A 57,671-nucleotide genomic window follows, 5' to 3' on the forward strand; every position below is an offset into this window, starting at 1 on the left:
ATGATCTGTTCCAGCTCCGGGGTGATGTAGGTGAACTGGGAGGGGGGCGGCGGCGGCTTGTGGAGGTGGGCCTCCAGGACTTCGGACCGGCTGCCGTAGAAGGGACGGCGACCGGTCACCATGCGGTAGAGGACCACGCCCAGGGAGTAGAGGTCGGCCCGGCCGTCGATGGTACGGTCGCCGCGAATCTGCTCGGGCGCAACGAAGGAGGGCGTGCCGAAGAGGCCCTGGAAATCCTCGTCCCGCACGGCCCGCAGGTCCAAGGCCGCGCCAAAGTCGAAGAGGATGGCCCGGCTCAACCGGGTGAGGATGACGTTGCCGGGCTTGATGTCCCGGTGCACAATCTGGTGTTCGTGGATGTGGTGAAGCGCGTCGGCCATCTGGCGGGTGATGTCGATGGCCGCCTCCTCGCCCATGCTCTTGACCCGGGCCAGGAAGGAATCCAGGTTTTCGCCCTCGATGAGCTCCATGGCCAGGTAGATGCGCCCCTCCATTTCGCCGGCGTCCAGGGCCTGGACAATGCCCGGGTGGTGGAGGCGGGAGAGGATGCGATACTCCCGGAACAGAGCCTCTCGGATGTGGGGCTGAGCGGCGGCGGCAGGATGCAGGACCTTGATGGCCACGGTGCGCTGATTCTTCCAGCGGGCGCGGTAGACAGTGGCGACGGCGCCCTGGCCCAGCACCGCCTCCATCTCGTAGGCGCCCAGCTTGCGCAGCGGCTCCTGGCCGGGCCTGGTGGGATATCCGCCGCTCCAGTGTTCCATCTTCCCTGCCCCTTTTTCACGTCGCCCTGGCCGTGTCGTATGGGTGCATTATATCTGAAAGGTGTCCGTTGGACAATGGGCGGGCCGAAAAACGGAAAACCCCCCATCGGCCTGCGTACAGGCCGATGGGGGGACCGGGGTCCAGGGGACGGATGTTCTAGTCGTCGCCGGCGGCGGAGGCCATGGCCAGGGGCACGCCGTAGGCGGCTGCGCCGTGCTCCGTCAGGTCCAGGCCCGTCTGCTCCTCTTCGGGCGACACCCGCAGGATGTTCAGCGCCTTCAGAATGCTGAAGAGGATGAAGCAGGTCACAAAGGCCCACAGGGGAATGGCCACGGAACCCAGGATCTGGACGCCCAGGTTGTAGCCGCCGAAGATGCCGGTGGCCACGCCGCCCCAGATGCCGCACAGGCCATGGACCGGCCAGGCGCCCACCGGGTCGTCGATCTTCAGCCGTTCCAGCAGCTCCATGCCCAGGCAGACCAGCACGCCGGCCACGATGCCGATGATGATGCCTTCCAGGTTGGTGACCGCATCACAGTTGGCGGTGATGCCCACCAGGCCAGCCAGGGCACCGTTCAGGGTGTGGCCCAGGGATGGTTTACCCATGCGCAGCCAGGAGTAGATCATGGCGGCCACGGCGCCGGCACCGGCGGCCAGGGTGGTGTTGACCGCGATCAGCATGACGGCGTCGGTGTTGGCGGCGCCGGCGAAGGCCAGCTGGCTGCCGGGGTTGAAGCCGTACCAGCCTATCCACAGGATGAAGACGCCCAGGGTGGCGATGGTGTAGTTGTGGGGGAAGAGGCTGGGATCTTCGTCCTTGGCAAAGCGGCCAATGCGGGGACCCAACACCATGGCGCCCGCCAGGCCGGCAAAGCCACCCACGCTGTGGACCACCAGCGAGCCGGCAAAGTCATGGAAGCCCAGGGCCGACAGCCAGCCACCACCCCACTGCCAGAAGCCGCTGATGGGGTAGATGAACGCCGTGATGATCACGCTGTAAACCAGATAGCCGGAGACTTTGATACGCCCTGCTACGGCACCGGACACAATGGTCGCGGCCGTGGCAGCAAAGGCAGCCTGGAAGAGCCAGTCCACCTGGGGGTTCAAGTTGCCGGCCACCGGATCCGGCGGCGTGGCGCTGATGCCCAGGCCAGACCAGCCCACCAGCCCCGGAATCAGGGCGTTGCCGTACATGAGGCTGTAGCCAATCAGCCAGAAGATCAGCACGCCGGCGGAGAAATCCATCAGGTTTTTGAACATGATGTTGATGGCATTCTTGGCCGAGTTGAAGCCCGCCTCGACCAGGGCAAAGCCGGCCTGCATGAAGATGACCAGGACCGCTGCCAACAACAGCACGATGTTGTCAAGGGCGTAGGCAATCTCGTTGGTGGAGATCTCGTCCTGCGCGTATGCTTTCACGGCCACCAGGCTCAAGAGCAAAGCCAGGGGAACGGCCCGTACAAAACGTCTGATCCACATGAATCCTTTCCTCCTGTTACATTTGGTTCATTTCGTTGCGATCTCGTACTTCGGCCGATGGATCCAAGAATCGTAGCGCGCTTCGCAAGTTACGTTGCCCAATGTACCATGGTCGACTTCGGGAACCAATGTGCATCTTGCACAAAGATGCGGCTGCTCCTGTCGGCGATTTGTTCGCGGATGGTTTGCTGGGCGGAGACCCCTGGTCGATTTGCACAGGGTGGGGCCGTGGATGGCCACGCTAGCGAGCTGGGAAGGGGAAACGATGGCTGAGGCACATCTGTACCTGGGTACTTCTTCGTGGCATTTCGACGCCTGGCGCGGGGTCTTCTATCCCGAGAACGCCTCCCGCAGCGACTATCTGGCCTACTATGCCACCCAGTTTAACTCGGTGGAGGTCAACACCTCCTTCTACGGCCTGCCCCGGGCTGCCACTGTGGCCGCCTGGCTGGAGAGCGTGCCGCCCGGCTTCACCTTTTCCCTCAAGTTTCCCCGCAGCATCAGCCACGAACGCCAGCTGGAAGGGGCCGATGAGGAGACGCGGGCCTTTCTGGACCTCTTGCGGGAGCTGGGGCCCGCGGCCGGCGTGGGCCTGCTCCAGTTGCCGCCCCAGTTCACCCGGGCGCGCCTGGGCCGCCGCCTGGCCACCTACCTGGAGTGGCTGGCCGCCGTGGCTGAAGGTCTCCGCATCGCGGTGGAGGTGCGGGCCCGGGACCTGATGACCCCTGCCTTTGCCCGCTTTTTGGCCCAGCGGGGCCTGGCCCTGGCCCTGACCGACTGGGCCGGCACCCCGGACCTTTTCGACCTGTGGGAAGCGGCTCGCCTGGAGGCCGGGGAGGACGCGCCCGGCTTCGCCCTCATCCGCTGGATCGGTGACCAGCGCAACGGTCCCCGGGGAGACCGGGAACGCAGCGCCCCCCGGGAGGAGGATCTGGCCCGCTGGGCCGGACGGGTGCACCAGTTGTACCAGGCCGGCATCACCGTCTTCGGCTATATGCACAATCCCTACGAGGGCCATTCTCCGGCCAGTGTGCGGCGATTGCAGGCCCTGCTGGCGGAGCGGATGGCCCTGCCTCCATGGCCGCCGCAGCCACCGCCGCCGGTGCAGGGCTCCCTCGGGTTTTGAACGCCCTGGGTGCGCCGGTTTGCGGGGGGGCACGGCGGCCCACCCCGACGGGGGCACCGGCGATTGCGAACCGCCGCCGCTACGGTGTACGCCACGGATGCCGTCCCGTCTGGGAACCCTGGGCTGGACCCGCGTTCAATTGAAGAACCGGCCCGATCTATGTTAACCTTAATTTCGCGGGGTGAGCATCTTCCGATGCGGCGCCGTCCCGTCTGAATCGGTATCTGAGGATGTCGCCCCTGCGGCGTAATCGTGGTCGAGATCGTGAATTGCGGAGCCGACGGCGCTTTTGTGCTGCGCCGCATTGCGGCCCAGCACAACTCAAAAATGAACCATGCTTCACCCCGCTCCCCGCTTTGCCGATGGGGAGGAATATTGACCTATACAAAAAGAACGGGCCAACCTGGCCGCGCGACGAGGAGGCAATCCCATGGATCGGACGACACCGGTTGCCCACAACGAAGAGATCGAACTTTACATCCGCACCTACTATTCCCTCCTGCGCAGCAGCGGCGCCATCCGGGTGCGCAGCCTGGAGGAAACCCACGCGGCCATGAACTCCAGCCTGCACCAGCAGGCGGATAGCCCCGAGCTGGACGTGTCGGCCCTGGTCTACTGTGCCCTGCGCCTGCCGGATTGTGTCCCCTATGCCAGCCTGATCCTGATGGGCCAGATGGAGGATGTCTTCCACCGGGAAGGCTACCAGGTGGAGCGCTGGCAGCCAGTCCGGGCCCGGGCGCGGCGGCGGAAGTTCTACTTCAACCAGGAACAGGGGCTGCTGGCCGCCTTCATCGCCAGCGTCAGCGACATCGACGACCTGATCCCATGCCTGACCACCTTTCAGATCGAGTGGAACAAACTCCACCAGAAACTGAACAGCGGCGAACTGGGCATGCGCCTGCGCCAGATGGACATCGACGATGAATATCCGCCCATGTCTCTTCTGGAAGAGGTGCGCCATGCCCTGAACCTCTCCTCGGGCGATTTTGCCCGCCTGGGTCAGATCTGGCCGGGCCGGCAACTGGTCCACAACCTGCAGCGGGCCGCGTCCACCCGGCTGGATCTCCGCATCCAGGTGCTGGGGAGCGGCCTCAGCGATTACCGACGCAGCGTCCAGTATTGGTGGCGCAAGATTGAAGAGGCCTGCGCCCACTTGCAACTGGCCGATCAGCCCATCTATTTCGTCAGCAGCAATGTCCACAGCCTGGTCAACCTGGTTTCCGGTGTGGCCCAGGAGCTTCAGGATGAGCTGGTGGAGTTTGTGCGGCGCGAAAATCCCGAGGACTTGTGGCAGGAATATCAGGAGCTGAGCGACGGTGAACCGGGTGTGCTGGCCAACTTCTTCTACTACGTCTCCCGCCTGTATTTGAACGGCCGGGGCCGCAAGGAAAAGCTGCTGGAGCGGGTGGCCCAGCGGGAAAAGCGGGCAGGCATTATCCGCATCAGCGACCCCCACTGCCTGGACGTGGAGGCCCAGGTGATCCAGATCTCCCGCCTGCGTCGCAAGCGCATGGACCCCCGGCTTCAGATCTTCAGCGACGAGGAGTGGGAATTGCTCAAGGGCAGCGACGCCCTGATCTTCAACATCGACTATCCCCTGGGCATGGCCGCCTACCACATCTTCAGCCAGGTCTCCACCGCGGTGGATCGCATCCTGGGGGTGTACATCCTGGGCAAGGCGGCCACCCTCAATGGCCGGGTGGGGGACGTCATGATCCCCAACGTGGTCTACGACGAGCACTCCCGCAACTCTTACCTCTTCCGCAACTGCTTCACCGCCCAGGATGTGGCGCCCTTCCTGGCCTATGGCACGGTCTTCGACAACCAGAAGGCCGTGACCGTGCGAGGAACCATCCTCCAGAACCGCAATTTCATGCACGTCTTCTACGAAGAGGGCTACACCGACATTGAGATGGAGGCCGGGCCGTATCTGAGCGGCATCTACGAGGACATCTACCCCAAGCGCTACCCGGTGGATGAGATTGTCAACCTCTTCATCAACGCTCCTTACGACATCGGCCTCCTCCACTACGCCAGCGACACCCCCATCAGCCGGCGCCAGACGCTCCTGAGCAAGAGCCTGAGCTACTTCGGCGTGGACGCCACCTACGCCACGTCGGTGGCCGTGCTCCGGCGCATCCTCAGCCAGGAGATTGAGCGCCAGCGCCGGCTACAACGGGAGCGTCCACCCGTGGCCGAGGCCATGTCGACTGTCTGAGCCCTGGATCCATTCGCCCTCACCACTGTCGGAGATCCGCCTGTGAAACCACCCCACGATGCCACACGACTCTGGCGCACCCTCTGGCGGGTGGCCGACGCCCTGGTCCCCCTCTACTGCCGCCTTCACGTGGCAGGCCGGGAGCATGTCCCTGCCACAGGGGGCTGTGTCTTGGCCTGCAACCACACCATGGGGCCGGACTATTTCTTCCTGGCCTATGCCTCTCCCCGCCAGGTCCACTATATGGCCAAGGCGGAACTCTTTCAGATCCACCCTCTCCTCTCCCGGCTGCTGGACGCGGCGGGCGTCTTCCCGGTGCGCCGGGGGCAGCGGGATCAGGTGGCCATCCAGCGGGCCGTGGAGCTGGTGCGTTCGGGACGGGTGTTGGGCATGTTTCCAGAAGGGACCCGCAGCCGGAGTGGCGTGTTGCAGCGGGGGCGGACGGGGGTGGCCCGCATCGCGCTCCAGGCGGGTGTGCCGGTGGTGCCGGCGGTGGTGATCGACGCGGAAAAGGCCATGCCGGGCCATTGGCGGCCCTGGCGGCGGCCCCAGGTGTGGGTCCGCTTTGGCCCACCGCTGGTAGGGGAGGGCGATCCAGGCGATCCGGCGGTGCTGCAGGCCTTCACCCAGGCGGTCATGGTGGCCATGGCCGGGCTGTTACCCCCGGAGCGACAGGGCGAGTACGCAGCCCAGCTGGCCGCGCCCCGCTGAACGGACGCCCCGCCATGGTCCTGTGAAAGGATAAAAAAAGGGAGGCCCGGTAGGGCCCCCTTTTTGCTCTGCCCTGATATCGAATTTTACAGAGCAGCCATCACTTCCTCTAGCGACTCGCGGCTGGGGCGGAGCAGCTCAGTGGGCAGGCTGACCAGCGGCTCGTCCACCAGGTTCAGCAGCTCCAGCATGTCGGGCTGCTCCTCGTTCACGTAGAAGAGCCCCGTGAGCAGCTTCTGCTCCCGGCGGGCTTCCTCCAGGACCCGGTACGCCGCCAGGCGGTCCGTGGGATCATGGTCTTCGGCCAGCTTCTTGAGCACAATCCAGGAGCCGTCGTGGAGCTGGATCTCCACTTCGTCGTCGTAGTCGTCGATCTCGATCTCCTCGTAGCTGGGGATGAAGTCCAGGTCGTGCAGGGGGATCTCGTGCTCTTTACCCCAGCTATAGCTCTTGGTGGAGGTCTCGTGGTTGTTAAAGGTCACGCAGGGGCTGATGATGTCCAGCACGGCGATGCCCCGGTGGCTCAGGGCCGCCTTGAGGAGCGTCTCCACCTGTTTGGCGTCGCCGGCAAAGCTGCGGGCCACAAAGGTAGCGTTGGCCGCCAGGGCTTCGATGCAGATGTCCAGGGGCGGCAGGTCGTTCACGCCGGCGTACTTGAGCTGCTGGCCCAGGTCCGCGGTGGCGCTGAATTGGCCCTTGGTCAGACCGTAGACGCCGTTGTTCTCCACGATGTAGACCAGGGGCAGGTTGCGGCGCATGGCGTGCTTGAACTGGCCGATGCCGATGGACGCGGTGTCGCCGTCACCGCTGACGCCGATGGCGGTCAGGGTGCGGTTGGCCACCAGGGCGCCGGTGGCCACCGAGGGCATGCGGCCATGCACCGCGTTGAAGCCGTGGCTATGGCCCAGGAAGTAGGCGGGCGTCTTGCTGCTGCAGCCGATGCCGCTGAGCTTGATGACCTGGGTCTGGTCCAGGCCCAGCTCCCAGGCGGCGTTGATGATGCGGGCGCTGATGCTGTCGTGGCCACAGCCCTTGCACAGGGTAGAGGGGCGGCCGCGGTATTCGTTCTTTTCCAGCCCCAGGATGTTGGTCTTGGGCGCTCGGGCAGAGGGAGCGGGTCTCTTGGTTGTATTCATCTTGCTTTCCTTCGCGCGTTAGCAGGTGAACCGTCACAACGTTGACACGGTTGTACGGGACCAGGGATACAGGACAAAATGTCGGCGCCTACGCGGCCTGATCCCCGTCCAGATGCTGGCGGATGGTATCCGCGATCCAGCGGGCCGACAGGGGCAGGCCATTGCAGCGGGCCACGGAGACCAGGCGGCTGGCCAGGTCTGGCTCGGCGCTGGCCAGGATCTGGCAGAGCTGGCCGTCGTAGTTGTTTTCCACCACGAAGACCCGGTCGTAGGCGGCCATGAAGTCCCGCACACTCTGGGTGTGGGGCAGGGCCCGTAGGCGCAGGTAGCTGGTCTCCACGCCGGCCGCGCGCAGGCGATCCCGGGCTTCGGCCACGGCCGGGTCGTTGCTGCCCAGGCTCAGGATGGCCACCTGGGCGCCGTCCACCTGGTCGATGATGGGCTCGGGGACCAGGGTGCGGGCCGTCTCGAACTTGCGATGGATGCGCTCCAGGTTGTGCTCCCAGTCGTCGGGGCGCTCGCTGTAGATGGCGTACTCGTTGTGGCCGGTGCCTCGGGTGAAGTAGGCGGCCAGCTTGTGTTTGTTGCCCGGCAAGGTCCGGTAGGGGATGCCGTCGCCGTCCAGGTCCTTGTAGCGGCCCCAGCTGCCGCCCAGTTTCTGCAGGGCCTCCTCATCCAGCACCTTGCCCCGGTCCATGGGCTTCTCCGGGTAGGTGAAGCGGTCGCTGATCCAGAGGTTCATGCCCAGGTCCAGGTCGCTGAGGACGAAGACCGGCGTCTGGAGTCGCTCGGCCAGGTCGAAGGCGACGCCGGCGAAGTCGAAGCACTCGGCCGGGGTGGCTGGGAAGAGCACCACGTGGCGGGTGTCGCCGTGGCTCAGGTAGTAGGCGCTCAGGATGTCGCCCTGGGAGGTGCGGGTGGGCAGGCCTGTGCTGGGCCCCATGCGCTGGATGTCCCAGATGACCGCAGGGATTTCGGCGAAGTAGGCCAGGCCCACGAACTCGGCCATGAGGCTGATGCCGGGGCCGCTGGTGGCGGTCATGGCCCGGGCGCCGGCCCAGCCGGCCCCCACCACCATGCCGATGGCGGCCAGCTCATCCTCGGCCTGGATGATGGCGTAGGTGGCCTTGCCGGTCTTGGGATCCCGGCGCAGCTTGGGCGCGTAGGCGTTGACGGCCTCGGCCAGGCTGGAGGAGGGGGTGATGGGGTACCAGGAGACCAGGTTGACGCCGTTGTAGAGCGCGCCCAGGGCGGCGGCGGTGTTGCCGTCCACCAGGATCTTGTCTTCGTTGTAGCCGCTCATGCGGGCCACCCGGTAGGGCTGGTCGTTGACCACGTGTTCCTTGGCATGCTGGTAGGCCCGCATGACCATGTCGTAGTTCATCTCGATGGGCTTGGTCTTGTTGCCGAAGTTCCAGGCCAGGGCGTTGCGGATCTCTTCCAGATCGATCTCCAGTAGGTAGGCCAGGTAGCCCACGTAGACCATGTTGGCCACGTAGTCCCGCAGGTTGAAGGGCAAATCCGCCTGTTTGACCAGCTCCTTCACCGGCATGGGGTAGTACTTCACATCGTGGCGCCGGGCCGCGATGGGCAGGGTATCGTCGTAGAGGATGATCCCGCCCGGGGAGACACTTGCCATGTCCTCCGCCACGGTGGCGCCGTTCATGGCGACCAGCACTTCGATCCCATCCCGCCGGGCCAGGTAGCCATCCTTGCTCAGGCGGACGTTGTACCAGGTGGGCAGGCCCTGGATGTTGCTGGGAAAGAAGTTTTTCCCGGTGACCGGAATTCCCATCTTGAAGAGGGACCGGATCAACACGTTGTTGCTGGTCTGGCTGCCTGAACCGTTGACCGTCGCCACGTTGATGTTGAAGTCGTTGACAACGAGCTCGGTCTTCTGTTCAGACGGAGCCTCTTGCACCATTACGCTCATCGTATTTCCTCCAAAGATTGAAGCAGGCCGTGTAGTTCCTCAATTGAGAACACATCGGGAAACGACGGGAAATCGTATGAACAGCGCTGCCCGATGATCTTCCGACCTGAACGCCGGCCCAGATATGGACGCCAAAAGGCATTTTCAGGCCAGCTTCAGGAAAGAAATCCATCGAAGACATCAGCGTTGTAACCTAAGACGGGGCCGCGGCGTCCGCGGCCAGGGGCACACGCCGGGTTTCAATGGAGATGCCCCGTTTGCTCAACAGCCCCATGTGGTCGATGAGCAGCTGCTTGCCCAGGGGAATGTCCCCCGCCTGGATGGCGTCCACAATCCGCTCGTGGTAGTCCCACACCTCCTGGAGATAGGGGTAGTCCGCATAGGTGTTCAGCTCCACCGCCTCGTAGGCATCCCAGTACGCCTCCAACAGGCCCACCACAAAAGGGTTGTGGAGGCGCCGGAAGATGGTCAGGTGAAGTTCGCGATGTTCCGGATAGGGGATCTGGATGCGCTGCTGGTTCAACTTGGCCTTGGCCGTGTTGACCAGTTCTCGGAGGTAGGCCTTGTCCTCGTCGGTTAGGGAAGTCACCGCCTCTTCCCAATAGGCGGTTTCCAGATGGGCGCGCAGGCTGCTGAAGGCATCGAAGTGACGGCGGTCCAGGGCGAGGGCAACCAGCAGGCTGAGGCGTACCGGCGGCAGAAAGCGGTATTCCATGCGGGTAATGCCCCGACGAGGGCTGGCTTCCACCAGGCCCAACATGCGGGCCACTTCCAACTGCTCCCGCAGTTTGCCCACGCTGATGCCGATCTGGGTGCTCAGCTCGGCCAGCGGAGGGAGCCGGTCTCCCGGCGCAAATTCCTGCTCCACCAGATAGCGCAGGAATTCAGAGTCGATCAACGTCTGTAACATGAAGGCGGCATCCTTGCCTGGGGGCAATCATCCAATTAATCAGATTAATCGGAATATATCACATTTTGCCCAGGAAGTCAATTTTTCACCCGGCTTGCGCGTCTTTTTGAACCCACGCAAAGAAGGGGCGATATCGTCAGCCCCGGGCGGGTGAAAGGACGGCGACGGATCCGGTAGGGGCGGGCCCCCGTGCCCGCCCGATGTCACCAGCCCCAGACCGGTAAAGGGAAGGTGACGGCTGCGCAGCTACGAGCTGCGCCTACGAAGGGGTGGCCATGTCCTGTAGGGGCGGCTCCCAGCCGCCCGAGGTCGCCACACCCGGGCGGGTGAAAGGACGGCGACGGATCCGGTAGGGGCGGGCCCCCGTGCCCGCCCGATGTCACCAGCCCCAGATCGGTAAAGGGAAGGCGACGGCTGCGCAGGTCGAAATGGGCGAAAAATTTTTCGTCCCTACGAAGGAGGGGCCGGCGCAATCACCGTCAGGAAGGTCAGCCGTTCCTGGCCGTCATTCTCCACCCCGTGGGGAACGCCCGCCGGCGCCAGAATCAGCTCGCCGGGACCACAGCGCCGGCGACTGTCGCCCACGGTGAAGGTGCCTTCGCCTTCCAACACCAGGTAGAACTTGTCCTGGTCCGCGTGGTCGTGGAGGGGCTGGGCCTGACCTGGGGCCAGGCAGTTCAGCCCGGCCAGCAGCCGCTCGCTCTGGAAAAAGGTGTGTTTGAAGGGCTTCTCCGGCCGAACCTGGGCGTGATCCAGGGGCCGCACGAAATATCCTTCGCGCTTTTCTCTCATGGTCTCCCCTCCTGGGGGCGGTCCACTCAAGTGGCCGATGCCTGCCTGCGCTTCAGGTAAGTGACGGCGGCGCCGGCCAGCAGGGCCACGCCGGTGGGCAGCATCCGTTCGTCGAAGTCGAAGGTGGGGCTGTGGTGGGGACTGTTGGGCGGGCCGGACGGATCCCAGGCGCCCACCAGGATAAAGCAGCCGGGCGCCCGGTTCAGAAATTCGGAGACGTCCTCTGCCACCATCATGGGGGTGATCTGGGTGACCTGCTCGGCGCCCACGATCTGGGCGGCCACCTCCTGCATGAGCTGCGCGCCCGCCTCGCTGTTGACCGTGGCCGGCACCTGGGCCGAAAAGCTCAGCTCGCAGGTGGCGCCAAAGGCCGCGCAGATGCCCTCCGCCACCTCCTGCATCCGCTCTTTGAGCTGGGCATCCACCGCCGGGTCGAAGCTGCGGATGGTCCCGGTCAGCTCGGCTCGGGGCGAGATGACGTTGTAGGCATCGCCGCTGCGGAAAGTCCCCACGCTGAGGACGGCTGTCTGGGTGGGGTCGATGTTGCGGGCCACGATGCTCTGCCAGGCCACCACGATCTGGCTGGCCACCAGGGTGGCGTCGATGGTGTCGTGGGGGGTGGCGCCGTGGCCGCCCCGGCCGTGGACCACCAGGCGGAACATGCCCGCGCTGGCCCACAGGGGACCGGCCTGGGCCACCACCTGGTTGAGGGGCAGGCGGCTCCACAGGTGCAGCCCGAAGGTGGCCTCTGGCCGGGGGTTCTCCAGCGCGCCCTCTTCGATCATGGCCAGGGCGCCTCCCATCCCTTCCTCTGCCGGCTGGAAGGCCAGTTTGACCCGGCCGGCCAGGTGGCGGCGCTGGTTGACCAGCACCTGGGCCACGCCCATGCCGATGGCGGTGTGGCCGTCGTGGCCACAGGCGTGCATCACCCCGTCGTGGCGGGAGCGGTAGGGGACGTCGTTTTCCTCCTGGATGGGCAGGGCGTCCATATCGAAGCGCAGCAGCACGGTGGGCGCGTCGTCGGGCAGATCCTCCCCCTCGATGACGGCTACCACGCCAGTTTTACCCACGCCGGTGCTCACCTCCAGGCCCAGGCTGCGCAGGTGGTCGGCCACAATGCCGGCGGTGCGGACTTCCTGGAAGCCTATCTCCGGATGGCTGTGGAAGTCCCGGCGCCAGTGGACCAGTTGAGGAAAGAGGGCCTCTGCTTCTTGCCGAATTTGGGCGATGATTTCATCGGTCATGGGCTATCCTTGTGTGTCCAGCATTTGATCCAGAATCTCGTTGTTCATGCGCACCCGCTGGTAGTCCTGGCGGGCCCGCTCCAGGGCATCGCCCAGGGCTTCCATGCGCCGGCGCAGTTCGGCTTCGTTCTCGCTGGAGGCCCAGGCTTCCCGCAGCAGATCTTCGAAGGACTTGCTGCCGTCCAGGTTGCCCAGGATCAGATCCAGCTCACCGATGACCAGCTCGAACAGGCGGATCTTGCGGGCCAGCAGTTCGATGATGTGGGCTTCGATGGTCTCGTTGCAGCTCAGGTTGAAGATGGTGACGTCGTGGACCTGGCCCAGGCGGTGGAGGCGGCCGATGCGCTGCTCCACCCGCATGGGGTTCCAGGGCAGGTCGTAGTTGATGAGCTGGTGGCAGAACTGGAGGTTCCGCCCCTCCGCGCCGCTCTCGGTGCTGACCATGACCCGCACCCCTTCCCGGAAGGCGGCCACTGTGGCCTCCTTCTGCTGGAGGGAGAGGCCGCCGTGGAAGCCCACGGCCGAGAAGCCCCACTCCCGCAGCTGGCGCACGATGGTCTCCAGGGTGACCCGGTATTCGGTGAAGATGAGGAACTGGCCGGGGAAGCGTTCCAGGATCTCCCGCACGGCCAGGAGTTTGCGCCCCACGGGGATGGATTCGGCCAGCTCCAGAAAGCGCTGGAGCTCGGCCCGGGCCCGGTCGCCGTGGGCCCGATCCTGCACCATCTTGCGCAGGGTGGCGGCCACAGCCTGGGGGCTGCTGCTCAGCTCCTTCTGCAGGGTCATGAGGGTGAGGCGCAGATGCTTGTCGCTGTCCACATCCCGGAAGCGCCGGCGGATGTAGTCGGTGGCGTCCGCGTAGAGCTGCCACTCCCGTTCGCTCAGGGTGAGGTGGTAGATGGCGGCCCGGCGGCGGGGGAAGCGCACGTCCACCTTGCTGCGCCGGTTGCGGATCATGACGTCGTTGAGCAGTCGGCGCAGGGAGGGGGCGTTCTTGGGGCGCCGTTTGTCCGCGTCCTCCAGGAAGTGGTTGCGGAAGGCCCGCACCGTCCCCAGTTGACCCGGGGAGAGGATGGTGATGAGGCTGTAGAGCTCCATCAGGTCGTTTTGGATGGGCGTGGCCGTCAGCATCAGCACGTAGCGCTTGCGGATCTGGTTGACGAACTTCCAGGCCAGGGTGCTGCGGTTTTTGAGCTTGTGGGCTTCGTCCACGATGAGCAGGTCGTAGTCCCGCTGCAGGATCAGCTCGCTGTGGCGGCGCAGCTTGGCCCGATCCAGGCTGGCCAGCCAGCGGCCGGATTCGGCCGTCAGGGCCTCCTGCCACTGGCGGGGGTGATCCATGATGGTGAATTCTTCATGGAACTTGTTGGAAAGCTCTTCCCGCCACTGTTCGGTCAGGGAGGCGGGCGTCAACACCAGGACCGTCTGCACCAGCCCCCGGCGGATCAGCTCCTTCATGATGATGCCGGCTTCGATGGTCTTGCCCAGGCCCACCTCGTCGGCCAGGAGCGCCCGCCCCCGCATGTCGTGGAGGGCACGGCGGGCCGTCTCCAGCTGGTGCTCGTAGTGCTCCACGTCCAGCTCGTCCAGGCAGATGAGGCGGTCGAAGCCGTGGGAGAGGCGCAGGGCTTCGGCCCGGTTGCGGAGCCGGTAGATCTCCAGGGGCTCCGGCGGGCGGATGCGGCCATGGGTGCGGAAGAAATTTTCCAGGTTCTGGGGCGTCTCGATGAGGCGGGGCGGCAGGGTGACGCCCAGCCCTGCGATCTGCCCGGCCAGGTTGTGGTCCAGGTTATAGCGATAGCCACAGCGGAAGCACTGGGTGGCTGTCTCCTCGTCCAGCCAGCCGCACTGGGGGCAGCGCTTGCCCATGACCGTGGCCGGCGTCTGGGTCGCCTTCCGCCGCGGTTGGGTCTGGGGTTCTGCAATTTCGAGCCATTCGAAACGTTCTTGCATGGTTGCGTGGATACCGTCTTTTCCCAGTGTTTCCAGCGTAGAAGTCGCTCTACATGAGACCGTGGCCGGCCTTGGGCCGATGATTTCAATCATCGGCTGGCACACCCCCAGTGCGTTGAAATGCACTCCACGGGGCGGATGGTGCCCGGCTTGAATCCGTTCTCAACGGATTTCCGGCCCCAGCGAAGCATTGAAATGCCTCGTTGTCGGGCTGCCCTACCCAAACGGACGCCGGGAGGAGGCCGGCCGGGCCCGCTGCCGGGCCCAGGCCCGCAGGGCGTCGATCTCCTCCTGCATCATCTGGCTCAGGGGCACCGTCTCCTGGAGCACGTCCAGCAGGTCGGTGGTTTCCAGGGGGCGGTTCTTGTCAAAGGCCTCGTAGAGGCCGGCGATCACCGCCTGTTCAATCTCAGCGCCGGAAAGGCCGTCGGAGGCCATGGCCAGGCTGTGCAGGTCAAACTGCTCGGGATCCCGGTTGCGTTTGCGCAGGTGGATCTTCCAGATTTCCCGGCGTTCTTCGATGTCCGGCAGGTCCACGAAGAAGATTTCGTCGAAACGGCCCTTGCGCACCAGCTCGGGCGGAAGCTGCTCCACGCTGTTGGCGGTGGCGATGACAAAGACCGGCGCCTGCTTCTCCTGGAGCCAGGTGATGAAGCTGCCGAAAACCCGGGCCGCGGTGCCGGCGTCGCTCACGTTGCTGGAGCCCACGCCCGAAAAGCCCTTCTCGATTTCGTCCACCCACAGCACCACCGGCGCGATGCTCTCGGCCACCCGGATGGCGTTGCGCAGGTTTTCTTCGCTGGAGCCCACCAGCGAGGAGAAGAGCCGGCCCACGTCCAGCCGCAGCAGGGGCAGCCGCCAGGAGTTGGCCACCGATTTGGCCACCAGGGATTTGCCGCAGCCCTGGACGCCCACCAGGAGGATGCCCTTGGGCTCGGGCAGGCCGAAGGCCCGGGCCTCGTCGCTGAAGGCCCGCACCCGCTTGCGCAGCCACTCCTTGAGCACATCCAGGCCGCCCACATTGGCCAGGCGTTCTTCGCTGGCGTAGAACTCCAGCAGCCCGCTCTTGCGGATGATCTGCTGCTTCTCTGCCGTCACCGCCTCGATGGCGTCGCCGTCCAGGCGCCCGCCGGCCTGGACCACGGCCTTGGCCACCGCGTTGGCCGCCTCCTGTTCGGTCAGGCCCAGGCAGGCCTGGATCAGCCGGCCCCGCTGGCGGCGGTCCAGGGATACCTCCACCGCCTCGTGCTGCTCCAGGCTGGCGATGATCTGGTCCAGCATCTGGCCCAGTTGCTCGGCGGTGGGCAGGTTGAAGTCCACCACCGTGATCTCCTTCTCCAGCTCCGGCGGGATCTTGAGCACCGGCCCCAGCAGGATCACCGTCTTGGGGCTGGCTTCCAGGCCGAAGGCCACCTCCCGCAGGCGGCGCACCACCGCGGCATCCCGCAGGAAGGGGTGGAAATCCCGCAGCACCCAGATGCCCGGCTCAGGATCCTCCAGGATGGCAGCCAGCAGGGTGAGGGGATCCCGTTTGCTGCTGTCGAAGCGGTCCGGCAGGGCCGGGTTGTGGATGCCGGTGGTGACGCTCCAGACCAGGAGGCGTTTTCGCTGTTGTTGGGCCAGCCGGTCAATGGTGGCCAGCGCCCGCTTCTCCTCGGGTGTCACCACCCAGAGGAGCGGGTAGCGGGCGCGGATGTAGACGTCCAGTTCGGTTTGCATGGCCATGGGCGGAGGCCCCTACGCGTCGGCCTCCTTGAAACGCGCCAACAGTTCTGGCAGCCCTTCCAGGATGAAATCGGGTTTGGGCTCGATGGTCTCGTACTGCTCCCGGGTGGTGACGCCGGTGAGCACGCCCACCGTGGGCATGCCCAGCCGGATGGCGCCCACGATGTCGGTTTCGTAGCGGTCGCCCACCATCAGGGTCTCTTCGGGTTGGGTGCCCACCTTGCGCATGGCCTGCTGGAACATGCCCGGGTAGGGCTTGCCCACGAATTCGGGTTCCACATCGGTGGCCTGGGCCAGCAGGGCGATGAGGCTGCCGGTGCCGGGCACCTGGCCCCGTTCGGTGGGCAGGGTGGGATCCGGGTTGGTGGCCACGAAGCGGGCGCCATTGCGGATGGCCAGGGTCATGTCGGCCAGCTTTTCGTAGGTCAGGCCGAAGAAGATGCTAGCCACGGCAATCTCAGCCTGGAACGGGTCGTCCACCAGCTGAAAGCCCTTGTCGGCCAGGGCCTGGCGCAGGGAGGCTTCCCCCATCATGATCACCCGGGCGCCCGGCCGGGCCTGCTCGGCCAGCCAGTTGGCCGTGGCTTCGGCGCTGCCCAGGATGCGCTGGGGCGGGACCTGGATGTTCATCCCGGCCAGCTTTTCGGAAAAGGTCTGGGAGGTGCGGCTCGAGTTGTTGGTGACGCAGAGCCACTGGCGCCCGGTCTGGTCCAGATAATCCAGGAGCTCCTGGACGCCGGGCAGGGGGCGGTTGCCCACGTAGAGCACCCCGTCCATGTCCAGCAGAACGGCCCGGACCCGGCGCAATTTTTCCACGTTATCGGCCGGATTGCCGGCCTGTTCGGTCAAAGTCTCCATCCATTTCACTCCGTTGGGCTGCCTTTGGATTCATTTTGGCGAGTCTGTCCCGGATGTCTGGGGGGATGCCGCGGCCGGAGGGCACCCGGGCAAGCGGTACCCTACCCCCGTGCGGGAGGACAGACTTTCTCTCTGCATGGCCCGGCCATTATAGCATAGCATCCTCTTCCTCTTCCCAATCCCGCTCCACGTCCACGGCGGCGGTGGCCACGGCCCAACTGACCGCGAACCAGACACCGCCGCCGATGAGCAGGGCCATGGCGATATTGGCCGGGTGAAGGGGGACATTGCCCCGCACGATCCCCACCACGGTGAGGGCAAGCCCCAGCACGCCAAAGACCAACCCCACCTTCAACGGAGTGGACAGATATTTGGGCATGGATCACTCCTGACTCTACTGAAGAAACCACAGATGGCTCTACTGCACAAAGGTCAACTGAGGACGCTGCCCCACGCAGATGAACGCTGATTCAGGTTACTCTCTCCTGCATTTCTTTGCGCCTTTGCGTTCCAAAATGCCCTTTTTGCAGGGGAGTCACAGCTTTCACAGATGAACACGGCTTCCGTCCCTCACGACTGTTTCCACTTGCGGAGTGAGCATCCTCTGATGCGACGGCGTCCCGTCTGGGTCGGCATCTGAGGATGCCGACTCCGCGTCGTCTGTCTTTTGGCTAACAGGCGGGACGTAAGTCCTGCACATTCAACTGCAGGCGCTGGCGCCCCTGCCACTCGTTGGCCTCCAGGTGGAAGACCAGATCCACCCGGCTGCCTTCGGAGAGATGGTCGGCCCACGCACCCTGGTGGAAGGCGATGGCATCCAGCACCGGCCCATGGGCATCCCGGTCTACGATCAGGCGGAGGTGCTTGCCCTCGCCCACGGTCCGGGCTTCCCGCACCCGCACCTGACGGCAGAGCAGCAGGGGCGGCGGGTTGTCCTGGCCGGTGGGCTCCAGGCGGGCGAACTGCTGCTGCAGCCCCCAGTTGAGCTCGTCGAAGGGAACGTCCGCGTCGATCCAGAGGGTGGGGCGCAATTGGGCGGGCTCGGGCAGCTCCCGCCGGGCCACTTCCTGGAGGGCCTCGGCCAGCTCGGGAAGCCGGGACGTGGCCACGGTGAAACCGGCGGCCAGGCTGTGTCCGCCATGGCGCACCAGCAGCGGGCTGACCTCGTCCAGCGCGCGGCTGATGTCGAACTCGGGGATGCTGCGTGCACTGCCCCGGGACTCCGCCTCGCCCTGTTCAATGACCACCGCGGGACGGTAGAAGCGCTCGGTGAGCTTGCCCGCCACCAGCCCCACGATGCCCGCAGGAATGTGGGGGCTCTGGACCAACAGCAGGGACGGATCCTGGGCCAGCTGGGGAGCCAGTTGGGCTTCAGCCTCGGCCTCGGCGCTGACCGTCAGGTTGCGTCGCCGCTGGTTCAGTGCTTCCAGTTCGGCGGCCAGGGTGTAGGCCTCGGTGGGATCGCCTGTGCGCAGCAGGCGGTAGGCTGTCCGGGCGTGGGTGAGCCGGCCGGCCGCGTTGATGCGGGGCGCCAGGCGGAAGGCGATGGTGGTGGCATCCACCGTGCCGGGGCGGAGGTCGGCAAACTGGAGCAGGGAAGCCATGCCCGGGCGCTGGGCCTGGTTGAGCTGTACCAGCCCCCGGCGCACCAGAGAGCGGTTCTCCCCCAGGAGGGGCATCATGTCGGCCACGGTGCCCAGGGCCACCAGGTCCAGCAGGCTGGCCTCCATCTCCAGGGCCTGATCCGGGCGGAGGGGGCTCCAACCCTGTTGGGCCACAGCCCGGAGCACAGCCTGGGCCAGGCGATAGGCCACGCCCACGCCGGCCAGCTGGGTGGCTCCCTGGCGACATTCCCGGCGGGGGTTGATGACAGCCAGCGCAGGCGGAAGCTGGGGGCCCAGGGAGTGGTGATCGGTGATGATCACGTCCAGCCCTCGTGCCACCGCATGGGCCACCTCGTGGACGCTGCGGATGCCGCAGTCCACCGTGACCAGCAGGCGCGCCTTGGCCGCGATGGCATCGATGGCCTCCAGGTTGAGGCCGTAGCCCTCGTCCACCCGGTCGGGAATGTAGGGGCCCACCCGGCCGCCGGCCATCTGCAGGGCGGTGACCAGCAGCGCGGTGGCCGAGACGCCGTCGGCGTCGAAGTCGCCGTAGACGCAGATGATTTCGCCGGCCTCGATGGCCCGTACAATGCGGTGGACCGCGGGCGCCATGTCCGGCAGGCGGAAGGGATTTTCCACCACCGCGTCGGCGTCGGTCAGAAAAGCGCGCACTTCGTCGGGCGTGCGCAGGCCCCGGTTGTAGAGGACCTGGGCCAGGATCGGGTGTTCGGGAACGGCGTCCAGAAAGGTAGGCGGGGCCGGTTCAAAGAGTTTCCAGTTCTTGGCTTGCGCCGGAGTCATGCCACGCTTCTTCCCGCGGGAACTGACACAGCCCGGCGCAGGTCGGTCCACGGAGCCGGGCTGTGGGGCGTGTCGTCGTTCATCCCCCGATTATAGCCCACCGCGGTTTGTTGGGCCAAAGGCGAAGGCAGGTGGGGTGTGTCCCAAGATCGCAGGTCCCGTTTCCGTACGGGATGGCGTCCGTGCGGTATGGATACCGCACCTGGCAGGGTTAAGAGAGGCCCAAACTCGCCGCCTCCTCCGCCAGCTCCTCCGCGGGGTACCAGTGGACCGCGGCGCTCGCGGCCAGGAGGCAGACGCCTGTGCGGGGAGCGATGCCCAGGATGCGGCGGGCCGCGTGGTGGTAGATGGCCAGCTGGGGCCGGAAGCTGGCCGCCTTCTGGCGGATCGCCCCGGCTTCCACCCATTCGCTCTTCCAATCCACCAGCCACCAGCCCTCCTCGTCCTCAAAGAGCAGGTCCAGGGTGCCGTGGAGGACACCCTGGCCGGTGGTGAGGGTAAAGGGCACTTCGTGGAGGCGTCGCCGGGCCCTTTGAATCTGGGAGAAGAGGGGCGAACGTTGCAGCCCCGCCAGCAGCCGTCGCGCCCGGCGGACGGCATCCTCCACCTGGTCCGGTCCGATCACCCCCAGTTGGCGGGCTATCCTGGCCAGGGACGAGCGTAGCGCCTCCCCGTCCAGTTCCAGAATCGTCCATCGGGCCAGGGCCTGGTGGACCAGGTTGCCCAGGAGATAGCGGGAGACCGGCCGGGCGGTGTGGCCGGGCTGTGGGGGTGGAACTGCCGGCCACAAGGGCAGGGGCCCGTCCTCCTCCACCGCAGCCTGTTCCATGTCCTGGAGCAGCGTGGTCACGCTGCGGGTGACTGCGCCTGGGACGACCGGCACGGGGCGACAGAGGGCCGGCATGGCGGTCAGGGTGGGCGAGAGGGAGGCCATCGGCCTGGCCGGGCGCCTGGCGGGCGGCGGCGCGGCCGGGCGGTGGATGCGGATGCGGAAGGCCGGGGCGCTGCCGTCGTCCGCCTGGCAGGACCACTCCGCCACCTCTGGCCCGGTGGCCTCGATCTCCCATGCGTCCAGGATCTGGGCCAGCCAGTTTGTAGACGCCTGGGCGGTCATCTGGCCGGAGAGGATGAGCCGGTCCGCGGCCCGGGTGCAGGCCACGTAGAGCAGTCGCCGGCTCTCGGCCTCTTCCATCTGCTGGATCTCCGCCTTGCCCCAGCAATAACTGGCCGGCTCCTGCCAGTCGCCGTTCTCATCCAGCACCCGGCAGACCAGCCCGATCTGCGGGTCGTGGAGGATGTACCCGCCCTGCCGGGTGGAGCGGCGGCCCAGGTCGGCCACGGCTACCACGGGGAACTCCAGCCCCTTGCTGGCGTGGATGGACATGAGCCGGACGGCACCCCCTTCCGGCTCCCGCCCCAGGGCTTCCCCCTCCCGGGCCTCGGCCGCGCGCAGGTCCGACACCCGGCGCAGGAAGTCGGAGAGGCTGGCGCCGCCCTTCTCCCGGGCCATGGCCAGCAGCTTCTGCACGTTGCTGAGGGGGCGGTCGCTCCCCTGGCCGGGCTGAGCCTGCAGGGCCAGGGCCACCTCGTAGCCGGTGTGATCCAGGGCTGTCCGCAGCAGTTGCCACACGTCCACCCGTCCGGCGATAGACCAGAGGTGCTTCAGCACCGTGTGGGCGTGGGCGATCTCCTCATCCTGATCGGTGGGGGGCGGATCGGCCAGGGCCGCGCGCAGGGGGCGGGGCTCGGCCGGTCGTCGGTTTTCGCCGTCCCGCCAGCGCAGCCGATAGAGGGTTTCGTCGCTCAGGCCGAAGAGGGGCGAGCGCAGGGCCGCGGCCAGGCTGAAATCGTCGCCCGGGTTGTGCAGCGCCGCCAGCAACACCAGCAGGTTGCGCACTTCCGGCCGGTCGTAGTAGCCCCGGCCGCTCACCGTCAGGTAGGGCAGTCCCCGCTGCTGGAAGACCTCTTCGTAGAGGGGCAGGCTGGTGGTGGCCCGGAAGAGGATGGCCGCGTCCTGGAACTGGAAAGGCCGATAACATCCCCTTCGTTTATCCCAGATGGGGACACCGTCGGCCTGGAGGGAGAGCAGCCGCTCGGCCAGCAGGTGGGCTTCCCAGCGGCGTCCCGTGTTCGCGTCGATCCTTTCCCCGTCCCCATCTTCGGCCGGCAGGATCCAGAGCTCTACCGGGGGCGGGGCATCCGGCGGGGTGGGGCGGGCCGCGGTCAACGGGCCGGGCCGCGCTTCGTAGGGTCGGTGGGCGAGGCCGTCCAGGGGCTGGAAGAGGCGGTCGAACAGGTGGTTGCAGGCGTGCACCAGCTCCTGGTGGGTGCGGAAGGAGCGGTTCAGGGGGATGGGCGCCTGGCCGGTGGCCTGCTCGACCTGTTGTCCCATCTGGTGGAAGATCTGCACCTGGGCCTGGCGGAAGCGATAGATGCTCTGCTTGGCATCCCCCACCACGAAGAGGCGCCCCGGCGCATCCGGCGGGGCCAGGACGGCCAGGATCTGCTGCTGGATGGGGTTGGTATCCTGAAATTCGTCCACCATCACATGGTGGATGCCGTCCAGGAAGGCCTGCAGCCGTTCGCTCCGGGGCTGCTGGTGGAGCAGCCGCACCGTGTGCCGCTCCAGGTCGTCGAAGTCCAGCGCGTGGCGCTCCTCCTTCAGCCCGTCGTAGGTGCGGGTGAGCTCGTCCCACAGAGCCCGCCAGGCCAGCAGGCTGTCCGCGGCCTGCTCGTCCAGGGGGCCGATGCCTTCCAGGAGCCTGGCCTTCTGAAGTTCCTTCAGGTGGTCCCGCAGGGCCCGGAGCATGGCTTTGACCCAGGCCAGCCGCTCTTTGCCCCAGTTTCTGGCTGCCCCACCCCGCAAGTTGATGGTGTTACAGGCCTCCAGAGCGGCCATCCATTCCCCCCGGCCCAGGTGATGGCAGCCCCGCTGCGCGGCCTGTACGTGGGGCGTGAGCTTGTCGCCGGCCGGCAGGGCGTCCATCTGGGGCAGCTCCTCCAGTGCGGCGGCCAGCTCTGGGCACGCCTGGAGGGCCTGTTGCCAGCGCCGCTCCCGGGCCCGCTCCACCTCCCTGGCCCAGCGGGCCAGCAGGGCCTCCCGGTCGTCCAGCCGGTCGAAGCGCTGTTGGACGGTGCCCCGCTGGGCCAGCAGATCGGCCATGATATCCCGGATCTGTTGGACCCTGAGGCTGGCGAAGAGGGGCAGCGCGGGGTGGTCGACCGTCTCGCCCAGGGTGGCCAGGGTCTGGCGGATGGCCTCTTCGGCCAGCAGGCCCGCTTCGTCCTCTTCCAACACCTGGAAAGCTGGGTCCAGGCCGGCGGCGATGGCGTTTTCCCGCAGGATGCGGGCACAGAGGCTGTGGATGGTGCTGACCTGGAGCTGATCCAGTTGCTGGCGGCGCTGCTGCCAGGGGCTGTGGGGGGGCGCGTTTTGGGCCCGTTCCTCCACGCCGGCGCGGATGCGGTTGCGCATTTCCCGGGCGGCTTTCTCGGTGAAGGTGATGGCCACCAGGCTCTCCAGTGGCCACTCTGGATGTTGTGCCAGCAGGTGGAGGTAGCGGGCCACCAGCACCCAGGTTTTGCCTGTGCCGGCGCCCGCCTCCACCACCAGGGAGCGGTCCAGGGTCTGGATGGCCAGGGCCTGTTGAGGAGTAGGGGATGGGGCGGTGCTCATCATTGTACCTTTGCCCTCTGGAAACGGCCGTGGCGGGGCACCTGGCAGAGGTCGGCCAGGTCGCACCAGTCGGCGCAGGTGCCGACCAGGCCCACGGGGCGGGAGGGCAGGTTGGGGAAGTGGCCGGCGCTCGCTGCTTCGGCGGCCTGGCTCACCGCGCGACAGGCGGCTGCCAGGGTGCTCCGTGCCTTCTCCTGGGCGAAGTCCAGCCGGCCACTCAGTTCCCGCGTGGGGATGTGGAGGTAGATGCTTTCCACCACAACCCCTTCCCCGAAGAGCTGCTCTGCAGCCAGGGCGTAGAGGGCCACCTGGACGGCCCGGCCCTCTTCGATGTCTCGCCCGTTGTAGCGGGTGCTGCCGCTCTTGTAGTCGATGATGCGCAGCCGGCCGTCCTCGTCCCGGTCGATGCGGTCGATGATGCCCCGCAGGCGGATGGCGCGGCCGTCGCCATCGGCGATGTGGGCCGGTGGATATCCCCCGGCCGTGCCGAAGGCCAGCTCCTGCTGGAAGGGATGAAAGCCGGGCCGATCGCCGTTTTCCTGGCACTCCCAGCGCAGCAGCGCGGCGAGCTGGCGCCGGATTTCGGCCTGTTCGTGGTGCCAGAGGGGGCTGGGGCGGAAGCCGTAACGCTGGGGGGCGTCCTGGAAGATCTCCGTACAGCATGCATCCAGGCAGGCCAGCACCTGGGCCTGGGTGGCCGGGGTGGGCACCGTCTCCTCGGCACAGAGCCGGCGGTAGAGCCGCTCCAGGATGGCGTGGAGCAGGCTGCCCCGCTGGCGGGCGTCCAGCCCCTCTTCTGGATCCGGTCGGGGCGTCAGTCCCAGCACCTGTCGGGCGAAGAAGCCGAACGGACAGGTGTGGTACTGGTTCAGTCGGGACGCGCTCCAGATGTGCTCCGGCCCGTAGCGGTGGGCCAGTTCCTCCTGCAGGTCCGCGGCCTGGATCACCCCCTGGAAAGGGCCCGGATGCGGAGATTCCCGCTGTTGCCACAGCCAGTGCCCCTGCTGCCCCCATCGCCACAGGGGAGCCAGGGCCTCGGGCACCTGCCGGGCGCCGGCCCGGGCCAGAACCACAGCCAGCTCCTCCGGGCTGGCAGCCTCTTCCAGGGGCGGGGGCGCGGCCACGGGGATCCGCACCGGGGTGAGGGGGGCGAAGAGGTCCACCACTGCCTGCCAGTAGGGGGAGGGCGGCCACTCTTCCCCCCGGTCGTCCAGCCACGGGCGCAGCAGGGTGAGGCGTTGGCCCACGTTGCTGACTGCCTGCCACCAGAGGGTGGCCTCTTCACCGGGCACGGGCCGGCGCAGGGGGATGCCGGCGTCCCGGCGTTCGTGGGCCGCGTAGAGGACGTCCGGCGGAGGTGGGGTGGGAAATTCGCCCTCGCTCAGCCCCAGCACAAAGAGATAGTCCGGCGTCAGGCCGCGCACGCTCTCCAGGGTGTCGAAGCGGACCTGGCCGTCCCCGCCCGGGGGGAGGACAGGCACCGCGGGCAGGATCTCCCGCAGATCCCGGCGGAACTCCTCCCACGTCACCGTTGGGGGCTCGCCCGGCGCGGCCCCTGTGAGCGCCACGGCGGCGATGAGCTGGCGCAGAGAGTGGAGGGCCAGGCTCAGGGCATCCAGATCTCGGTCCGGGTAGGGACCCTGCCGGCAGCAGGTCAGCAGATGCAGGGAGGCCTGGGGCTCGTTCTCCTCCGGGAAGAGGCCCAGGATGGCTGTCTGCAGCCAGAGGGCATAGTCGGCGTGGGTGCCCTGGGCGGGCGGCGTCAGGTGTTGGAAGAGCCCGTCCAGGCCGGAGCGCAGGGCGGCCAGGATCTCGGGGGCGAGCCGGGCCACCAGGGGCGGTTCGCTGCGATCTTCGTCGTCCACCTGGCCGTCGTCCAGGGAGAGGGTGAGGGGGCGCAGGGCGTGGTGCCACTGGGAGAGGCCAGCGATCACCGGCCGTTCTCGGGTCAGCTGGTCCAGTAGATCGATCTCCGTTTCACCCAGCCAGGCGCTCACGTCCACGTAGGGCGAGCGGAGCAGGTCAAAGGTCTGACGCCAGGGGAAGTCGGGCCAGAGGCTCAGGGCGTTGAGCAGCGCGGCCACCGCCGGGTTGGTGGCCAGGGTGCTCTCCACGGCCACCGGCACCCCGTACTCCTGGGCCACGGTCTCCACCAGGCGCCCGTAGGCCCCGGGCCGGGGCGCGAGCAGTGCGATGGCCTGGGGGGGGACGCCGTCCAGCAGCAGCTTTTTGATGGCCCGCAGGGCAGCCCGCACCTCTGCCTCTCGGGAAGGGGCTTCCACCAGGACAAGGTCTGGTCCCGGGGCGATGGCTTTGGCCTGGGGCTCGAAGAGGTGGGCCCGGAGGTGGGTGACCGCGTGGGGGCGGGGCGTGGCCGGCAGGGTCTGCACCTGTTGGGGGGCGAGCTGGGCCAGGATCTGGCGCCGGGTGGCGTCCAGCCGGGTCAGGGCCAGGCTGGATGCTGGCCGGTCGGGATCCCACAGCAGGTAGAGGTGGAGATGGTCGAAGCAGGGGGCCAGGCCGGCCAGGAGCGCCATTTCCACCGGGCTGAACTGGTCGAAGCCGTAGACGAAGAGGGGCCCCTCCTGGCGGAAGTTGCCCGGCTGTTGGGCTAGCTGGTCGGCGGCCAGCCAGAGCAGCCCATCGGCGTCGGAGAGGCGGTGTTCCTGCAGAAAGCGCTGGTACTCCTGGTAGAGCAGGGCCAGTTGCCGGTCCCGTTCGGTGCCGGTGCGCCGGGCCTCCCGGGCCACCTCTCGGGGGAGGATGCCCTGGGTCTTCATCTCCCGCAGCCAGGCCAGCACCACGTCGGTGAAGCCGGGCTTGTCCCAGACGGGCGCAAAGGTGGAGAGCTGTCCGGCCTGGTGCAGGCTGCGCAGGAGGGTATGGACCAGCCGCCGGGCGGCGGTACTGTGGATCTCGTGGATGGGCTCCTGGCCGATGGCGTGGAGCACGACCTGGGCCAGCCCGTAGAACTGGAAGATGTGCAGGTTGAAGGTGTCGCCCAGGTGCCGGCGCAGCCGGTGGGCGATCTGCGCCCGGGGCAACAGCACCCAGACCGGCGCCAGGGGGTCGGCCGCCTTGACGCGTTCCACCAGGGCCTGGAGGTGCGCCAGGGCGGCCTGGTTGTCGGGGGAGAGGTAGAGGGAGACCGCCATGGCGCCTACGCCTTCAGTGCGCCCTCCAGCAGGCCCTGGAAGAAGAACTTCTGGGCCAGGGCAAAGACCAGAATACCCGGCGCGATGACGATGACGTAGACCGCGGCGATGCGGGGCCACGCCCACTGGCCCATGCCGCCGTGGGCCGAGGCCAGCACCACGGGCAGGGTGCGCACGATCTGGTCGTTGGTGAGGGTGGCGGCCAGCAGGTATTCGCCCCAGGCGGTGACGAAGTTGACGATGAGGACCACCACCAGGCCGTTGGTGATCAGGGGCAGGGTCACCGACACCAGGGTCCGCCATGGCCCGCAGCCGTCGATGCGGGCAGCGTCGATGAGCTCTCGGGGGATCTGCTCGAAGATGCTGCGCATGATCAGGATGCTGATGGCCAGGTTCAGGGTCACGTAGGGCAGGATCAGGCCGCTGGTGGTGTTGATGAGCCCCAGGGTGCGCTGGATCTCGAAGATGGAGATGAGGGAGACCACCCGCACCGGGAAGTAGAGGGAGGCGATGAGGCCAAAGAGCACCAGCCGACGGCCGGGCAGCTCCAGGTGTACCAGCGCGTAGCCGCCCAACACCGCACAGAGGGAGGTGATGAAGACGGTGGCCAGGGTGACGTAGACGCTGTTCCACAGGTTGCGGGGCAGGGTCTCGATCTTCTCCAGCACGTAGGCGTAGTGGGTGAAGTCGAACTGCTCCGGCCAGAGGGCGCCGGTGTAGGCGTCCGGGATGGACTTGATGGAAAGCAGAAAAACCCAGGCCAGGGGCAGCAGGATGATGAGCACGAAGAAGTTGATGACCAGGTGCTTGGCCAGGGTGGCTATCTGTCGGCGGCGACGAAGATGGGCGTGGGAAACGGTCATGGTACTTTCTCCCTAATCCTGGGGGCGGAAGACATAGAGCAGGCCGGCCACCACCACCATCATGGCCATGGCGCCGATCCAGCCGATGGCCGCGGCGTAGCCCTGGAGCCACTCACCGATCTTGAAGGCCAGGTCGTACATGTAGACGGTCCAGGTGTAGGTGGGCGAGGCCCGGTTGAAGCCGCCGAAGATGAGAAACTCGTCGATGACTGCCATGGCCGAGCCGAAGCGGAGGACCACCAGCACGGCCAGGACCGGGCGCAGGCGGGGGATGGTGACGTGGAGCAGGAGCTTCCACTCGTTGGCCCCGTCGATGCGGGCGGCCTCGTAGAGCTCCTTGGGGATGGCGGCCAGCCCGGCCAGGAAGAACATGGTGTGGTAGCCCAGCCCCCACCAGACCTCGAAGATGGCCACTGCGGGCAGGGTCAGGGGGGTGCCACCCAGCCACTGGGGCGCGGTCTGGGGAGTGAAGAGGTGGAGCACCTCCACCAGGATGTAGTTGATGGGGCCGATCTGGAAGTTGTAGAGCCACTTCCAGAGCACGAAGATCATGGGGCCGGGGATCACCGCCGGGATCAGGATGATGATGCGGTAGAAGGTAGCCAGGCCTCGATGCTGTACCCGGTCCACCAGCACGGCCAGCAGGAGAGGGATGATGATGGTGCCGGGCAAGAACATGAGGGTGAACTGGGTGGCCCGCCACAGGCCGGCGTACATGACCGGGTCCTGCAGGGCGTCCACGTAGTTCTGCAAGCCCACCCATTGGGCCGGCTCGGTGCTCAGGTATTTGTAGTTGGTGAAGCTGATGAAGAGCACCCGCAGGATGGGGTAGACCATGTAGCCCAGGAAGAAAAACAGGGCCGGCACCATGAAGACCCAGTTGGTCAGGTTACGCAACACGGCCGGCGGGCGGTAGGGAAGGGCCTGGAGTTTCGGTTTGGAGGTCAGTGTGGCCATGGTTCTCCTGTGTTATGACGAAACAACAAGCAGCAGGGGCCATGGTCCTGGCCCCTGCTGTGCAATCCCGATGGAAAGGAGTTAGCTGCGGGCCTTTTCCAGCTCGGCCAACACGGCGTCCTTGGCCGCCTGCATGGCCACCATGGGATCCGGCTCTTCGCCCGTGAGGTAAGTTTCCCAGTGGGGTTTGCCGATCTGGAACTGGGTCAGCCCGAAGAGGTGGTTGGGAATGGCCCGGGCGATGGGAAGCTGATCCCGGATCAACCCCACGAAGGGGGGCATCCAGTCGGGCGGGTTGGCGTCCCACTTGGCGTAGAGGGAGGCGTAGGGCGGCAGCTGGCCGGGGTGGGCGGTGGCGCTGCCGGCGATGGAATCCCGCCAGATCTGCTCGTCGTAGGTGAGGGCCCGCACATACTCGGCGGCCTTCTCCTTGTTTTTGCCGTACTTGAAGAGGCAGGCGCCGGTGGTCCAGAAGACGGTGGCTCCTTCGCCGCCGGCGAACTTGGGCAGGCCGGCCATCTTGAGCTTGGAGGGGTCGGGCCAGTTGGCAGCCATGCGCAGGGGGGCGTTGAAGTACTTGGTGTAGTAGGCCACCTTGCGCGCGGCAAAGGCCACCTCGTCCGGCGTGCCGTTGACGCCGCCGTCGGTGGCGCCTTCCAGCAGGATGTCCGGGTGGGAGAGGGCCATCATCTCCTTCATGAGCTTGAGGGCCTCGATGGCGGGCTCGCTGGTGAAGTCGAAGAGCCCTTCCTCGGTGTAGACGTCGGTGCTCAGGCTGTGGGTGAAGGGGGCCAGGGAGCGCCAGCCGTGGGCGTCGAAGGTGCAGCCGTAGAGAGCCGCGCCGGAGTCCACGATCTGTTGGGAGGCGGCCAGGTACTCATCCCAGGTGGTGGGGATGGAGGTGATGCCGGCCTGGTCGGTCAGCTCCGAGTTCCAGCCCATGCCGATGATGTCCAGCAGGAAGGGCCAGCTGTAGAGCTTGCCGTCTACCGTGCACTCCTCCCGGATGGAGGGGATCAGGTCGTCCACCACTTCCTTGGGGATGTACTCGTCCCAGGGCTCGATGACGCCGGCCTCGATCAGCGCGGTCATCTCCACGAAGGGGGTCATGCCCACGTAGACGTCCCAGGTGCTCTCCTGGTTCTTGGCCTCGGCCACGAAGCGTTCGATGCCGAAGCCCTCCACCGGCGCGATCTGGAAGTTCAGGTTTTCGAAGCGCTGGTTGACTTCCGGGATGCTGGGGTGGAGGTCCACAATCCACTGGTAGAAGGTGGGGGTCAGGGGGCGTTCGCCGCTGCTGGCTGCGCCCTGCGACGAGGCAGCGGAGCCGGCCTGGGGAGCTGCAGGTGCAGGGGCTGGCATGCAGCCGGCAATGGCCGCACTCACGCCGCTCAGGCCCAGGCCCGCGGCCAACATGCGGGTCATGAACTGGCGGCGATCCATCTGTCCCCGGCGCAGCCGGTTCAACAAGGCTTCCTGGATCAGGTATTCTTCTTCACGGCGTGACATGGTCGTGCTCCCTTGCCTTTCTTCTCCACGAGTTTTCTCCATGAAGCGGACACAATGTGATTGGTGTTGCAGGTACGGCCGGGGGGCCGTCACAGCGGTGTAAAACAGTGGTGATAAAACAGCGGTTGCTACGTGGCCGGTTGAACCAGCACAACCGGATTCCGACGGGGTGGCGGGATTATAGCAAAGGGGCTGGAGGGGTGTCAAACAGGTTCGCCGGGTCCGCCGGGTCCCGCCGAATCGCTGCACCCCGTTAGCGGTGACAAGTTGACAAACCCTGGTCCGTGATGGAAACTGGCTCCATGACCCACACCAAGATGCATGCAGATGAATTGACCATCCCCCTGTCCCTGGTCCGGCGGCTGGTGGCGGACCAGTTTCCCCGCTGGGCTCACCTGCCCCTGGAGCCGGTGCCCTCTGCCGGGACGGACAACGCCATGTATCGGCTGGGCGACGAGATGGCCGTGCGGCTGCCCCGGGTGCCCTGGGCGGCCGGGCAGGTGGCCCGGGAGCAGCGTTGGCTGCCCCGGCTGGCCCCCCACTTGCCCCTGGCCGTGCCGACGCCCCTGGCCCTGGGCCGACCGGCCTACGGTTACCCCTGGCACTGGTCCATCTACCGCTGGCTGCCGGGGGAAAATGCCACCCGGGCGCCCCTGGCCGATCCGGCCCAGGCTGCCATCGCGCTGGCCGGCTTCATCACCGCCCTGCAGGGAATCGACCCCACCGGCGGGCCGCGGCCGGGTCCCGGGAACTCCTCCCGGGGCGTCCCCCTGGCGGCGCGGGATGCCCAGGTCCGGGCCGCCATCGCCGCGCTGGACGGCGCGTTCGATGCCGATGCGGTGACGGCCGCGTGGGAGGCGGCCCTCCGGGTGCCGGTGTGGGATGGCCCGCCCGTCTGGATCCACGGCGACCTGCAGGGGGGAAATTTGCTGGTGCAGGATGGGCAGCTCTGCGCGGTCATCGACTTTGGCTGTCTGGGGGTGGGGGATCCGGCCTGCGACCTGCAGGTGGCCTGGAACTTCTTCGCGGCGGAAGCCCGGGCCGTCTTCCGGGCCAGCCTGGCCGTGGACGAGGCGACCTGGGCCCGTGGCCGGGGCTGGGCCCTGTCGGTGGGGGTGATCGCCTACCCGTACTACCGGGAGAGCAACCCGGTGCTGGCCGGCATCGCGCGCCACGCCATCCAGGAGGTGCTGGCGGAGGAGCGGTTGGCCCGATAGCGGCGTCTTCGGTTCCCCTCCCGATGGAGGCCACGCCAGGGGGGACAGTGTCCCGTAGCTGGGACTGGTTTGTTACAGCACGCTGCGCAGGGTAAACTGCTGGCAGTGGAAACCCTGGCGAAAGAAAGTATGGAGGACGTAGCCATGCCGTTGCCAATCCACTTGTATAAAGAGGCCATCGCGGATTTCTGTCGCCGCTGGGGCATTGTGGAATTCGCCATTTTTGGATCTGCCCTGCGGGACGATTTTCGTCCTGACAGTGACGTGGACGTACTGGTCTCCTTCGCGCCAGGCATGCAGCCGTCTTTTCAGCAGTGGCTGACGATGATTGAGGAGTTGGAGAACATGTTCGGCCGCAAGGTGGCTCTGGTGGAGCGGCGCACGGTTGAGGCGAGCAAGAACTACATCCGCCGAAAACACATTCTGAACCACCTGGAGCAGGTCCATGTGGCGGGATGACGCCTAATCCCGTTCGCCCCACAGAGAGGCCTGTGGTACAATCCGGGCGATGTCTGTCCACGTCCCTGGTGTCTATGCCCCCGCCTGAGGGAGCCCCAACTGCCATGTCATCGGTCCTGGATCGCCTGCGTCGCCTGCAGAGCCTGCGGGAACAGAAAAAGCCCGCCGAAGCCCAGCTGCCGCCCCCACCCCAGGCGCCCGACTTCGGGGCCGCCGACCCCTGGGGCCGTCTGGAGGAGCTGGTGCCCGGCCAGGAGGTGGAGAACGAGCTGGGCACCTACTACGTGAGCACCCGGGCCGTCCCCCTCCACCAGCGGCGGGGTCCCCAGGCCCTGGGCGATCTGTTGACCCAACAACCGGCCATCTTCGCCCCTTTTCACCCCCAGTTCCGCCTGGATGGCATGGCGGATTTCCAACAGGCCGCGTTTCTGGACACAGAGACCACCGGCCTGGGCGCCGGCGCGGGGGTCTACTGTTTCATGGTGGGCGTGGGCACCTTCGAGACGTGGGACACATCCGCCCCTGGCGCCAACGGTCAGGAACCTTCTCCCACTCACTTCGTGGTGCGGCAATTCTTCATGCGCCACCCGGGCGAAGAGGGAGCCATGCTGGCCGGCCTGGCCGACTTCCTGGCCCGCTGCTCCATGACGGTCACTTTCAATGGCCGCACCTTTGACCTCCCCCTGCTGCGCACCCGCTTTTTTCAGAACCGCAGCCGCCTGCAGGCCGCGCGGGTCCAGGTGCCCCTGCTGGCCGAGGATGGCCCCCACCTGGATCTCCTCCACCCGGCCCGGCGGCTGTGGCGACGTCGCCTGCAGAGCTGCCGCCTCCTCCACCTGGAGCAGCAGATCCTGGGCTGGCAGCGCAGCGAGGAGGACGTGCCCGGCCACCTGATCCCCCTCCTCTATGCCGACTATCTGCGCAGCGGCAACGCCCGGCCCATGCGCCGAGTCTTCTACCACAACCAGGAAGACATCGTCACCATGGTGGCCCTGGCCGGGCAACTGAGCCACATCTTCAACGTCGAGGCAGACGGCTCCCCGGCCCCCACTCCCCTCTACGGGCCGGACTGGCTGGCCCTGGGCCACTGCCACGAACGGGCAGGCTGTCTGGCCGATGCGGAGTCCGCCTATCGCCAGGCGGTGGAGCTCCTGGCCACGCCCCAGGAGCAGGCGGAGGCCTTCCGGCGGCTGGGGCTGCTCCTCAAGCGCCAGGGACGCTGGAGCGAGGCCGTCGAGATCTGGCAGCGCTGGCTTTCGTCCGTGCCCGGCACCGACCCGACGCCCTTCGAGGAGCTGGCCAAGTACTGCGAGTGGCAGCTACGGGATCTGGCCCAGGCGGAGATGTGGACCAGCTGGGCCCTGCACACCCTGCGCCGGGAGGCCGCTCGGCCCCAGGCTGATCCGCCCACCCGGGAGGCCATCCGACGCCTGGAGCATCGCCTGCAGCGCCTGCAGCGCAAGCAGGCGGGGGGATAGCTCAGCGCCCCACAGCCTGGGCAACGGGCTCCAGAATCTGCAGCCGGCCATCCCGGCGGGCGCCGGTGTTGGCGGTGACTCCGCCCCGTTCCATGATGTACGCCACCAGCTCATCCCGCAGAAACAGGCCCGTGTCCTGTCTGGGCAGGTCCTGCAGAGGGAGCAATGGCCCCTCCTCTGGGCTCTGGCTGGCCATGGTTCGCTCCCAGTCGGCGGCCGCCAGGCCCACGAAGCTGGTGCAGGCCACCAGGAACAACCGCTCCAACTGTGCCTCCAGCGGGATCCCATCCACGGTGATGTCCCGGGCCTGGGCCCGTGACCGATTTTCGCCCAGCTCCAGGGTGTAGCGGACCTCCTGACTGAACTGGAGAAAGCCCCGTTCGGTGTGGGGCTCGCCCGGCCGGTCGGCCCGTCGCGCGTTGTCCATCAGCAGCTGCTGGAGCTGGCTGCCAGTCATCCGGCAAAGGCGGATGGTATCGGCGAAGGGCATGATGTTGAACCAGTGGCCGAAGGTGAGGGGACCCGGCGGCAGGCCGCAGCGCAGGCAGGAGGCATCCACCATGGCCAGGTCCACGGGGTAGCCGGCCCGGCGGCAGCGGGCCACCAGGGCATCGGCGATGAAGTTGGCCAGGGGCGACTCCATGGCGGCAAAGCTGTTGCGTACCATGTCGGTGCCCAGCTCCGGGTTGTCGTCCACCGTTCCCAGCACCCGGTTCCACACGGCCTGCACCTGCTGGACCAGGGGCTGCACATGGCGGCGTTCAAACGCTTCGTCCACCGGCAGGTCGGCCGTGGGCGTCAGGCGGACGTTGGTGACCGCCGCGGCCCGGGCCACGGTGATGTCCACCTCGCCCAGGTAGCGACCCAGGGTGCCGGCCTGGACGATGGGAATGCCGTTGACGATGTTGCGTGCGCTGAGTCCCTGTTCGTTGAGGACATGGTGGGTGTGGCCGCCCACGATGAGGTGCACGCTGCCCGGCGGCAGGCTGGCCGCCAGTTCCACATCCCCGGCGAGCTGCACCGCGGCGCTGGCGCTCTCCAGGCTGTAGCCCAGGTGGCTCAGGAGAATGCAGACGTCGCACAGGGGGCGGAAGGCCGGCAGCAGGTTGTGGAGCACCTGGACGGGATCGACAAAGCGGAGCGGCGAATTCGGCTGGGGGGCAATCTGGGCCGGGGTGGTCAGGCCGATGACGCCGACCCGCAGCCCCTTGAGCAGGAAGAGCGCGGCTGGAAAACAGCGGCCGACAAGCCAGGGACAGCCGGTCAGGTTGGCCGTGAGCAGGGGAAAGCGGGCCTCCTGTTCCAGGGCGTGGGCCAGCAGGCGCGTCCCCCGGTCCAGGTCATGGTTGCCCATGGCGCAGGCATCCACGCCGGCGGCGCTGTACAGGCGATAGCCCACGTGGGCCCGGAAGGTTTCCGGCCCATCCCCCAACAATTCGTCGAAGACGGCCCCCACCAGGTCATCGCCGGCGGCCAGGGTCAGCACGGCCCGATGGGGGTGAGGCGCCGCCTGACGGCGGGCCTGCCCGATCCGCCAGGCCATACGGGAGAAGACCGGTTGGGTGCCGTGGGGGGTGAAGCGGGCCACATGGCCGTGGAGGTCGTTGAAGTGCAGGACCTTCAGCCGAAAGGTCACGTCATCCGGCAGCAGGCGTTCGGTCGGCAGGGAAATACCGGGGACCGGCACGATCTGCTCCACAGGTCCTGCGGTGGCATCGCCCACCAGCAGATAGAGGGCCCCCGTGGGGTCGGCAGCCGGAGGGTAGGGGGCACGCACCAGACGCAGGCAGCCCGGCGGGGCGTTGTTCAGTTCAGCCGTGTGAAGACCAATCATGGCCAGATTTTGATGGGATCCACAGATGGGACAGATGGGCAGAAATTTCTTCGGCGCAATTCCTCCTCTCCCCCGGCCCTCGCCCTGGACCCACCGGCGGCTACGAGCCGCCGGCTACGGTGGACATTGTTCATGTCCACCTACGAAATCCGGGTGAACATTTCCGGCGTGATGGCATAGATGGGGGGCTCGCCGGCGAAGAAACGTCGCAGCTCTTCCACCGCCATCTCGCCCATGTGGGTGCAATCCTCGATACAGCCCGCCAGGTGAGGCGTCACCACCACATTGGGCAGCCGGCGCAGGGGGCTATCCGCCGCGGGCGGCTCCGGGTCGGTCACATCCAGGAAGGCAAAGAAGCGTCCCCGGGACAGCTCCTGGATGAGGGCCGACTCGTCGATGAGGCTGCCCCGGGCCGTGTTGATCAGCACCGCGCCGTCCCGGATCAGGGCCAGACGTCGGGCGTCCAGCAGGTGGTAGGTGTCGGGTTTGGCCGGGGCGTGGAGGGAGATGATGTCCGTCTGGCGCAGCAGATCGTCCAGGGACACCAGCGCCGCCCCCAGTCGGGCAGCCTCCTGGGCCTCCACAAAGGGATCGTAGAGCAGAACCCGGCTGCGGAAGGGGCGGAGGAGCTCCAGAACCTGGCGGCCCACCTGGCCGGCGCCCACCAGGCCCACGGTGCAGCTGTGAAGCTCCCGGGAGGGCCAGTGGGGGCTGTCCCGCCAGCCGCCCTGGCGCACGTGTTGGGCCAGGGGCCAGATGCGCTTGGCGCCCACGATCATCAGGCCCAGGGTGGTTTCCGCCACGTCCCGGGCCAGGGCCGGCGCCGCGCTGGTGACGTGGATGCCCCGCTGCCAGACCGCGTCCGACACGAATCGCTTGACGCTGCCGCCCATGTGGGCCATGGCCCGCAGGCGAGGCGCCGCGGCCAGCACCTCCGCGTCCAGGGGGGCCACATCCCAGCTGGTGATGCAGGCATCGGCCGGGGGCAGCAGGGCCAGGAGGTCGGCCTTGGTGGCCGGTTCAGGCTTGGGATGGTGGATCACCTGGGCGAAGGAGGCCAGCTTCTCCCAGGCGGCCGGGCTCATCATGCGCCGGTAGTGGGCCTGGCCGATGGTGATGGCGACAACCGGTTTCTCCATGGGCTACCCCTTGACGGCCCCCCGGGTGATCCCCTCCACGAACTGCTTTTGGGTGAAGAGAAACAGCACCAGGATGGGCAGAATCACAAAGATGGTGGCAGCCATGAGCAGGTTCCAGCGGTTGCCCCCCTCCTGGCTGTCCTTGAGGTAGGCCAGGCCGATGGGCAGGGTGCGCATGGCCACCTTGTTGGTGACGATCAGCGGCCAGAGATAGTCGTTCCAGCGCCCCACGAAGGAGACCAGGGACACCGCGGCCAGCAGGGCCCGGCTCACCGGCGTGACCACGTGGAACAGGATCTGCAGGTGGCCGGCGCCGTCCACCCGGGCCGCGTCGATCAGGTCCCGGGGGAGGAGGCGGAACTGCTGGTGGAGGACGAAGACCGGAAAGGCTGCGGCAGCCGGCGGGATAATCAGGGCCCAGTAGGTGTTGATCCAGCCCAGCCGGCTCAGGGTGATGTAGTTGGGGATCAGCCGCATCTCCACCGGGATCATCATGGTGGCCAGGACCAGGAGAAAGAGCAGCCGCCTGGCCGGGAAGGCAATGAAGACGAAGGCGTAGGCCATGAGCAGGGCGAAGAGCATCTCCAGCACGGTGGTGGCCACGCCAGTGATGATGCTGTTGATGTAGAACCGGCCAAAGGGGGCCGCCTGCCAGGCCTCCAGGAAGTTCTCCCACCGCCATTCCCCCGGCCACCAGCGGGGCGGGTAGAGGATCACCTCCTGGATGGGCTTGAACGCGGTGGTGGCCATCCAGAAGAAGGGCAGCCCCAGCACGGCCGTGGCCAGGCACAGCCCCAGGTAGACCAGGGCCCGATGGCGCAGGCTTTCCAGTCGGCGGCGACGAGGCCCCCGCCAGACGGTGATTTCCTGGATTGGTCCCGATGTGCCCATGGACTACTCCCCATATTGGACCCAGCGCTCGGAGGCCCGCAGCTGGTACAGGGTGACGGCGATGATGACCACGAAGAAGATCATGGCAAAGGCCGAGGCATAGCCGGCCCGGAAGTTGCGGAAGGCCAGCTGGTACAGATGGTAGACGTAGGTGGCCGAATCGGGGTAGACGGGGCCGCCCTCGCTCATGATGGCCACCACGTCAAAGGCCTTCATGGCCTGGATGAAGCCGCTGACCATGAGGAAGAAGATGACCGGCGTCATCAGCGGCAGGGTGATGTGGCGCAGGATGGCCCAGCGGGAGGCTCCGTCGACCCAGGCGGCTTCGTAGTACTCCCGGTTGATGTTCTGCAGGCCGGCCAGGAAGAAGACCGAGGCAAAGCCGATCTCCTTCCAGATGCCCACCAGGATGATGGCCCAGAGGGCCAGGCCAGAGCTGGCCAGCCAGCGGGGTCCCTGCACGCCCAGGGCCTTGTACAGGTGGCTCAGGGGCCCCAGGCTGGGGTCCAGCAGCAGCACCCAGACCAGCGCGGCAGCGGCAGTGGTGGTGATGTGGGGGGTGAAGGCCATGGTGCGAAAGAAGGGCTGCCCCCGGATCTTCTCGTTGAGCAGCAGGGCCAGGAAAAAGGCCGGGCTCTGGGCCACGATCACCACGCTGGTGGCGTAGGTCAGGGAGTTGCCCAGCACCTTCCAGAAGACCGGATCCCGCAGCAACTGGACGTAGTTGGAGAGGCCCACCGCTTCCATGGGGCGGGCCGGCAGGAAGTTCCAGCGGGTGAAGCTGAGCCAGAAGCTGTAGAGGATGGGCCAGTAGGTGAAGACGCCGAACAGGATGAAGTTGGGCGCCACAAAGGCCAGGAAGGTCAGCCATTCCCGTCGGTTTCGGCGCCATCCTCGGGCAACCTGCTGCCACACGGCGTTTGTTCCGTTGCTTGCGAGCCGTTTCGTGGTCTCCATGGTTTCCGGTGTTTCCGGGCTGTGCACGGGCCCCTGGCTACGGTGCGAAGATCTCGTTCTTGATCCCCTCCTCCGCCTTGACCTGGGCCTCATCCAGCACGGCTTTCACATCCACGCTGGGGTCGGTCAGGATGCGCTGCCAGGCTTCGTCGAAGGCGGTGCGCACCGCGGGGGAGAAGTTCACCGAGAAGTCGCCCCGCAGGTAGGGCACCGCGGCGTGGATGATGGCGTAGCGCTCATCCTGGAGCATCTCTGCTGCAATCTCCTGGGCGCCTGGTGTGAAGGCCACGTAGCCGCTGCGCTCCGCGTAGTAGGCGATGCTCTTGTCCGACAACATGAAGCGCATGAACTCCCAGGCTGCGTCCCGTTTCTCCTCGGGGACGCTGGCCAGCATGACGATGCCGCCGCCGCCCGGGTTGTAGACCTTGCCTGCTTTGCCTGCCGGGTAGTTGGCTACCGCGGGGGTGAAGCCCACCGACTGCTCGAAGATTTCCGCGAAGGGCGCCGGCGAGTCCAGGATCATGGCCGCCTGGCCGTTTTTGAACATGCCCCGGTGGCCGCCCGATGCGCTGTCCGGCACGATGGCCGCGCCTTCCCGGACCAGATCCTGGAACTTGGTCAGCACCTCCACCACCACCGGGTGGTTGAGGGTGATCTCCGTGTAGTCCCGATTGGTGATCTCGCCTCCCTCAGACCAGATGGCCGAAGTCAGCGCCCAGGAGAACCAGCCGGGGATGTAGGCCACGCCGTAGCGCTGGACCGTGCCGCTGGCGTCCTTGACCGTCAGGCGCCGGGCGTAGTCGAAGAATTCGTCCCACGTCTGGGGTGGTCCGTCCAGGCCGGCTTCGGCAAAGGCGTCGCTGTTGTAGTAGAGTACCGGCACCGCAACGTTGAAGGGCAGCCAGTAGATGCCGCCGTCGAACTCGCCGGCGGAGAGCATGGTGCCAGGCCAGTCGCTGGTGTCGATGCCGTTTTCCCCTTCCAGATACGGCCGCACGTCCGCCAGGACGCCCGATTTGTAGAACTCCAGGATCTCGAAGGTGCCCAGTTGGGAGACATCGGGCCCGCCGCTGCCGGCTGCGGCCGCGGCCAGGATGTTGGTGGCCAGGTCGCCGTAGCTACCCTGGAATTCGGACGTGACGTGGATGCGGTCCTGGGTGCTGTTGAACTGTTCCACCAGTTCGTCCTGGGCATCGCCGGCGGGGCCGGTCAGGGTCCGCCAGTAGATGAGCTCCACCCGTTCCGGAGCGGCTGGTGCACCGGTGGACTGGCCGGTGGTGGCCACGGGCGCGCAGCCGGCCACCAGCATGGCCAGCATGAGGCCCGCGACCAGGAGCTTCCAGCGAGAATGCGTTTTTTTCATTGCTGCCCTCCTTCTTGTGGCACTCCTTGGTGGAGGCAAAAAGTGGATGCGAAAAATAGCGTTTGTACAGGTGCGCCATGGGGTATTCATTCAGGCATCAATGTCATCATTATCATGTCATAACTTTAACGGCCCGCGATCATTCTGTCAATTGGTTGAAAATCGGCGGCGATATTTCGCAATCGGTTGTCTGGAGCATCGCAGCCTGTGCTATAATAGGAAATCTCCGAAACAGGCTATCGCTGTGAGCTGCCTGGCCCAGGTCAGGTAGACGGTCGCCTGGCATCGTCCCCACCCCTTTTCTGCTTCATCGACCCCCCGGGTGGATGTCCCTCAGATCCAAACGTGGCGACTGCGTCGTTCCCTTTTTGTCCAGACTGTTTGATCCGGATTGTCCTTCGTTGGCAGTGCCCATGGCGAGGCTTCGCGGTGAAGGTCGCGAGGCGTGCCGGTTTTCCCCGGACGGCCGGCCCTGGGAGAACGGCGGATTGGAGAGGAAGAGGGAAGATCGTGGGCAGACAGATTGATTTCCAATGGCAAATTGAGGACGAGAACGTCCAGCGGGAGGAGTTCTGGCGGGAGGCGACGGCGACCGAGCGCCCGGCCGCGCGCAGCAGCGGCGAGCTCCGCCTGATGGCGCGCCTGGGACAACTGCTCACCCTGCTGCTGGTGATGCTGCTGGCCACGGCGGGCGCACCCTTTAGCTGGCGCCTGCAGGAAAACCGGCAACTGGCCGCCGAAATCAACCAGGTCCTGGAGGTGGAGATGCGGGCCCTGCGCACCGATGACCGGGACCTGGGCAGCCGCCTGATGGAAGATCGCATTGCCCTGGTGGAGCACCGGGGCTGGCTGGACCTCTGGCGCATCCGCCAGTCCCAGCGCCGCCAGATCAGCCTGGAGGTGGTGGAGGTGGAACGGCTGGGGGATCTGGCTTTGGTGACCTTGCGCATCGTGCCGCCCCGGACCTATTGGGTCTCTTTGCCCTATCAGGAGCTGCGCTTCTATCGCCATACGGACGGTAGCTGGCTCCAGACCGTCCCGCCGGAGAGTTTTTGGGGGGCGCCGAAACGCCTGGAGATGGGGAGCCTGATCTTTGAATATACCGAACGGGATGCCGAGGCGGTGGAAGGTGCCGCGGCGCAGCTGGAGGCCACCTACGCGCGCCTACGCCAGGCTGTGGGCCTTCCCACCCGGCCAGCCCAGCCCCTGACCTTCACGGTGGAGCCCCGGGTGGTGGGGACCTGGTCCTCCCGGGGGACTCAGATCGGCGTCACCTCGCCCACCCTGTACCAGATTCCCGAGTGGGTGACGCCCACCGGCCAGCTCATCGACACGGTCACTGACCACCTGATCAACAAGGTGCTGAGCGAGTTGCTTCATATCGACGAGCTCTACTACTCGCCCGAGTGGTACATCCTGCTGGGCGGGGTGCGCAGCTGGATGCGCACCCACATCCTGGAGGCGCCGCCCTACTGGCAGGAAGAGGCGCTGCAGGAATTGCGCAACCGCAGCCAGATCCTCTTCCCCCTGCGGCTCACCGATCTGGACCGGGAAGGCCGCATCGAACCGGAGGAGCGCCAGCTCCGCTTCACCGTGGCCGAAATGGCCGTGGCCTACATCATGGACCAGCAGGGGATGGCGCATCTGCCCGTCTTCTTACGGGCCCTGCGCACCCACACCAGCTGGGAGGAGCTGCTGGACGATCTGTACGGTCAGACCGTTGAGCAGTTCACCTACGGCTGGAACGTCTACATGGTGGACGAATATCGGCTGCTGGACGAAGGCCAGCCCGCCGCGGCAATTCAGTGGTAAACCACAAGGGAGTCATTGATGGATGAAGCTGGCCCGGATTTGGCTAGCGGAATCATTGGCTGGATAGTGTCCTAATAGCTGTCGGTCAACTCGGTCGGCTATAGCTGTGAACACACAGCTATAGCTTATGCTGCCATTTAGCTGGTACCCATTCCTTTCATTGAACAGTCTCTGAAGCGCCAACAGCCTAGGACCACTCCCCTCTCCAAACACGTTGCGACAAATGTCGCGGGTCCAATCCTCACTACAGCCTATGCGCGAGTCAATTGATGTCGTACCATGGATATCGCAGCCACGCCCGCTGCGCAATCGTCGTACGCCATCTCATTTGAACTCAGCAGCAGAAGGTACCCCCATGTTCAACCAAGACAAATTCGGTCTGCTCCGTAAAATCCTGAAGATGCTCGGCCTGAAAGACGAGGCCATCGATGACATCATCGGTCGCATTGCCGAGCTCCTTTTTGCTAATGAGGAGGAAAAGGCGCCAACGGCGCCCCGCTTTCCTTACCGTCTACGGGATGATTTTCTTTCCCCGGCTGAACAGAGCTTCTACCTGGTTCTGTGCCAGGCCGTGGAGACCCGGGCTGCCGTCTGTCCCAAAGTGAACCTGGCCGACCTCTTTTACGTGAGCAGCAAAGACTATGGTGAATTTCGGGCATACACCAACAAGATCGACCGCAAACATGTGGACTTCATCTTGTGTGCGCCGGGTTCCATGCGACCTTTGGTGGGCATTGAGCTAGATGACCGTAGTCACCGTCGGACCGACCGCCAGGAGCGAGACGAATTCGTAGACAACGTCTTTGCCGCTGCAGGTCTGCCGCTGGTGCGTATCCCGGTGCAGCGAGGCTACAGCCTGGCAGAGTTGCGTTCCCTGCTCCAGGCTTATCTCCCCGCGGGCGAAGGCCAAAATGCACCGTCCCAGCCGTCCGATGCGGCGCCGACCGCGGTTGAAGCCCCGGTCTGCCCCAGATGTGGCAGCGCCATGGTTCTCCGTACCAGCCGTTCTGGTCCCAACAAAGGCCAACACTTTTGGGGCTGCTCCAACTATCCCCGCTGTCGCGGGATTGTCAAGGTCCCGGTATAGCCAGTCCTGGTTCATCCTGGCTCTACTGCACAAAGGTCAAATGAGGACGCTGCCCCACGCAGATGAACGTTGATTCCGGGTTACTCTCTCCTGCGTTTCTTTGCACCTTTGCACCTTTGCGCCTTTGCGTTCAAAAATGCCCTTTTGGCAGGAGAGTCATATCCTGCATTGACAACACCCCATCGTCCGGGAGCCCGATTTGCGGCTCTTGTACCTTCACCTCCCCGAAGCAGCCCGGAGTAGCTCCCGGTGTGCCTCCACCTGGGTAAGGTAGCGCCGGCGGTCCTCCTGGTCGGAGATGCGCTCGGCCCGGTCCTGAAGGATGGTCACCGCGCACCGCAGGACCCTTTCCCGCCGGGGATCGCCGGCCGTGCCCAGAGCCTGGTAAGCCGTCCAGTAGATGCGCAGGGGCTCCTCCGGCCCTTCCAGCACCGCGTGGAGGATGTACTCGACCACCGGCTCCATCCACGCCAGGGCGGTTTGCGCGTCTCCACGGGCCATGGCCATGCGCGCCAGCCCCGCGCGCGATTCAAAACCCACATAGGTTAATCCCCTTTGCTCGCGCAGTTGTAGCGCTTGACGGTACGCATTTTCCGCCTCATGGACGCGACCCAACGCCAGCAGGGCATGGCCCTGAAAATCGTAGCCGTAGGCCGCGATAGTCGGCATTTCGATGGCGTTTGCCAGCGCGACTGCTTCCTGTGCGTACGCCAGCGCCTGAAGTTGGTCGCCCAGGTGGTGATGGTGGAGGCTCAAATTGGCCAACAGTACGCAACGGGACTGGGGATTGTTGACCTCGCGGTCCATGGCGAGCGCAGTTTGTGTCGCCTGGAGGGCGCCGGCATAGTCGCCCATCTGGTCGCGAGAGATGCCGATGTTGAGCCAGATGTCCAGCTGGCTGAAGCGATCGACGATCGCTTCAGCCAGTCTCAGCGCCTGCCGGTAATGCGCCTGGGCTTCGGTATATTGCCCGCGCGCGTCATAGTGGATCCCCAGTGCGTACAGCGCGTTCACCTCCATCGGCCTGTTTTGTTGCGTCTGGTGGATCGCCAGGGCCTCTTTCAGCAGGGTAAGCTCCCGGGCATAGTCACCCAACTCGTTGTAATGAATACTCAGATTGCCGAGGATGATGCCTGCCATGGTGAGGTCGCCTGCCTGGCGGGCCAGGGACAGCGCTTCTTCCAGGAGCGCGCGGGTGGCTGTGCTATCGCCGCGGCGCTGATGGATGGTAGCCAGTCCGTTGAGTGCATAGGCGCGGCGCCGGGCATCTTCGAGATGATTGGCGAGGGCCAGCGCCTCCCGTAGCGGGGGAAGGGCATCTGCGGTGCGCCCCAGGCGGAAGAGGCACCACCCCAGCTCGATCAGGGCGTCCGTGCGCACGGCGGGTTCGTCCGCCAGTTCCAGCGCCTCCAGCAGCACAACCTTGGCAGTCTCCCGTTGATTGATGCGCTCCAGCAGTCGACTCCAGGCAATGAGCAGCCGTGCAAGGGCTTGGGCAAGCGTTCCAGGCGCGCCGGGTTGCTGGCTGGATAGGGCGGTGGATAGCGCTTCGCCGCTGCGCTGGGCCGGCCCGTTCGGGTGCCGCGCCTGCCCTTCGCCGTCGACTGCGGCCTGGTGGCTGCGCCATGAGGAAGTGGCCTCGAAGTGGAGCTTGCGCAACCGGTGCACCGCTTCACTCAGCAGGCGTTCGCCTTCATTGTACAGCCCGCGCAAGACATGAAACCGGGCAAAGGCGGATGCCGCGGCTGCAAGTAGCTCCCAGCGTTGATCCCCGATTGCATCGCGCCAGGCTGCCCGTAGATCTTCCAGCTCGAACGCAAGCGTCTGCTGGACGGCGGCGGCCTCTCGGCCGTCCAGCGCCTCTTCTGCCTTTGCCAGATTGTGCAGAAAGAAGGTCGTGTACCGTTCGCGAGTGGGCGCCCGAGCTGGAGAAGCAGCCAGTTGTTCGGCTGCGAAGCGATGAACGCGGTCATGCAATTGATGGCGGCCCTGAATGCCTGGCTGCACCAGCGACCGTTCTGACAATCCCCAGAGGAGATGGGCGGCCTCGTCCGGCTTGTCGAGACCGAGCACGGCGGTAGCCGCCTCTACGGTGAATGGCGCGCGGAAGATGGCAATGGTGGCCAGCGTCTTCTGGAGAGTCGCATCAAGCAGTCGCCATGCGGTTTGAAAGAGGGCGCGCAGCCCGCGATGGCGGGGAGGGAGATCCAGCATGGCCTGTGCATCTGGCTCGGAGGCTCGCTCCAACAGGCGCCCCAGATCCGCCGCCGACCAGGAACCGGCTTGCAGGCGCTCCAGGTGAGGCAGACAGGCCACCGCCAGCTCGATGCCCAGGGGCAGTCCGCCCACCGCCTGGCAGATTTGGAGCACCGCGGGCCGATGGGTTGCCTCCAGCGCGCCAACGAGGCCGCGGCGGCGCGCCAGGATGTCGAAGAGGGCCAGGCCATCCGGCACGGCAACCTGGGCGTCGGTATACGCCGAGACGTCCAATCCTTCCAGCCGCAGCACGTGCTCCTGTCGCATGTTCAACGGCCGATGGGACGTCACCAGCAGCACGCATGCCGGTGCATTTTCCAGGATGGAAAGGAGAAAGGGCGTTGCTGCTTCATGTTGTTCAAAGCTGTCCAGCACGAGTAGGATGTTGCGCTTTCGCAGAAAGGCAAGCACCTTTTCTTGAAAGTTTTCTTTTTCATTCAGAGGGATGGCGCAGGCCAGCGCAATGTGTTGCGCTACCTGGGCTGCAGCCGATGAAGGCTGTAGCGGCTGCGCGTCCGGTTGTTCTTCGGGGTTCAGCCCCACATAGAAGGCGCCGTCGTTGAAGCACAATGCGGTGCGCCGCGCGGCGCGCAGCGCCAGCCGGGTCTTGCCGACCCCACCCTCCCCCACCACGGAGATCAGCCGCGTGGTGGAGGAAACCAGCAGCTCAAGCAGGGTTGCAAGCTCTTGTTGACGGCCCACCAGAGGGAGATCGTCGAGCCAATGGGCGCCGGTCGGCCACAGCTGCATGGGGGAGCGGGGGGCGTGATCTGGGCTCAGCCTCTCCGGGTGATGGAGGAGAGTTTCGTACAGCTCCATTGTCTCCGCCTGTGGTGGCGCCGCCAATTCCCGCTGCAGGATTTCCCGGCAGGTGTGGAATTGTTGTAGTGCAGCGCTCCGTTGCCCTTGCTGCGCGAGGGCGAATATGAGATGGCGGTGGCTTTCCTCCCGCCAGGGTTCCAGTTGGAGCGCACGCCGGGCCTGGTGCTGTGCTTCTGCCCATTCGTTGCGCCGGAGATGGTAGGCGGTCAGGGCATCCAGCGCCTGGACGACCATGCGGTGATAGCGTTCCCGCTGGACCGAGGCCCACTCTTGAAAGAGGTCGCTCTCCTGGGTGAAGCCGGCCAGGAACTCGCCCTGGTAGAGCTGGACGATGCGTTGCCACTTTTCCAGGCAGAAGGGACACCCGACCAGATGTCGGTGGGCGTGGGTCTCCACATGCGCAGCCAGGGCCGTGACCTCCAGGGCATCCACCCAGACCTGGTCGGTGGGGAGGAAGGTTACCGTCTGACGGTCGGCCTGCAGCGCGTCACTCAGGGGGCCGAGACCCCGGCGCGTGCGGCTGAGCGCGGTGCGCAGGTTGCGCAGCGCGTCGGACTGGGGCTGGTCGGGCCAGAAGAGGGCTGCCAGCGGTTCGCGCCGCAACGTTTCACCCTGGTGCAGGACCAGGTAGGCACAGAGCGCACGGGCGCTGTCGGCCTCAAACTGGTCGGCTGGTTCCCTATCCACGACAAACTGAAATCCGCCCAACAGATAGAATTGCCACATGATCAACCTACGGAAATGTCAGAAAAGGCGGTGTCTGTAACGTTTTGGTAGCGCATGTTCGCTACCATGTTTGGCGTTGATGGCGCAGTGGGTTACGGAAGTGTAAGGAGTCGGGTTTTGGAATCCAGTGTTCGTACATCTATTTTCATGATTTCCATCAGGAGGTATTGTGTATTCGTCCCTTTTTCCAAAAACCAGTCGATCCCGGCGGTCCACCGATCGTCTCCACTGGGGAAAAGGTCGCCAGATTTCCGCCGGCCCATATCCGTCAGAGCATATCGGAGCCCCCAGGGGGCAACCCACCGCTACCTGGACGCAGGTCAACGCGCGCTGGGCGAGTCAATTCCTGATCTTCGTTTGGGTGATGGGCCTGTTTTTGTGGACAGCCCAGACAACCTACGGGGCAGCGCCGTCCGACGCCCTCCTGGCCCCCCAGGGTTTGGGTGCCCCTGAAATGACCCTTTCGCCTGCCTCCAAGTGTAGCGGTGGCAATTTCGCCCTGTTTGAAAGTCCTGCGAACTACCTGTTGGTAGGCCTCGAAGACATGACCCCCGTGGCCCCAACCAACGGCGGCGCCTGCGGCCTGCAGGGGCAACTGCGCATCAAATTGCCGGGCAACGACATCCGGGTCAACGTGCGCGGCGACGTGGACGCCTGGGATCAGTTTATCAGCACGTCGGTGGATCCCATCGTTCTGAACGTGGCCGGTCTCACTTTCCGTTCCACTGCCGCCCGGGTCTATCCCGACAAGGTGGAGCTGGGCAACGCGACGCTGACCGCGCCCCAGGAACTGGGCGGCGGCACGGTGCCTGTTCAAATTCCCCCTAAAATCGACCGGAACGGCCTGCGCCTTTCCGACGAGCTGGTGTCGGCGGGGGTGCGCAATGCCTTCAACCTGCCCGCCTTCAAGGTGCCCAGCGGCCTGAGCCTGCTGGGCCTCTACGGCGACCTGGTCTCCGAGGCCAACGGCTACAAGTTCACGGTCGAAGGGAAGCTCTGGCTGCCCTACATGAAGCTGGAGGGCGCGCCCTCGAACCAGATCACGGGCAAAGACTTGTCCGGCTCCGTTGCCATTTCGGCCAAGTTTTCCATCTTCGTCAACGCCGCCGGCGCCACGGTGATCCAGATTATGCCCGCCGACAACGGCGAGCGGGTCCCCATCCCGGTCAGCCACATCCTGGGGAACGAGACGCCCCAGGCGCCGGACGGCTGCTTCTTCGGCCCGGCCTGCCTCAGCGAAGTGGGGCTGAGCCTCTACTACAAACCTGGCATCAACCTGGACCAGGGCTACGCCGGCGGCACCATCTGGCTGACGGGCGTGCGGGGCAGCATCACGGTGACGACCCACGACACCGCCATCAACATCGGCGTCACCATCGAGACCAGCACCCTCTCCCTGCCCGTGCTCGGCTCGGCCATCCGCGTCGACGGCGACGCGCGCATGCAATTTGCGCCGGAGCTGGGCCTGGGGCTGCGCGCCGCGCTCAAGTTTTTCATCCTGGAGGCGGCCAACGCGGAAGTCAGCTATTCCGCCTCCCAGGGCTTCCGGGCCTACATCGGCGGCATCGGCGGCATCGCCGGTGTGCCGATCCGCTTCGAGGGGGAGGTGCGGGTCTGGGGCTCCGGCCAGACCTACTACGCCTACAGCAGCGGCCCGGTCTACGTCACCGGCTCCGGCCGCGCCGGCTGGTACATCAAGCAGGGCGAGATCTACCAGTCCTGTAGCTGGCTGCCCTGCGGCGTACGCATGTGCACCGGCTGGATCTGGTTCTTCGGCTGGCGGCAGGTCTCCTACCCCTGCGGCGTCAACTATTGCTATAGCTGCCTGAACATCCCGCCCAACGAGCTCTGGCTGGGCGGCGGGCAAGCCGACATCGGGCGCTTTAAGGGTGATCTGTGGGGCATCAAGGGCGCAGTCCACTTCCTGGCCTATTCCACCGGCGTCTTCCTGGACCTGACCAACGGTCGGGTCACCCTGGGCAACGTCAACGGCTATGTGCTGGACGCGCCCAGCGTCCAGCAGGCCATGGCCGTCCAGGCCGCCGGCACAGGCGATGCCGTGGTTTCGGCAGCCGGGGTGCAGGTGACCGCCAGCCAGGTGGACGCCAACACCCTGCTCCTCAAGACGCCCGTGGGCGTCGTCAATCGCTCGCCGGCCGAGCTTTCGGTCCTGCGTGACGCCGCCATCGCGCAGGGCGGCGTGCAGGCTGCGGCGGCCCTGGATGCCATCACCACCACCCAGGTGATCACCCAGACGGACACCATCTTCAGCATCAGCATGACCGAGCCGCTGACGCCCAGCCTCTTCACGCCCAACGGGACGGAGATCACCCTGGACAACTACAGCGCCGCGCCGGAAGGGCTGACCATCCAATACAGCGAGCGCTACACCTACACCGAAGCTGCCAGCGGGACGGACACCCGGGTGCGCTTCGCCTCGGCACTGCTCACGCCGGTCACGGTCACCCTCAAGGTGGATGGCGTCAGCATGGGGGCGAACCTGGTCTATGCCTCGCCCTACGTGGCCATCGTCCCCGGCATGCACACGGTGACGATTGAGCCGACCGATCCGCCTGGTCTGCCGTCGGTCTCCGCCTCGGTGAACGCCATCACCGGCACTGATTCGACCGTGTTGCTCCATTATAACAATGCCAACCAGTTGACCGCCACCGTCTTTAGTGACAGCCGCGTTCCACCCAGCAGCCATGGCAAAGGGTTGGTACGCTTCATCAATGTGTTGGGCAACCGCAACGATCCGCTGAGTCTCTACGTCAACGGCCAGCTGATTGGCCAGGCTGCGCCCGGCCAGGCCAGCGCCTACGTGGAGCTGCCCGCGGGCGCCTACAATACCGAGGTGCGGGATGACAACAACACGGTGGTGCTCACAGGAACCCTGACGCTGGTGCAGGGGGACCATCGGGCCCTGGTGGCCAACAGCCAGGTGGTCCAGGATGAGAGCCACAACGACGTGGCCATCGCCGGCCTCAACGAGCTGGCGGAAGTGGTGAATTCGGCGGTCACCTTCAAGGAGTTCTTCATCGACCAGGCGCCGGTGGGCGAGTGGAAGGTCCAGCTGCTGGGCGACACCTCGATTCCGACCTGGCGGGTGGCCGTCCTCAGCGCCGCCAACCCGCCGGTGATCAGCAACTTCGTGGCCCAACCCCGGGCCGGCGATCCCCACACGGTGGATGCGTCCCTGCGCTTGAAATCGGACTACGCGCCCACGAAGCTCACCTTCTTCGTGGCCCGGCCACCCATCACCGTGACGGCCACCATGACCAACGCGGACAACACCCTCACCACCGAGATCATCCCCACCTTCCAGGGGGAGGAGATCGGCTCCGTGGAGATCACCGATCTGGATGAGCTGAGCGGCGCCACGCCCGTTGAGGTGGAGCTGGATCTCTCCTTCCTGGAGTCGGGCGAATATTACCTGTGGGTGCAGGTGGAGGATGGTGTCAGCCCCTCGGTCAACCAATACGCCACCTCGCCAGTGCTGGCCACGGCCGCCGGCAGCCGGGAGGTGCGCATCGCCGCCGCCGCCTTCGACCCGCAGGTGCAGTACGCCGACGCCGCGCCCATCCCCATCGACCACCGGGACACCTTCCCGGAGCACTTCGCCACGGCGGTCATCACGCCGGAGCTGCAGGTGGAAATCTACATGTGGCAAACCCAGCCCGACGTCTGCGACCCGCCGGAAAGCGATCCAGATTGTCAGCAACTGGACGACGGCGAGTGGGGCAAGTGGGTGCTGGCGGACTTCTATCCCCTCTACTTCGAGTGGACGCCCAGCCATCACCCGGACACCGACGGCTATGTGATTGAGATTGTGCCCATCAGCTCGCCCACCATCACGGCGACGCAGCTGATCACTGTGGGCGACTCCATCTACGAGATGTACGATGACAACAACAACTTTATCGGCGTGGTTGGCTTCTCCGGCTGGCGGGAGGTGGCGCCGGACAGCACCTATCGCCTGCGGGTGGGCGCCATCGACTACGACACGGATCGCATCGCCTGGTCCCCGAGCCAGGAAATCACCGTCCCGCTGGGGTGGGTGGAACTATTCCATCTGGACAACGACGGCGACGGCGACGGCGACGACACGGTGCAGGTGCCCCTGGGCGGGGAAGCCCTGCACACCATCCTCCTTTCCATGACACCCGAGGTCTTCTACGAGGTGATGGTGGAAGTGGACCTGTGGAATCTGCCGCCTGAGGTGGATGTGGCCTTCGTCGATGCAGAGGCGCAGAGCCTGGACAGCGGCTACGTCTCCCCCCGTGGGCGTCTGGCGCCGGCCAGCCTGCCGGCCGGTCCCCGGGGGACCGTGGTGAGCGCCGCGCGGGTGGCGCCCGACGGCTCGCCCACGGTGCAGGCGGCCAGCCGGCTCAACAACTTCAACGAACCATTGACGTTGCACATCACCGCCGCAGCGGATGCTCCTCCGGGCCTCTACACCATCCCCATTCGAGCCATCAACGGCCCGTCGGTGGTGGAGCTGCCCCTTCGGATCATCGTGGGGCAGACGAACATCTACCTGCCGGTGATTACCCGCTAGCTTTTCACAGCCTGCGGCAGCGTCTCTGGACAACCGGAAGTTGTCCAGAGACGCTGCCTTTCCGCCACTCACGAATCCCATCAATGCTCTCTACAAGTACCCGCTGCCCCAATTTTCTAAATCGATTTAGATTTTGCTTGACAACTCCCTCGATTTGGTCTATTCTGCTGATATAGCCCATATCGATTGACAGAATTGCCAGAAAAGATCTGCTCCGTTTCTCCTCAACCGGGATCCAGGAATCATGCCGGTCACGCTGAAGGACATCGCCGAACGCGTGGGCAAATCGGTGCCGACTGTGTCCCGCGCGCTGGGCAATCATGCCGACATCAGCCCGGAAACGCGCGCCGAGGTGCAGCGAGTGGCGCGTGAACTGGGTTACGAGCCGAGCGCCCTTGCCCGGAATCTGCGCCGACGTCGCGCAGGTGCCATTTCCTTGATCTTGCCTGCCTATGCCCGGGTGCGTTTCTCCGATCCCTTCTTTGCGGAATTCCTCAACGGCGTTGCGGAAGCAGTTGCCGAACAACACGTGGACCTGCTGCTGACTGCCAACACCGATGAGGACGTGGAAGCAGCTTACCTCAAGCAGATTCGAAGTCGCCGTACCGATGGGTTCATTGTGGTCCGTACTCAACGCCACGACAGCCGCATCAACCTGCTGCGTGAACAGGGCGTTCCGTTCGTCGCCTATGGCCGGACAGAAGAGAACAATGACTTCTGTTTCGTGGATGAAGATTGTGTGGCGGGGATCGCCCAGGTGGTCGATCATCTGGCTGCGTTGGGCCACCGGCGCATCGGGTACATCTCCGAGCCCCTCTTTCTGACCAAGGCCTATCATCGCATGATGGGGTTTCGGCTGGGGCTGGAACGCAACGGCCTGCCCTTTGATCCAACCCTGCTGGTGGAGACCAACTTTCGACAACGTTCCGGCCGCCAGGGCGCCGCCTACTTGCTGGACTTGCCACAGCGACCGACCGCCATCGTGGCCGCCAACGATCTCCTGGCATTGGGTGCAGTCCATGAGGCCCAGTCCCGCGGGCTGGTGGTGGGCCAGGATGTGAGCATTACCGGCTTTGATGACATTGCACTGACCGGGTATGTCTACCCCGCGCTGACCACGGTTCATCTGCCGGCGCAGGAGCTTGGCCGCAGGGTGGCGGGGATGTTGCTTAAGCTGATCAACCAGGAACCCCTGAAAGAGCGCCAATTTATCTATCAGCCCACATTGATCGTCCGGGGTTCGAGTGGTCCGGCGCCTGTGTGAATCTGGACAGGTGCGGCGGACCTCCGGACTGCGGACGGAACGATAGGGGAGGAGATATTTGCTCGGGTTGATTTGTTTCAAAAAAGGAGAGCCACCGATGTCCATCAAAGTGCGAATCCTGAGCTTGCTGGTCATTGCGGCGATGCTCGTTGTCGCCTGTGCGCCTGCGGCGCCCGCGCCGGCGCCGGCTGCCCCGGCGACCGAAGCGCCGGCCGAAGCGGCGACCGAGGCACCCACTGAAGAAGCGGCAGAGGCGCCCACCGAGGAGGCGGCCCCAGCCCCAGGAGAAGTTGTCTTCTTTTCCACCCAATTCTCGCCAGTCGAAGAACAGGAGAAGTTCCGCGCCATTTTGCGGGAGGGCGGCTTTGATTTCACCGCCTCTGAAGAAGGGCCGTTGATCGACGTGGTGTTGGCCGGCGCCCAGTCCGGCGTTTCAGAGATCGACGTGATCGGCGCGCTGCACGGCACCTTCCCGCCCCTCCAACGGGCCGACGCGTTGATGAACATGATCGACATCGCCGAAGATCTGATGGCCGATCGGGAATTCACCCAGGCCTTTTTGGAGACTGCCCTGCTCGGCACGGAGGATTTCCTCTACTACATCCCCTGGATGCAGGCCACCTACATCATGGCCGCCCATGTGGATGCCCTGGAGTATCTCCCGGAGGGCGCCGATGTCAACGCGCTGACCTGGGAGCAGTTTGGGGAATGGTGTCGAGCCCTGGCCGAAGGCACCGGCAGCCCCAAATGTGGCCTGCCCCACGCCGGCCTCTTCCACCGCTTCCTGCAGGGGTACGCCTGGCCCTCCTGGACCGGCGGCATGGTGACGACGTTCAAGAATGACGATGCGGCGGCCATGCTGGCATGGATGCGGGACTCCCTCTGGCCGTATGTCAACCCCCAGTCGATCAACTACGAGTTCATGCAGGAGCCGCTGCTCGCCGGTGAGGTGTGGGTGGCTTTCGACCACACCGCCCGCCTGCTGGATGCCTTCAACAGCGATCCGGAGTCGTTCATCGCGTTCCCGGCGCCCTCTGGACCCTATGGCCTGGGCTTCATGCCGGTGATCGTGGGGCTGGGCATTCCGGCCCATGCCCGGAACCCGGAAGGCGCGGCCGCGCTCATCGAGTATCTCACCCGCCCCGAAGTGCAGGGCAAGGTATTGCGGGAGCTGGGCTTCTTCCCCGTGGTGGCAGGCGTGGACACCTCGGACTTGCCACCGGGCATCGCCATCGAGGCGGAGGCAGTCGCGGCCCAGAGCAATGCACCGAATGCGCTGCCGGCGTTGCTGCCGGTTGGCCTGGGCGCCCGTGGGGGCGAGATCAACCAGATCTTCCGCAACGCCTTTGACCGGGTCGTCCTCAACGGCGAGGACATCCGCACCGTGCTGGATGAGGAAGGGGCCAACCTGCAGGCGTTGATGGACGAGACCGGCGCGCCGTGCTGGGCGCCTGATCCGCCCAGCGACGGGCCCTGCCAGGTGCAATAGGTGTGGCACGTGGTTCGTGGTGCGTGGCACCGAACGGAACACGCACCACGAACCACCACACACGCAGCCGAGAAATCACCATGAAAAAGCGCCCCAATCTGACGCCCTACTGGCTGATTCTACCTTCTGTCATTTATCTGGCGCTCTTTTTCGCCTGGCCCATGGTGCAGGCGCTGCGGCTTGCCGTGTGGGACAGCGACGCTCGCCTGCAGCTACGGGCAGAGGCCAGCCTTGACAGCGGGGTGACCGACTGGCTGCCGCGCGGCGCGCCAGTGGAAATCCTGGAACGGCAGGGGAACGTGGTCTCGCCGGAGGAGTTGGGCCAGGCCAACCTGCGTACCGAGGTGTGGTTTTATGTGCGGGCGGAAGGCGCCAACGGACAGGAAGTCGAGGGGTGGGTCCCCGAGACGCGGGTACGGGTGCGGGAAACCGACGCGGATGGCACGCCCATTCGGGGCACCATCCGCCCCCGCATTGGCGGCAGCGACCCGCTGACTGCCGTTTACGCCGAGCCCAGTTCGGTCGGGGAGGTGGTTGCCCGCATCGAGTCCAACACCGCCGTTGCCATTGAAAGGCAGACGATCCTGGAACTCTGGTATCGGGTGCGCGGCGAGCGGGACGGCGCCACGGTGGAGGGATGGGCGCCCTCGCGGTATGTGCAGGTCTTCGGCGATGATGTCCGGGGCCGCATTGACCGCGGCGATGCCGGCGAGCTGACCCTGCGCTACCTGCGCTCCATGGTCAACGACCGTTTCTTCTGGCCGGCTTTCTGGACCACACTGTTGTTGATGGCCATCATCATTCCGGTGCAGTTTATCCTGGCCATCATCATGGCGTTGATCATCCAGCAGCAACTGCGGGGCAACACCTTTTTCCTGTACGTTTTCGCCATCGCGTTGGGCGTTTCGGAGCTGGCGGTGGGCATTGTCTGGTACGCCATCTTCACCCAGAACGGCTACCTGAACAGCATCCTGGTGAGCCTGGGCTGGCTGTCTGCGCCCATCCCCTATCTCACCGCCAATACGCGCCACTGGATCATCATCGCCATCTGGCTGGCGGAGATCTGGCGAGCCACGGCCATTGTCATGGTGATCGTGGTGGCGGGGTTACAGGCCATCTCCCAGGAGATTCTGGAGGCCGCCGATCTCTTTGGCGCCAACCTGTGGAACCGCCTTCGCTATGTGATCCTGCCCATGTTGAAGCCCAGCCTGCAGGTGGCGCTGATCCTGCGCACGATTCTGGCGCTGCAGGTCTTCGCAGTGGTGATTGCCCTGAGCGGCGGCGATGTGGTGACGGTGCTGGCCAATGAAGCCTATCGACAGTACTACACCCTGCGCAACGTCAATGTGGCTGCTGCCTACGCCGCCCTGATCCTGTTGTTGTCCATGTTCAGCGCCGTCGTCTACCTGCGCATGGTACGCAGCCAGGAGGAGGTGCAAGGATGAGTGCGACGGGAAAGCTGGCCGCAACGTCGGTACAAGCTTCAGAGGAAATGTTGCGCGTGCGCCAGCGGGCGTTGATGCGCCAACGCATCAATCGGGGCCTGGTCTACCTGCTGGCGATCCTGATCTGCCTTTGGGTGCTGGCGCCGATTTGGTTCATCGCCTCGATGGCGCTGACGACCCCGGAAACGGTGCGCACCTTCCCCAAAGGCGTGCTGCCGTTCATCCCGTTTTCGTTCGACACCATGGAGTTTTTCCTCACTTCCCAGGGGATCATTCCGGGGTTGATCAACAGCATCGTGGTGGCGCTCATCACCCTGGTGCTCTCGACGGTCATCGCAGCGCCGGCCGGCTACGCCATTTCCCGCTACATCTTTCCTGGCCGCGACTTCTATCGCCTCTCGATCCTGGCTGTGCGCGCCTTCCCGGTGGTGATCCTGGCGATTCCGCTGGCGGTGGTCTTCATCAACGTCGGCATCTACGACAGCGTCTACAGCCTGGCGCTAATGCACACCGCGCTGACGCTGCCCACGACGGTGCTGGTGATCGGCAGCGTCTTCGCCAGCATCCCCTACGAGCTGGAGGAGGCAGCGCAGGTCTACGGCTGCACGCCCCTGCAGGCTTTCCGCACAGTCGTGCTGCCGCTGGTGGCGCCGGGGATCGCGGCCTCGGCCATCTTCACCTTTGTGATGTCGTGGAACGAGGTCTTCGCCGCCAGCATCCTGACCGTGCGCAACCGCACCCTGCCCGCCCAGGTGCTGGCGACGCTCAACCAGTCATCGGAGCCGTATCAGTTTGCCGGCGGCTTCTTCATGATGATTCCGGCGTTGATTTTCATCTTCTTCATCCGCCGCTATCTCTTCAACATGTGGGGGCAGATCTCGAAGTAGATGCTTCGAAATAGCTGACTGGGGAACCAAAATATGGCTGCCATCAGAATCGAAAATGTCACCAAAAAGTTCGGTGATTTTGTCGCCGTCGACAACGTCACGTTGACCGTGGAGGATCAGGAGTTCATGGTCTTGCTGGGGCCAAGCGGCTGCGGCAAGACGACGCTTTTGCGCGCCGTGGCGGGCCTGGGGATGGCCGACAGCGGCCGCATCTGTATCGGCGACCGCGACGTGACATACCTGCCGCCCCGCAAGCGGGGCATCTCCATGGTCTTCCAGAGTTATGCCATCTTCCCCCACATGAACGTCTACGACAACATTGCCTTCGGCCTGAAGATGAACAAGGTGGACAAGGCCGAGATCGACCGGCGCGTGCGTCAGGCGGCCGAGTTGCTCCACATCGAGACCATGCTCGACCGCTACCCCTCCAAGATGAGCGGCGGCCAACGCCAGCGGGTGGCCGTGGCCCGGGCCATCGCCATGAAGTCCCAGGTGCTGCTGATGGACGAGCCCCTCAGCAACCTGGACGCGCTGCTGCGGCTGGAGATGCGCGCCGAGCTGAAGCGGCTGCTCTCGGAGATCAAGGCCACCACCATCTATGTGACCCACGATCAAATCGAGGCACTGAGCATGGGCGACCGCATCGCGGTGATGCGCGATGGCAAGATCCTCCAATGTGACCATCCCACGGTGGTCTACGACCGGCCGGCGACAGACTTTGTGGGCGGCTTCATCGGCAACCCGCCCATGAACTTCCTCGACGCCCAGGTGCAGCGCCGCAACGGCGATGTCGAAGTGGCCATCGGCGATTTCAAGCTGAAACCCCATCCACTGATGCAGCCGTTGTTGCGCGCATACGATGGCAAGCCCATCGTGGTGGGCATCCGCGCCGAGAACATGGAGACCCTGGCTACCCCCGCCGAGGACGCGCTCAAAGTGCGGGTGCTGGTGGTGGAGCCCCTCGGCTCCCAGAATCTGCTCACCGTCAAGATCGGCGCCAATACGGTCAAGGTAGCCACCCACCCCTCTTTTGAAGTCGCACCCGACCAGGATGTCTGGCTCCGCTTCCCGGCAGAGAAGATCCGCTGGGTGGATCGGGACAGCGGGAAAGTGCTCTACCCGGAGGGTGGCTAAACCTTCCTCCAGCATAGCCAGCATAGATCGCTGCCGGGCTTTTCCAATCCATTCCTGACTCTACTGCAGTCAAATAGGACGCTGACCCACGCAGATGAACGCTGACTAAGGCCATTCTCTCCTGGGCCCTCTGCGCCTCAGCGGTGATAAAACCCTGAGCCGCCAGCCCTCACAGAGCCGGGCGCAGCCGATACAACGCCGGGCCGTGGGCGAAGTAGAGGGTCCCGTCCGGGGTGAAGGTCGCGGCCCGCACCGGGCCTGGCAGTTGGCTCACCTGCCGCTGGGCGCCCGACGCCACATCCAGGGACCAGAGCCCCTCTTCGTCGAAGATCAGGAGCCGTTGCCCGTCGGGCGTGGCCAACAGGTGATGGCAGGCCGCAGCCCGGGGATAGACGGCCTCCCAGGCCCACCGGGCCGGGTCGAAACCCCACAGCTCCCGGTCCACGGCCACCCAGACCCGGCCGCCCGCCGCGGCCACCTCCCGGGGGCGGCGCCCCGCGGGAAAGGTGTGCTGCCAGACGATCTCCCCCTGAGGATCCCACACCACGAAGTGAAAAGGCTCCGTCTTGGGCGGAAGGCCATTGCCCTCGCCGCCGGTGGTGAAGTAGAGGAAGCGCTCATCCGCCGCCAGGCCCACCACCGCCTGGCCCGGCACCGGGTCCACCCAGGCGGTCACCGCCAGGGTCGCGGTATCCACCCGGGTAAGGCCGCCGCCGTAGACGCCGTAGCGGGCCATCCAGCCTGTCCAGAAATGTCCGTCCGGGCCGATGACGCTCCGGGCCTCGGGCCGGATGAGGAGCGGCTCTGGTCCGGCCGGCTCCCGGGGCAGGGTGCGGGGATTCTCGTTGTCCACCTGGTTCCAGGGCCGGCCGGGGTCGTAGACCACATGGTCGCCGCCGGCATAGGCCGACAGGAAGAGCCGCCCGTTCCGCCATGCCATGCCGTAGACTTCGCCCCCCTGGTCACAGACCACCTGGGAGTTCCAGGTCTCTCCGCTGGTGGGGTTGTAGCAAAAGATGGTCTGGCCGAAGCTGGAGGAGCCCCAGAGGCGCCCCTGCTCGTCGGCCACCAGGGTCATGATGCGGGTGGGTGGCCGGGGCGTGGGGATGGGGCGCAGCTGTGGGCGCACTTCCCCGGGCGCCATCACGTAGTACTCCTGGCCCCGCACGGCAAAGATGCGCCCATCCGCCAGGGGGATGCGGTGACGGGTGCCTCCGTAGGGTGGCGGACTTTCCGCCGGCAGCAGGCTGGCGTCCCCGGCCATGGGTGCCAGGTTCTCCAGATGGTAGAAGGCCAGCTCGCCTTCGCTTTCGGTGCAGAGGAAACGGTCGGTGATGGCCCGCACCTGGGCGCCGGGCCGGCCGAACCGTCGTACCTTCCCCGTGGCGATCTCCCAGAGGGCCAGGTGCATCTCCGCCATGCCACAGGTGACCAGGAT

The 57,671-nt window shown here is 65.8% G+C and carries 38 protein-coding genes (2 of these 38 running past the window's edge); 14 read left to right on the plus strand and 24 right to left on the minus strand.

Translation table 11 applies throughout. The features are described from left to right. A protein-coding gene (locus tag FKZ61_RS03005; RefSeq protein WP_141608591.1) for a serine/threonine-protein kinase crosses the window boundary here: on the minus strand, positions 1–764 show its 5' portion. The gene continues 151 nt to the left of window position 1, outside the view; only the first 764 of its 915 coding nucleotides appear in the window; it begins with the start codon at positions 762–764; its stop codon lies beyond the left edge, outside the window. Between the two features lie 157 nt (positions 765–921). After that, on the minus strand, positions 922–2,244 hold the full coding sequence (locus FKZ61_RS03010; protein WP_141608592.1) for an ammonium transporter: 1,323 nt from the start codon (positions 2,242–2,244) through the stop codon (positions 922–924). 265 nt (positions 2,245–2,509) lie between these two features. Here FKZ61_RS03010 and FKZ61_RS03015 point away from each other — a divergent pair, with 265 nt between their 5' ends. The 3 genes from FKZ61_RS03015 to FKZ61_RS03025 all read left to right on the plus strand — a co-directional run bounded on the left by FKZ61_RS03015 (position 2,510) and on the right by FKZ61_RS03025 (position 6,299). After that, positions 2,510–3,370, plus strand: a complete 861-nt coding sequence (locus FKZ61_RS03015; RefSeq protein WP_170199166.1) for a DUF72 domain-containing protein — start codon at positions 2,510–2,512, stop codon at positions 3,368–3,370. A 430-nt stretch (positions 3,371–3,800) separates the two neighbouring features. Beyond that, entirely contained in the window at positions 3,801–5,588 is a 1,788-nt protein-coding gene (locus tag FKZ61_RS03020) for a DUF6909 family protein (RefSeq protein WP_141608594.1), read from the plus strand. A gap of 42 nt (positions 5,589–5,630) precedes the next feature. Then, complete coding sequence (locus FKZ61_RS03025; RefSeq protein WP_141608595.1) at positions 5,631–6,299, plus strand: lysophospholipid acyltransferase family protein; 669 nt, start codon at positions 5,631–5,633, stop codon at positions 6,297–6,299. A gap of 86 nt (positions 6,300–6,385) precedes the next feature. Here FKZ61_RS03025 and FKZ61_RS03030 read toward each other — a convergent pair whose 3' ends face one another. The 15 genes from FKZ61_RS03030 to FKZ61_RS03105 all read right to left on the minus strand — a co-directional run bounded on the left by FKZ61_RS03030 (position 6,386) and on the right by FKZ61_RS03105 (position 29,415). Next, complete coding sequence (locus tag FKZ61_RS03030; RefSeq protein ID WP_141608596.1) at positions 6,386–7,435, minus strand: 2-oxoacid:ferredoxin oxidoreductase subunit beta; 1,050 nt, start codon at positions 7,433–7,435, stop codon at positions 6,386–6,388. An 88-nt stretch (positions 7,436–7,523) separates the two neighbouring features. Next, entirely contained in the window at positions 7,524–9,368 is a 1,845-nt protein-coding gene (locus tag FKZ61_RS03035) for a 2-oxoacid:acceptor oxidoreductase subunit alpha (protein ID WP_141608597.1), read from the minus strand. Between the two features lie 193 nt (positions 9,369–9,561). After that, positions 9,562–10,278, minus strand: a complete 717-nt coding sequence (locus FKZ61_RS03040; protein ID WP_141608598.1) for a FadR/GntR family transcriptional regulator — start codon at positions 10,276–10,278, stop codon at positions 9,562–9,564. Between the two features lie 450 nt (positions 10,279–10,728). Continuing rightward, positions 10,729–11,070, minus strand: coding sequence for a cupin domain-containing protein (locus tag FKZ61_RS03045; protein WP_141608599.1), 342 nt, complete (start codon positions 11,068–11,070; stop codon positions 10,729–10,731). Positions 11,071–11,096: 26 nt separating this feature from the next. Next, positions 11,097–12,314 (minus strand): M20 metallopeptidase family protein, encoded by a 1,218-nt coding sequence (locus tag FKZ61_RS03050; protein WP_141608600.1) that lies wholly within the window; start codon positions 12,312–12,314, stop codon positions 11,097–11,099. Positions 12,315–12,317: 3 nt separating this feature from the next. After that, the gene (locus FKZ61_RS03055) at positions 12,318–14,267 is read right to left on the minus strand and encodes an SNF2-related protein (RefSeq protein ID WP_170199168.1); all 1,950 of its coding nucleotides are present in this window, start codon (positions 14,265–14,267) and stop codon (positions 12,318–12,320) included. Between the two features lie 216 nt (positions 14,268–14,483). After that, positions 14,484–15,986 carry an AAA family ATPase gene (locus tag FKZ61_RS03060; RefSeq protein ID WP_141608698.1) on the minus strand — a complete coding sequence of 501 codons (1,503 nt, stop codon included), beginning with the start codon at positions 15,984–15,986 and terminating at the stop codon, positions 14,484–14,486. Positions 15,987–16,004: 18 nt separating this feature from the next. Next, positions 16,005–16,850 (minus strand): HAD-IIA family hydrolase, encoded by an 846-nt coding sequence (locus FKZ61_RS03065; protein WP_141608602.1) that lies wholly within the window; start codon positions 16,848–16,850, stop codon positions 16,005–16,007. Positions 16,851–16,998: 148 nt separating this feature from the next. After that, entirely contained in the window at positions 16,999–17,229 is a 231-nt protein-coding gene (locus tag FKZ61_RS03070) for a hypothetical protein (RefSeq protein WP_141608603.1), read from the minus strand. Between the two features lie 292 nt (positions 17,230–17,521). Beyond that, entirely contained in the window at positions 17,522–19,255 is a 1,734-nt protein-coding gene (gene recJ, locus FKZ61_RS03075) for a single-stranded-DNA-specific exonuclease RecJ (RefSeq protein ID WP_141608604.1), read from the minus strand. A gap of 211 nt (positions 19,256–19,466) precedes the next feature. Continuing rightward, entirely contained in the window at positions 19,467–22,931 is a 3,465-nt protein-coding gene (locus FKZ61_RS03080) for a UvrD-helicase domain-containing protein (protein ID WP_170199170.1), read from the minus strand. Further along, positions 22,931–26,086 (minus strand): PD-(D/E)XK nuclease family protein, encoded by a 3,156-nt coding sequence (locus FKZ61_RS23830; RefSeq protein ID WP_141608606.1) that lies wholly within the window; start codon positions 26,084–26,086, stop codon positions 22,931–22,933. Before FKZ61_RS23830 ends, FKZ61_RS03080 begins: the two co-directional genes overlap by 1 nt. A 5-nt stretch (positions 26,087–26,091) precedes the next feature. Then, positions 26,092–26,949 (minus strand): carbohydrate ABC transporter permease, encoded by an 858-nt coding sequence (locus FKZ61_RS03095; RefSeq protein ID WP_141608607.1) that lies wholly within the window; start codon positions 26,947–26,949, stop codon positions 26,092–26,094. A 12-nt stretch (positions 26,950–26,961) separates the two neighbouring features. Further along, positions 26,962–27,906, minus strand: coding sequence for a carbohydrate ABC transporter permease (locus tag FKZ61_RS03100; RefSeq protein ID WP_141608608.1), 945 nt, complete (start codon positions 27,904–27,906; stop codon positions 26,962–26,964). Between the two features lie 81 nt (positions 27,907–27,987). Next, entirely contained in the window at positions 27,988–29,415 is a 1,428-nt protein-coding gene (locus FKZ61_RS03105; RefSeq protein ID WP_211358380.1) for an ABC transporter substrate-binding protein, read from the minus strand. Between the two features lie 302 nt (positions 29,416–29,717). On the opposite strand from FKZ61_RS03105, the gene FKZ61_RS03110 reads away from it, so the two are divergent. From FKZ61_RS03110 to FKZ61_RS03120, 3 genes are all read left to right on the plus strand, one after another. Then, positions 29,718–30,632: an aminoglycoside phosphotransferase family protein gene (locus FKZ61_RS03110; RefSeq protein ID WP_141608609.1), complete on the plus strand. Its 915-nt coding sequence runs from the start codon at positions 29,718–29,720 to the stop codon at positions 30,630–30,632. A gap of 144 nt (positions 30,633–30,776) precedes the next feature. After that, the gene (locus FKZ61_RS03115) at positions 30,777–31,091 is read left to right on the plus strand and encodes a nucleotidyltransferase family protein (protein WP_141608700.1); all 315 of its coding nucleotides are present in this window, start codon (positions 30,777–30,779) and stop codon (positions 31,089–31,091) included. 104 nt (positions 31,092–31,195) lie between these two features. Beyond that, entirely contained in the window at positions 31,196–32,569 is a 1,374-nt protein-coding gene (locus FKZ61_RS03120) for a ribonuclease H-like domain-containing protein (protein WP_170199172.1), read from the plus strand. Position 32,570: 1 nt separating this feature from the next. On the opposite strand, the gene FKZ61_RS03125 is transcribed toward FKZ61_RS03120, so the two are convergent. The 5 genes from FKZ61_RS03125 to FKZ61_RS03145 form a co-directional block, all read right to left on the minus strand. Further along, the gene (locus FKZ61_RS03125; protein WP_141608611.1) at positions 32,571–34,403 is read right to left on the minus strand and encodes a bifunctional metallophosphatase/5'-nucleotidase; all 1,833 of its coding nucleotides are present in this window, start codon (positions 34,401–34,403) and stop codon (positions 32,571–32,573) included. Between the two features lie 140 nt (positions 34,404–34,543). Next, positions 34,544–35,542 (minus strand): hydroxyacid dehydrogenase, encoded by a 999-nt coding sequence (locus FKZ61_RS03130; protein WP_141608612.1) that lies wholly within the window; start codon positions 35,540–35,542, stop codon positions 34,544–34,546. Between the two features lie 3 nt (positions 35,543–35,545). Continuing rightward, positions 35,546–36,433: a carbohydrate ABC transporter permease gene (locus FKZ61_RS03135; protein WP_141608613.1), complete on the minus strand. Its 888-nt coding sequence runs from the start codon at positions 36,431–36,433 to the stop codon at positions 35,546–35,548. A gap of 3 nt (positions 36,434–36,436) precedes the next feature. Next, positions 36,437–37,348 (minus strand): carbohydrate ABC transporter permease, encoded by a 912-nt coding sequence (locus tag FKZ61_RS03140; protein ID WP_170199175.1) that lies wholly within the window; start codon positions 37,346–37,348, stop codon positions 36,437–36,439. A 79-nt stretch (positions 37,349–37,427) separates the two neighbouring features. Then, entirely contained in the window at positions 37,428–38,753 is a 1,326-nt protein-coding gene (locus tag FKZ61_RS03145) for an ABC transporter substrate-binding protein (RefSeq protein ID WP_170199177.1), read from the minus strand. A 510-nt stretch (positions 38,754–39,263) separates the two neighbouring features. On the opposite strand from FKZ61_RS03145, the gene FKZ61_RS03150 reads away from it, so the two are divergent. Then, positions 39,264–40,565, plus strand: a complete 1,302-nt coding sequence (locus FKZ61_RS03150) for a hypothetical protein (RefSeq protein ID WP_141608616.1) — start codon at positions 39,264–39,266, stop codon at positions 40,563–40,565. A gap of 355 nt (positions 40,566–40,920) precedes the next feature. Continuing rightward, positions 40,921–41,652, plus strand: a complete 732-nt coding sequence (locus FKZ61_RS03155; protein ID WP_211358381.1) for a DUF2726 domain-containing protein — start codon at positions 40,921–40,923, stop codon at positions 41,650–41,652. A 216-nt stretch (positions 41,653–41,868) separates the two neighbouring features. Here FKZ61_RS03155 and FKZ61_RS03160 read toward each other — a convergent pair whose 3' ends face one another. Next, the gene (locus FKZ61_RS03160) at positions 41,869–45,456 is read right to left on the minus strand and encodes an AfsR/SARP family transcriptional regulator (protein WP_141608617.1); all 3,588 of its coding nucleotides are present in this window, start codon (positions 45,454–45,456) and stop codon (positions 41,869–41,871) included. Positions 45,457–45,910: 454 nt separating this feature from the next. Between FKZ61_RS03160 and FKZ61_RS03165 the strand changes: the two genes are divergently transcribed. The 6 genes from FKZ61_RS03165 to FKZ61_RS03190 all read left to right on the plus strand — a co-directional run bounded on the left by FKZ61_RS03165 (position 45,911) and on the right by FKZ61_RS03190 (position 56,233). After that, the gene (locus FKZ61_RS03165) at positions 45,911–50,014 is read left to right on the plus strand and encodes a DUF4397 domain-containing protein (protein ID WP_141608618.1); all 4,104 of its coding nucleotides are present in this window, start codon (positions 45,911–45,913) and stop codon (positions 50,012–50,014) included. A gap of 244 nt (positions 50,015–50,258) precedes the next feature. Beyond that, entirely contained in the window at positions 50,259–51,278 is a 1,020-nt protein-coding gene (locus FKZ61_RS03170; protein WP_141608619.1) for a substrate-binding domain-containing protein, read from the plus strand. A gap of 97 nt (positions 51,279–51,375) precedes the next feature. Beyond that, on the plus strand, positions 51,376–52,767 hold the full coding sequence (locus FKZ61_RS03175; protein ID WP_141608620.1) for an ABC transporter substrate-binding protein: 1,392 nt from the start codon (positions 51,376–51,378) through the stop codon (positions 52,765–52,767). Between the two features lie 80 nt (positions 52,768–52,847). Next, a complete protein-coding gene (locus FKZ61_RS03180; protein WP_141608621.1) occupies positions 52,848–54,212 on the plus strand; it encodes an SH3 domain-containing protein in 1,365 nt (454 codons plus the stop codon). A gap of 47 nt (positions 54,213–54,259) precedes the next feature. Next, positions 54,260–55,099, plus strand: coding sequence for a carbohydrate ABC transporter permease (locus FKZ61_RS03185; protein ID WP_141608702.1), 840 nt, complete (start codon positions 54,260–54,262; stop codon positions 55,097–55,099). A gap of 33 nt (positions 55,100–55,132) precedes the next feature. Continuing rightward, positions 55,133–56,233, plus strand: coding sequence for an ABC transporter ATP-binding protein (locus tag FKZ61_RS03190; protein WP_141608622.1), 1,101 nt, complete (start codon positions 55,133–55,135; stop codon positions 56,231–56,233). Positions 56,234–56,402: 169 nt separating this feature from the next. On the opposite strand, the gene FKZ61_RS03195 is transcribed toward FKZ61_RS03190, so the two are convergent. Continuing rightward, on the minus strand, positions 56,403–57,671 hold the 3' portion of the coding sequence (locus FKZ61_RS03195) for an SMP-30/gluconolactonase/LRE family protein (RefSeq protein ID WP_141608623.1). It continues 492 nt past the right edge of the window; 1,269 of the gene's 1,761 nt are visible here — the last part of the coding sequence; the start codon falls outside the window, past its right edge; the stop codon is at positions 56,403–56,405.

It is taken from the genome of Litorilinea aerophila (assembly GCF_006569185.2).
Classification (GTDB): domain Bacteria; phylum Chloroflexota; class Anaerolineae; order Caldilineales; family Caldilineaceae; genus Litorilinea; species Litorilinea aerophila.

Bases quoted from the DNA above. Each gene is read 5' to 3' on its own strand.
- FKZ61_RS03065 (WP_141608602.1), bottom strand. From the start codon at position 16,850: ATGGAGACTTTGACCGAACAGGCCGGCAATCCGGCCGATAACGTGGAA.
- FKZ61_RS03020 (WP_141608594.1), top strand. From the start codon at position 3,801: ATGGATCGGACGACACCGGTTGCCCACAACGAAGAGATCGAACTTTAC.
- FKZ61_RS03120 (WP_170199172.1), top strand. From the start codon at position 31,196: ATGTCATCGGTCCTGGATCGCCTGCGTCGCCTGCAGAGCCTGCGGGAA.
- FKZ61_RS03125 (WP_141608611.1), bottom strand. From the start codon at position 34,403: ATGATTGGTCTTCACACGGCTGAACTGAACAACGCCCCGCCGGGCTGC.
- FKZ61_RS03030 (WP_141608596.1), bottom strand. From the start codon at position 7,435: ATGAATACAACCAAGAGACCCGCTCCCTCTGCCCGAGCGCCCAAGACC.
- FKZ61_RS03035 (WP_141608597.1), bottom strand. From the start codon at position 9,368: ATGAGCGTAATGGTGCAAGAGGCTCCGTCTGAACAGAAGACCGAGCTC.
- FKZ61_RS03130 (WP_141608612.1), bottom strand. From the start codon at position 35,542: ATGGAGAAACCGGTTGTCGCCATCACCATCGGCCAGGCCCACTACCGG.
- FKZ61_RS03170 (WP_141608619.1), top strand. From the start codon at position 50,259: ATGCCGGTCACGCTGAAGGACATCGCCGAACGCGTGGGCAAATCGGTG.
- FKZ61_RS03190 (WP_141608622.1), top strand. From the start codon at position 55,133: ATGGCTGCCATCAGAATCGAAAATGTCACCAAAAAGTTCGGTGATTTT.
- FKZ61_RS03155 (WP_211358381.1), top strand. From the start codon at position 40,921: ATGTTCAACCAAGACAAATTCGGTCTGCTCCGTAAAATCCTGAAGATG.
- recJ (WP_141608604.1), bottom strand. From the start codon at position 19,255: ATGACTCCGGCGCAAGCCAAGAACTGGAAACTCTTTGAACCGGCCCCG.
- FKZ61_RS03010 (WP_141608592.1), bottom strand. From the start codon at position 2,244: ATGTGGATCAGACGTTTTGTACGGGCCGTTCCCCTGGCTTTGCTCTTG.
- FKZ61_RS03135 (WP_141608613.1), bottom strand. From the start codon at position 36,433: ATGGGCACATCGGGACCAATCCAGGAAATCACCGTCTGGCGGGGGCCT.
- FKZ61_RS03050 (WP_141608600.1), bottom strand. From the start codon at position 12,314: ATGACCGATGAAATCATCGCCCAAATTCGGCAAGAAGCAGAGGCCCTC.
- FKZ61_RS03110 (WP_141608609.1), top strand. From the start codon at position 29,718: ATGACCCACACCAAGATGCATGCAGATGAATTGACCATCCCCCTGTCC.
- FKZ61_RS03145 (WP_170199177.1), bottom strand. From the start codon at position 38,753: ATGAAAAAAACGCATTCTCGCTGGAAGCTCCTGGTCGCGGGCCTCATG.
- FKZ61_RS03055 (WP_170199168.1), bottom strand. From the start codon at position 14,267: ATGCAAGAACGTTTCGAATGGCTCGAAATTGCAGAACCCCAGACCCAA.
- FKZ61_RS03105 (WP_211358380.1), bottom strand. From the start codon at position 29,415: ATGTCACGCCGTGAAGAAGAATACCTGATCCAGGAAGCCTTGTTGAAC.
- FKZ61_RS03070 (WP_141608603.1), bottom strand. From the start codon at position 17,229: ATGCCCAAATATCTGTCCACTCCGTTGAAGGTGGGGTTGGTCTTTGGC.
- FKZ61_RS03115 (WP_141608700.1), top strand. From the start codon at position 30,777: ATGCCGTTGCCAATCCACTTGTATAAAGAGGCCATCGCGGATTTCTGT.
- FKZ61_RS03015 (WP_170199166.1), top strand. From the start codon at position 2,510: ATGGCTGAGGCACATCTGTACCTGGGTACTTCTTCGTGGCATTTCGAC.
- FKZ61_RS03180 (WP_141608621.1), top strand. From the start codon at position 52,848: ATGAAAAAGCGCCCCAATCTGACGCCCTACTGGCTGATTCTACCTTCT.
- FKZ61_RS03095 (WP_141608607.1), bottom strand. From the start codon at position 26,949: ATGACCGTTTCCCACGCCCATCTTCGTCGCCGCCGACAGATAGCCACC.
- FKZ61_RS03080 (WP_170199170.1), bottom strand. From the start codon at position 22,931: ATGAGCACCGCCCCATCCCCTACTCCTCAACAGGCCCTGGCCATCCAG.
- FKZ61_RS03040 (WP_141608598.1), bottom strand. From the start codon at position 10,278: ATGTTACAGACGTTGATCGACTCTGAATTCCTGCGCTATCTGGTGGAG.
- FKZ61_RS03185 (WP_141608702.1), top strand. From the start codon at position 54,260: ATGTTGCGCGTGCGCCAGCGGGCGTTGATGCGCCAACGCATCAATCGG.
- FKZ61_RS03175 (WP_141608620.1), top strand. From the start codon at position 51,376: ATGTCCATCAAAGTGCGAATCCTGAGCTTGCTGGTCATTGCGGCGATG.
- FKZ61_RS23830 (WP_141608606.1), bottom strand. From the start codon at position 26,086: ATGGCGGTCTCCCTCTACCTCTCCCCCGACAACCAGGCCGCCCTGGCG.
- FKZ61_RS03045 (WP_141608599.1), bottom strand. From the start codon at position 11,070: ATGAGAGAAAAGCGCGAAGGATATTTCGTGCGGCCCCTGGATCACGCC.
- FKZ61_RS03060 (WP_141608698.1), bottom strand. From the start codon at position 15,986: ATGCAAACCGAACTGGACGTCTACATCCGCGCCCGCTACCCGCTCCTC.
- FKZ61_RS03100 (WP_141608608.1), bottom strand. From the start codon at position 27,906: ATGGCCACACTGACCTCCAAACCGAAACTCCAGGCCCTTCCCTACCGC.
- FKZ61_RS03160 (WP_141608617.1), bottom strand. From the start codon at position 45,456: ATGTGGCAATTCTATCTGTTGGGCGGATTTCAGTTTGTCGTGGATAGG.
- FKZ61_RS03165 (WP_141608618.1), top strand. From the start codon at position 45,911: ATGACCCTTTCGCCTGCCTCCAAGTGTAGCGGTGGCAATTTCGCCCTG.